The organism is Clostridium cibarium (assembly GCF_014836335.1).
GTDB classification, from domain to species: domain Bacteria; phylum Bacillota; class Clostridia; order Clostridiales; family Clostridiaceae; genus Clostridium; species Clostridium cibarium.
Genome location: NZ_JACSRA010000028.1, coordinates 1 through 57,671 on the forward strand (window position 1 = coordinate 1; position 57,671 = coordinate 57,671).

At 28.6% G+C, this 57,671-nt stretch carries 56 protein-coding genes, 1 tRNA gene and 1 other annotated feature; of the genes, 45 read left to right on the top strand and 12 right to left on the bottom strand.

Translation table 11 applies throughout. The annotated features are described in order from the left end of the window. Window positions 1-180: 180 nt before the first annotated feature. Together H9661_RS15420 and H9661_RS15425 are read left to right on the top strand one after the other, a co-directional pair. Complete coding sequence (locus H9661_RS15420) at window positions 181-1,020, top strand: flagellin N-terminal helical domain-containing protein (protein WP_143316236.1); 840 nt, start codon at window positions 181-183, stop codon at window positions 1,018-1,020. 99 nt (window positions 1,021-1,119) lie between these two features. Further along, complete coding sequence (locus H9661_RS15425) at window positions 1,120-1,950, top strand: deoxyribonuclease IV (RefSeq protein WP_143316237.1); 831 nt, start codon at window positions 1,120-1,122, stop codon at window positions 1,948-1,950. 230 nt (window positions 1,951-2,180) lie between these two features. On the opposite strand, the gene H9661_RS15430 is transcribed toward H9661_RS15425, so the two are convergent. After that, on the bottom strand, window positions 2,181-2,612 hold the full coding sequence (locus H9661_RS15430) for a CBS domain-containing protein (protein ID WP_143316238.1): 432 nt from the start codon (window positions 2,610-2,612) through the stop codon (window positions 2,181-2,183). Window positions 2,613-2,962: 350 nt separating this feature from the next. Between H9661_RS15430 and H9661_RS15435 the strand changes: the two genes are divergently transcribed. From H9661_RS15435 to H9661_RS15445, 3 genes are read left to right on the top strand one after another with little or no spacing between them, the layout of a single operon-like run. Next, entirely contained in the window at window positions 2,963-3,262 is a 300-nt protein-coding gene (locus H9661_RS15435; protein WP_143316239.1) for an ATP-dependent Clp protease adaptor ClpS, read from the top strand. A gap of 11 nt (window positions 3,263-3,273) precedes the next feature. Then, complete coding sequence (clpA, locus tag H9661_RS15440) at window positions 3,274-5,478, top strand: ATP-dependent Clp protease ATP-binding subunit ClpA (protein ID WP_191769636.1); 2,205 nt, start codon at window positions 3,274-3,276, stop codon at window positions 5,476-5,478. 35 nt (window positions 5,479-5,513) lie between these two features. Next, on the top strand, window positions 5,514-5,969 hold the full coding sequence (locus H9661_RS15445) for a YdeI/OmpD-associated family protein (RefSeq protein WP_143316241.1): 456 nt from the start codon (window positions 5,514-5,516) through the stop codon (window positions 5,967-5,969). A 62-nt stretch (window positions 5,970-6,031) separates the two neighbouring features. On the opposite strand, the gene H9661_RS20100 is transcribed toward H9661_RS15445, so the two are convergent. Beyond that, window positions 6,032-6,682 (bottom strand): lysoplasmalogenase, encoded by a 651-nt coding sequence (locus H9661_RS20100; protein ID WP_423738990.1) that lies wholly within the window; start codon window positions 6,680-6,682, stop codon window positions 6,032-6,034. A gap of 267 nt (window positions 6,683-6,949) precedes the next feature. On the opposite strand from H9661_RS20100, the gene H9661_RS15455 reads away from it, so the two are divergent. The 3 genes from H9661_RS15455 to H9661_RS15465 all read left to right on the top strand — a co-directional run bounded on the left by H9661_RS15455 (window position 6,950) and on the right by H9661_RS15465 (window position 10,666). Next, complete coding sequence (locus H9661_RS15455) at window positions 6,950-7,372, top strand: HIT family protein (RefSeq protein ID WP_143316243.1); 423 nt, start codon at window positions 6,950-6,952, stop codon at window positions 7,370-7,372. Window positions 7,373-7,675: 303 nt separating this feature from the next. Continuing rightward, window positions 7,676-9,976 carry a starch-binding protein gene (locus H9661_RS15460; protein ID WP_143316244.1) on the top strand — a complete coding sequence of 767 codons (2,301 nt, stop codon included), beginning with the start codon at window positions 7,676-7,678 and terminating at the stop codon, window positions 9,974-9,976. A gap of 261 nt (window positions 9,977-10,237) precedes the next feature. Further along, window positions 10,238-10,666, top strand: coding sequence for a MarR family winged helix-turn-helix transcriptional regulator (locus H9661_RS15465; RefSeq protein WP_143316245.1), 429 nt, complete (start codon window positions 10,238-10,240; stop codon window positions 10,664-10,666). Window positions 10,667-10,818: 152 nt separating this feature from the next. Here H9661_RS15465 and H9661_RS15470 read toward each other — a convergent pair whose 3' ends face one another. Next, window positions 10,819-12,885, bottom strand: a complete 2,067-nt coding sequence (locus H9661_RS15470; RefSeq protein WP_143316246.1) for a methyl-accepting chemotaxis protein — start codon at window positions 12,883-12,885, stop codon at window positions 10,819-10,821. A 213-nt stretch (window positions 12,886-13,098) separates the two neighbouring features. On the opposite strand from H9661_RS15470, the gene H9661_RS15475 reads away from it, so the two are divergent. The 4 genes from H9661_RS15475 to H9661_RS15490 all read left to right on the top strand — a co-directional run bounded on the left by H9661_RS15475 (window position 13,099) and on the right by H9661_RS15490 (window position 17,138). After that, entirely contained in the window at window positions 13,099-13,968 is an 870-nt protein-coding gene (locus tag H9661_RS15475; protein ID WP_143316247.1) for a tRNA 2-thiocytidine biosynthesis TtcA family protein, read from the top strand. Window positions 13,969-14,096: 128 nt separating this feature from the next. Further along, complete coding sequence (locus H9661_RS15480) at window positions 14,097-14,285, top strand: DUF4250 domain-containing protein (protein ID WP_143316248.1); 189 nt, start codon at window positions 14,097-14,099, stop codon at window positions 14,283-14,285. Window positions 14,286-14,601: 316 nt separating this feature from the next. Then, window positions 14,602-16,284 (top strand): putative bifunctional diguanylate cyclase/phosphodiesterase, encoded by a 1,683-nt coding sequence (locus H9661_RS15485; protein ID WP_191769638.1) that lies wholly within the window; start codon window positions 14,602-14,604, stop codon window positions 16,282-16,284. A gap of 52 nt (window positions 16,285-16,336) precedes the next feature. Beyond that, window positions 16,337-16,568, top strand: a binding site (T-box leader). Window positions 16,569-16,622: 54 nt separating this feature from the next. Next, on the top strand, window positions 16,623-17,138 hold the full coding sequence (locus H9661_RS15490; protein WP_143316250.1) for a tryptophan transporter: 516 nt from the start codon (window positions 16,623-16,625) through the stop codon (window positions 17,136-17,138). Window positions 17,139-17,177: 39 nt separating this feature from the next. Here H9661_RS15490 and H9661_RS15495 read toward each other — a convergent pair whose 3' ends face one another. Then, window positions 17,178-17,888 carry a polysaccharide deacetylase family protein gene (locus tag H9661_RS15495; RefSeq protein WP_143316251.1) on the bottom strand — a complete coding sequence of 237 codons (711 nt, stop codon included), beginning with the start codon at window positions 17,886-17,888 and terminating at the stop codon, window positions 17,178-17,180. 238 nt (window positions 17,889-18,126) lie between these two features. Here H9661_RS15495 and H9661_RS15500 point away from each other — a divergent pair, with 238 nt between their 5' ends. The 7 genes from H9661_RS15500 to cypC all read left to right on the top strand — a co-directional run bounded on the left by H9661_RS15500 (window position 18,127) and on the right by cypC (window position 25,328). Then, window positions 18,127-18,402, top strand: coding sequence for a hypothetical protein (locus tag H9661_RS15500; protein ID WP_191769640.1), 276 nt, complete (start codon window positions 18,127-18,129; stop codon window positions 18,400-18,402). A 41-nt stretch (window positions 18,403-18,443) separates the two neighbouring features. Beyond that, a complete protein-coding gene (locus H9661_RS15505) occupies window positions 18,444-20,246 on the top strand; it encodes a sensor domain-containing protein (RefSeq protein ID WP_191769642.1) in 1,803 nt (600 codons plus the stop codon). A gap of 64 nt (window positions 20,247-20,310) precedes the next feature. Beyond that, entirely contained in the window at window positions 20,311-21,060 is a 750-nt protein-coding gene (locus H9661_RS20045; RefSeq protein WP_191769645.1) for a SpaA isopeptide-forming pilin-related protein, read from the top strand. A gap of 119 nt (window positions 21,061-21,179) precedes the next feature. Next, window positions 21,180-21,632: a dUTP diphosphatase gene (locus H9661_RS15515; RefSeq protein ID WP_143316254.1), complete on the top strand. Its 453-nt coding sequence runs from the start codon at window positions 21,180-21,182 to the stop codon at window positions 21,630-21,632. A 336-nt stretch (window positions 21,633-21,968) separates the two neighbouring features. After that, a complete protein-coding gene (gene zupT, locus H9661_RS15520; protein ID WP_191769647.1) occupies window positions 21,969-22,772 on the top strand; it encodes a zinc transporter ZupT in 804 nt (267 codons plus the stop codon). Window positions 22,773-22,854: 82 nt separating this feature from the next. Next, complete coding sequence (mltG, locus tag H9661_RS15525) at window positions 22,855-23,862, top strand: endolytic transglycosylase MltG (protein ID WP_185966772.1); 1,008 nt, start codon at window positions 22,855-22,857, stop codon at window positions 23,860-23,862. A gap of 206 nt (window positions 23,863-24,068) precedes the next feature. Next, the gene (gene cypC, locus H9661_RS15530; protein WP_143316257.1) at window positions 24,069-25,328 is read left to right on the top strand and encodes a CYP152 family fatty-acid peroxygenase CypC; all 1,260 of its coding nucleotides are present in this window, start codon (window positions 24,069-24,071) and stop codon (window positions 25,326-25,328) included. A gap of 67 nt (window positions 25,329-25,395) precedes the next feature. Here the strand turns inward: cypC and H9661_RS15535 are convergent, their stop codons facing one another. Beyond that, entirely contained in the window at window positions 25,396-26,157 is a 762-nt protein-coding gene (locus H9661_RS15535; protein WP_191769649.1) for an EFR1 family ferrodoxin, read from the bottom strand. 74 nt (window positions 26,158-26,231) lie between these two features. Next, window positions 26,232-27,212, bottom strand: coding sequence for an acyltransferase family protein (locus H9661_RS15540; RefSeq protein WP_191769651.1), 981 nt, complete (start codon window positions 27,210-27,212; stop codon window positions 26,232-26,234). Between the two features lie 274 nt (window positions 27,213-27,486). Here H9661_RS15540 and H9661_RS15545 point away from each other — a divergent pair, with 274 nt between their 5' ends. The 7 genes from H9661_RS15545 to H9661_RS15575 all read left to right on the top strand — a co-directional run bounded on the left by H9661_RS15545 (window position 27,487) and on the right by H9661_RS15575 (window position 34,963). After that, window positions 27,487-28,779 (top strand): GntP family permease, encoded by a 1,293-nt coding sequence (locus H9661_RS15545; RefSeq protein ID WP_143316260.1) that lies wholly within the window; start codon window positions 27,487-27,489, stop codon window positions 28,777-28,779. Between the two features lie 42 nt (window positions 28,780-28,821). Continuing rightward, window positions 28,822-29,964, top strand: coding sequence for a glycerate kinase family protein (locus H9661_RS15550; protein ID WP_143316261.1), 1,143 nt, complete (start codon window positions 28,822-28,824; stop codon window positions 29,962-29,964). A 158-nt stretch (window positions 29,965-30,122) separates the two neighbouring features. Continuing rightward, the gene (locus H9661_RS15555; protein WP_191769653.1) at window positions 30,123-31,154 is read left to right on the top strand and encodes a CdaR family transcriptional regulator; all 1,032 of its coding nucleotides are present in this window, start codon (window positions 30,123-30,125) and stop codon (window positions 31,152-31,154) included. A 155-nt stretch (window positions 31,155-31,309) separates the two neighbouring features. Beyond that, window positions 31,310-32,413 carry an ROK family protein gene (locus H9661_RS15560; protein WP_243129577.1) on the top strand — a complete coding sequence of 368 codons (1,104 nt, stop codon included), beginning with the start codon at window positions 31,310-31,312 and terminating at the stop codon, window positions 32,411-32,413. Beyond that, entirely contained in the window at window positions 32,414-32,776 is a 363-nt protein-coding gene (locus H9661_RS15565) for a sulfite exporter TauE/SafE family protein (RefSeq protein ID WP_185966773.1), read from the top strand. Window positions 32,777-33,045: 269 nt separating this feature from the next. Next, window positions 33,046-33,351 (top strand): LysM peptidoglycan-binding domain-containing protein, encoded by a 306-nt coding sequence (locus H9661_RS15570; protein ID WP_143316263.1) that lies wholly within the window; start codon window positions 33,046-33,048, stop codon window positions 33,349-33,351. Between the two features lie 274 nt (window positions 33,352-33,625). After that, complete coding sequence (locus H9661_RS15575; RefSeq protein WP_143316264.1) at window positions 33,626-34,963, top strand: peptidoglycan-binding protein; 1,338 nt, start codon at window positions 33,626-33,628, stop codon at window positions 34,961-34,963. 179 nt (window positions 34,964-35,142) lie between these two features. On the opposite strand, the gene H9661_RS15580 is transcribed toward H9661_RS15575, so the two are convergent. The 4 genes from H9661_RS15580 to H9661_RS15595 form a co-directional block, all read right to left on the bottom strand. After that, on the bottom strand, window positions 35,143-35,661 hold the full coding sequence (locus H9661_RS15580; RefSeq protein ID WP_143316265.1) for a peptidase M56: 519 nt from the start codon (window positions 35,659-35,661) through the stop codon (window positions 35,143-35,145). Between the two features lie 42 nt (window positions 35,662-35,703). After that, entirely contained in the window at window positions 35,704-36,942 is a 1,239-nt protein-coding gene (locus tag H9661_RS15585) for a hypothetical protein (protein ID WP_191769655.1), read from the bottom strand. A gap of 118 nt (window positions 36,943-37,060) precedes the next feature. Next, entirely contained in the window at window positions 37,061-38,299 is a 1,239-nt protein-coding gene (locus H9661_RS15590) for a hypothetical protein (RefSeq protein ID WP_191769657.1), read from the bottom strand. 307 nt (window positions 38,300-38,606) lie between these two features. Beyond that, a tRNA-Leu gene (locus H9661_RS15595) sits at window positions 38,607-38,693 on the bottom strand. A 231-nt stretch (window positions 38,694-38,924) separates the two neighbouring features. Here H9661_RS15595 and H9661_RS15600 point away from each other — a divergent pair. Both H9661_RS15600 and H9661_RS15605 read left to right on the top strand, forming a co-directional pair. Next, entirely contained in the window at window positions 38,925-39,617 is a 693-nt protein-coding gene (locus H9661_RS15600; RefSeq protein ID WP_143316268.1) for an iron-sulfur cluster assembly scaffold protein, read from the top strand. Between the two features lie 26 nt (window positions 39,618-39,643). Then, window positions 39,644-40,645 (top strand): GGGtGRT protein, encoded by a 1,002-nt coding sequence (locus H9661_RS15605; RefSeq protein ID WP_191769660.1) that lies wholly within the window; start codon window positions 39,644-39,646, stop codon window positions 40,643-40,645. A gap of 112 nt (window positions 40,646-40,757) precedes the next feature. Here the strand turns inward: H9661_RS15605 and H9661_RS15610 are convergent, their stop codons facing one another. Both H9661_RS15610 and H9661_RS15615 read right to left on the bottom strand, forming a co-directional pair. Beyond that, window positions 40,758-41,165, bottom strand: a complete 408-nt coding sequence (locus tag H9661_RS15610) for a hypothetical protein (RefSeq protein ID WP_191769662.1) — start codon at window positions 41,163-41,165, stop codon at window positions 40,758-40,760. Between the two features lie 118 nt (window positions 41,166-41,283). Then, complete coding sequence (locus tag H9661_RS15615) at window positions 41,284-42,462, bottom strand: MerR family transcriptional regulator (protein WP_191769664.1); 1,179 nt, start codon at window positions 42,460-42,462, stop codon at window positions 41,284-41,286. Between the two features lie 295 nt (window positions 42,463-42,757). On the opposite strand from H9661_RS15615, the gene H9661_RS15620 reads away from it, so the two are divergent. From H9661_RS15620 to H9661_RS15700, 17 genes are all read left to right on the top strand, one after another. After that, window positions 42,758-43,285: a flavodoxin domain-containing protein gene (locus H9661_RS15620; protein WP_143316271.1), complete on the top strand. Its 528-nt coding sequence runs from the start codon at window positions 42,758-42,760 to the stop codon at window positions 43,283-43,285. Window positions 43,286-43,482: 197 nt separating this feature from the next. Next, window positions 43,483-43,854, top strand: coding sequence for a nuclear transport factor 2 family protein (locus H9661_RS15625; protein WP_143316272.1), 372 nt, complete (start codon window positions 43,483-43,485; stop codon window positions 43,852-43,854). Between the two features lie 256 nt (window positions 43,855-44,110). Beyond that, window positions 44,111-44,563 (top strand): hypothetical protein, encoded by a 453-nt coding sequence (locus H9661_RS15630; protein ID WP_143316273.1) that lies wholly within the window; start codon window positions 44,111-44,113, stop codon window positions 44,561-44,563. Window positions 44,564-44,824: 261 nt separating this feature from the next. After that, entirely contained in the window at window positions 44,825-45,250 is a 426-nt protein-coding gene (locus H9661_RS15635; protein WP_143316274.1) for a GNAT family N-acetyltransferase, read from the top strand. Between the two features lie 86 nt (window positions 45,251-45,336). Continuing rightward, complete coding sequence (locus H9661_RS15640; protein WP_191769666.1) at window positions 45,337-45,840, top strand: AAA family ATPase; 504 nt, start codon at window positions 45,337-45,339, stop codon at window positions 45,838-45,840. A 76-nt stretch (window positions 45,841-45,916) separates the two neighbouring features. After that, entirely contained in the window at window positions 45,917-46,537 is a 621-nt protein-coding gene (locus H9661_RS15645; protein ID WP_143316276.1) for a CatB-related O-acetyltransferase, read from the top strand. A gap of 180 nt (window positions 46,538-46,717) precedes the next feature. After that, the gene (locus H9661_RS15650; protein WP_143316277.1) at window positions 46,718-47,266 is read left to right on the top strand and encodes a GNAT family N-acetyltransferase; all 549 of its coding nucleotides are present in this window, start codon (window positions 46,718-46,720) and stop codon (window positions 47,264-47,266) included. Between the two features lie 353 nt (window positions 47,267-47,619). Next, window positions 47,620-49,032, top strand: a complete 1,413-nt coding sequence (gene ccpM, locus H9661_RS15655) for a Cys-rich peptide radical SAM maturase CcpM (protein WP_191769668.1) — start codon at window positions 47,620-47,622, stop codon at window positions 49,030-49,032. A 73-nt stretch (window positions 49,033-49,105) separates the two neighbouring features. Beyond that, a complete protein-coding gene (locus H9661_RS15660; RefSeq protein WP_191769670.1) occupies window positions 49,106-50,251 on the top strand; it encodes a TIGR04066 family peptide maturation system protein in 1,146 nt (381 codons plus the stop codon). Window positions 50,252-50,265: 14 nt separating this feature from the next. Next, window positions 50,266-50,517 (top strand): hypothetical protein, encoded by a 252-nt coding sequence (locus H9661_RS15665; RefSeq protein WP_191769672.1) that lies wholly within the window; start codon window positions 50,266-50,268, stop codon window positions 50,515-50,517. A gap of 152 nt (window positions 50,518-50,669) precedes the next feature. Continuing rightward, window positions 50,670-50,840 (top strand): CLI_3235 family bacteriocin precursor, encoded by a 171-nt coding sequence (locus H9661_RS15670; protein ID WP_191769674.1) that lies wholly within the window; start codon window positions 50,670-50,672, stop codon window positions 50,838-50,840. A gap of 247 nt (window positions 50,841-51,087) precedes the next feature. Then, window positions 51,088-51,258 (top strand): CLI_3235 family bacteriocin precursor, encoded by a 171-nt coding sequence (locus tag H9661_RS15675; protein WP_191769676.1) that lies wholly within the window; start codon window positions 51,088-51,090, stop codon window positions 51,256-51,258. 108 nt (window positions 51,259-51,366) lie between these two features. Next, window positions 51,367-52,830, top strand: a complete 1,464-nt coding sequence (locus H9661_RS15680; protein WP_191769678.1) for a S8 family serine peptidase — start codon at window positions 51,367-51,369, stop codon at window positions 52,828-52,830. 335 nt (window positions 52,831-53,165) lie between these two features. After that, window positions 53,166-53,756 carry a hypothetical protein gene (locus H9661_RS15685; RefSeq protein ID WP_143316284.1) on the top strand — a complete coding sequence of 197 codons (591 nt, stop codon included), beginning with the start codon at window positions 53,166-53,168 and terminating at the stop codon, window positions 53,754-53,756. Window positions 53,757-54,336: 580 nt separating this feature from the next. After that, window positions 54,337-56,193 (top strand): APC family permease, encoded by a 1,857-nt coding sequence (locus tag H9661_RS15690; RefSeq protein ID WP_143316285.1) that lies wholly within the window; start codon window positions 54,337-54,339, stop codon window positions 56,191-56,193. Window positions 56,194-56,411: 218 nt separating this feature from the next. Next, complete coding sequence (locus tag H9661_RS15695; protein ID WP_143316286.1) at window positions 56,412-56,927, top strand: DUF4825 domain-containing protein; 516 nt, start codon at window positions 56,412-56,414, stop codon at window positions 56,925-56,927. A gap of 119 nt (window positions 56,928-57,046) precedes the next feature. Next, window positions 57,047-57,616 (top strand): nitroreductase family protein, encoded by a 570-nt coding sequence (locus H9661_RS15700; protein ID WP_143316287.1) that lies wholly within the window; start codon window positions 57,047-57,049, stop codon window positions 57,614-57,616. Window positions 57,617-57,671 lie beyond the last annotated feature (55 nt).

Sequence of the window (57,671 nt, forward strand, 5' to 3'; positions counted from 1 at the left end):
CCGCCGTATACCGAACGGTACGTACGGTGGTGTGAGAGGTCGGTAGATAAAATAATTATCTACCTCCTACTCGATTGACCTAAATACGGAAAAATAAATTATTAGATTTTTATTTAAAGAAAAAAAATAAATTGACGATAATAAAATAGTTAGTAAAAATAAAACAAAGAAGGGAATAATATGAATAGTAACTGGAGTGTGTTTGGGTTAGGGTTATGGAGACAAATGGGGATTCACCAATCAAATTTGAATAGATCTATGGAAAGACTTTCTTCTGGATTGAGAATAAATAGTGCGGCAGATGATCCAGCAGGGTTAGCTATATCTGAGAGGATGAGAGCACAAATAAGAGGATTAAATGCAGCAGAGAGAAATGTGCAAGATGGCATTTCGATGGTACAGACAGCAGATGGTGCGCTTTCAACTGTTCAGAATATTTTACAGAGGTTAAATGAATTAGCAACTCAAAGTTCAAATGGAACTTACAATGATAAGGATAGAAAAGCTTTAGCTGAAGAATTTAATCAACTTTTAAGTGAAATTAATACAATAGGAGATCAAACTGAATTTAATACAAATCCTTTATTTAAAGAGAAAAATGGTAGTGGAAGTAATAAATTTGTTCTTCAAATTGGAGCTAATGCAGGACAAACTTTGGAAATAGATTTGGGAATAATGAACACAACAGTTATCGGATTAAAGGATGTAAGTATTGCAACACAAGAGGATGCTATGAAAGCAATTAAACCAATTCAAAATGCAATAGATCAAATATCAATGAAAAGAGCAAAGCTTGGTGCCGTGCAAAATAGATTAGAATATATAGCAGATAATTTAGAAAACTATGCTGAAAATTTAACAGAAGCAGAATCTAGAATAAGAGATGCTGATATGGCAAAGGAAATGCTAGATTATTCAAGAAGCAATGTGTTAATGCAAGTAACTCAAAGTCTTTTTGCACAAGTTAATAAACAACGTCAAAGCATGATAGATATGTTGAAATCAATGTTAAATAGTTGAATTAACAAATAATTATTTTTAGTAAATAAAAAATATCTATTGAAGTATTTTATTCTTAATAGTATTATTTATGTAAGATAAAATATGGAGGATAATTAAATGTTAAATATAGGATGTCATTTATCAACTACCAAAGGATTTGAAAACATGGGAAAAGAAGCTCTTGAAATTGGTGCTAATACATTTCAATTTTTTACTCGTAATCCAAGAGGTGGTAAGGCCAAAGAAATAGATGAAAGTGATGTTAATGCATTATTAAAGCTATTAAAAGAAAATTGCTTCGCTACCCTTTTAGCCCATGCTCCTTATACATTAAATGCATGTTCAGCAGATGAGAGAACAAGGGAATTTGCTAGAGAGATGATGGCAGATGATTTAGAGAGAATGGAATATTTACCTAATAATCTCTATAACTTTCATCCTGGAAGTCATGTTAAACAAGGAGTGGAAGTTGGAATAAGTTATATAGTGGATTTATTAAATTCTGTTATTAAGCCTGAACAAACCACAAAAGTATTGTTAGAAACTATGGCTGGAAAAGGAACAGAGGTTGGTAGAACATTTGAAGAGATAGGTGAGATAATTAATAGAGTTGAGTTAAAAGATCATTTAGGAGTATGTTTAGATACATGTCATGTATACGATGCTGGATATGATATTGTTAATAATTTAGATGGTGTATTAGATGAGTTTGATAGGATAATAGGATTAGATAGACTATGTGCAATTCATTTAAATGATAGTAAGAATCCTTTTGAAAGTCATAAAGATAGGCATGAAAAAATTGGAGAAGGATCAATTGGAATTGAAGCAATTACAAGAATAATTAATCATCCAAAGTTAAGAAATCTACCATTTTTCCTTGAAACACCTAATGAACTTGAAGGGTATGCAAAAGAGATAGAGTTATTAAGAAATGCTTATAAATAATACCTTTTAAATTTAGTGAATTATAATTTCTATATTGTAGATAATAGTAATGTAGAGATTTTTATTAGGAGGAATATTTTATGAGCGAAAAAAAAGATCCTTCTTGCAAAAGCCAACAGGAGAAGGAGAGAAAATCAAATAACGGTAAAACAAAGCACAATAAGAAAGTATATAAAAAAGATTAATATAGTCTTTAAGAGTCAGTTAATATGAACTGACTCTTTTGTGTTTTAAAAATGATTGTTTGTGCCTGGTTCTGAAATACTACTAAGAGCATCTTCTGCATTGTGTTGAAGTGCTGGTTCAACTGAAATATCACCAAGGGATATCATTCCAACAAGGCTATTGTTTTCAACAATAGGCAATCTTCTTATTTGCTCTCTGCTCATTATTTTGGCTACATCTTGAACATCCATATTAGGATTTCCTGTAATAAGATGTGAAGTCATAACATCAGAGATTTGTTGTTCAGTTGGATTTTTACCAGATGCAACAGAGTTTAATGTAATATCTCTATCTGTAATTATGCCAACTAATCTTTTTTCATTGCATACAGGTATTGAACCTACATCAAATTGTTTCATCATTTGAGCTGCTCTTTCAATAGAGTCTTTTGAATCTAAGCTTACTACATCTTTTGACATTATATCTTTTACTAACATAAATCCACCTCCTCAAGTATATTACCCAATAATAAATTTTTTATTATGGATTTTAAATCCTTAAGAAAGTATGTCATTAAATTATATGTTATTAAATATATTTGAAGTGAAGGAAACTAGTAAAGTTATAATATTCTTGAAGACAGATAACCTGTAAAGGCCCAAGTTATCAGCATATTCTTAAGAATATTACCATATAAGAATATTACCATAAAGGAGTGTTATCATATGGTATAGTAAGCTATACTTGTTAATTAAAAATATAAATAAGAAAAGCAGTGAGTTATGTCTTGCTGTTTTTTTGTTATAATATAAATAATAATAGATAAATATTTTTAGGGAGGGCATAAATGGCAACTGGTACATCAATAAAAGAAAAGAATAAAGTTAAAGTTAGGGAACCTAAAAAATACAAAGTAGTAATGTATAATGACGATTTTACACCTATGGAGTTCGTAGTTTATATATTGATTAATATATTTAAAAAAAGCGAAGAAGAGGCAGTGCAAATTATGATGAGTGTACATAAAGGTGGAAAAGCAGTGGTAGGAATATACTCTTATGATATAGCTAAAACAAAAGCTGATATAGCTATATCACTATCAAGGCAGGAAGGTTATCCTTTTAGAATAAAGGTAGAAGAAGTGTAGGAGGACTAGTAATGAAATATTCTAGAATAGTAAATGAGATACTTGGTAAGATGATAAGTTTTGCTAAGGCAAAAAAACATGAGTATATTACTCCAGAGCATCTTTTATATATAATTACATTTAATAATACATTTATTGAATGCTTTAAAAGTTGCGGTGGAGATGTTGAAAAACTTAGAGTAGATTTGGAAACTTATTTAGGGGAGAACATAGATAAGATAGATGTAGAAGAACCTATAGTTAGTCATGGATTAAATGAAGTATTATCATATGGAAGTTTACAAGCAACTTCATCAGGGAAAGATGAAATTGAACTTATCCATATATTATCAGGTGTAATGAATTTAAGGGATAGTCATGCAGTTTATTACATATCTTCACAAGGAATAGAGAGGACTAATTTGCTTTATGAAATGTGTGAAATAGATTTTAAGCAGGAAGAAGAATCTAAAAAAGTAGAAGTAGATAAAAAAGAAAATGTGGATTCAAGCTGGAGACAGTATGTTACCTGCTTAAATGATATAGTTGAAGAAAATACCCCTCTTATAGGGAGAGAAGCAGAACTTAAAAGAACTATGCAAATACTTTGTAGAAAATATAAAAATAATCCTATTCATATAGGAGAAGCAGGGGTTGGAAAAACTGCAATAACAAATGGTTTAGTAAAGCTTATAAATGAAGGCAAAGTTCCGGAAAAGTTAAAAAATGCAAAGGTATTTTCTATAGATTTAGGAGGAATGCTTGCAGGAACTCAATATAGAGGAGATTTCGAAAAAAGATTTAAGATGATTATGGATGGGGTAGCTAAAGAAAAAAATCCAATTATCTATATAGATGAAGTTCATAATATTGTGGGAGCAGGATCAATTGGTGGTGGATCTTTTGATGTATCTAATATGTTAAAACCTTATTTAGCAGCAGGAAAAATTAGATTTATTGGAGCTACTACCTACGAGGAGTATAATAAACACTTTGCAAATAGTAAAAGTTTAACTAGAAGATTTCAAAATATTGATGTTAAAGAACCTTCAATAGAAGAAACGATTGAAATTTTAAATGGATTAATACATTACTATGAGGATTACCATAACGTTAAATACAGTAAAGGTACAATTGAACACGCAGTAAAGCTTAGTGATAAGTATATTAATGAGAGATATTTACCAGATAAGGCTATAGACTTAATAGATGAGGCAGGAGCATATAGGGTTCTTAATCCAATAGAAAAAAAGGTTCAAACAGTAGATAAAAAACTCATTGAAGAGGTCTTATCAAAGATATGTAATGTTCCAAAACAAACTGTTGAAGGTGATGAAATTAAAAAGTTATCTAATGTGGAAAAGAAGCTTAAATCACAAGTATTTGGACAAAATGAAGCTATCGATAAGGTTGTAAATGCAGTTAAATTATCTAGAGCAGGATTAAATGAGGATAATAAACCAGTAGCAAGTATGCTTTTTGTTGGACCTACTGGAGTTGGAAAAACTGAAATTGCTAAAGAGCTTGCCAAAACCTTGGATATAGAATTAATAAGATTTGATATGAGTGAATATGTAGAAAAGCACACAGTAGCAAAGTTAATTGGGGCACCAGCAGGGTATGTTGGTTATGAAGAAGGTGGATTACTAACAGATGCAGTTAGAAAAAATCCTCACTGTGTGTTACTTTTAGATGAGATTGAAAAAGCTCATGGAGATATCTTTAATATTTTACTTCAAGTTATGGATTATGCTACTCTTACAGATAATAAGGGGAGAAAAACTGATTTTAGAAATGTTATTTTAATTATGACATCGAATGCTGGAGCAAGTAACATTAATAAAAGCCTTATTGGTTTCGGAGAGAGGCATATAAATTCAGATATAATAAATGATGCAGTTAAAAGAACATTTACACCAGAGTTTAGAAATAGGTTAACTAAAGTTGTTATTTTTAATACCATTGACAAAGATATGGCAGCTAAGATTGTAAGAAAACAATTCAAACTATTAAGTGAGAAGTTAGAGGGTAAAGGAATTGAATTGTCTATATCAAAAACTTGTATATCTTACATTGAAGAAAAAGGAATTAGTGAAGAATATGGTGCTAGAGAAATTAGTAGAATAATAGATGCTGAGATAAAGCCATTGTTAGTTGAAGAAATATTATTTGGAAAACTAAAAAAAGGGGGGAAATGCAAAGTAAATTATACTGACAGAATAGTTATTGAAATTTAATTAAAATACAACTAAAGATGAAAGGAAAAAGACATATGGAGAGGTTCGAAGCAGAAATTAAAGAAGTAATTGGTAGAGGCGGGGCTTATGTAGAAATTCCATTTAATGTAGAGGAAGTGTATGGGGCAAAGAGGGTAAAGGTTAAAGCAACTTTTGATGATACACCTTATAGAGGGTCAATTGTTAAAATGGGAACAGAATGTCACATAATAGGCATTACAAAGGAAATAAGAAATAAAATCAATAAAGATATTGGTGATAGAATTTTAGTTACTGTTGAAAAAGATGAAGAAGAAAGAGTAGTTGAAATACCAGAAGAATTTAAAGAAAAAATTGATAGTGAAAAGGAAGCTTTGGAATTCTGGAATGAACTATCATTTTCTAATAAAAAGAAGTATGTTAATTGGGTATATTCGGCAAAAAGAGAAGAGACACGTAATAAGCGTATAGAAATTGCTATTGAAAAATTAATTAATAAAGAAAAATTATAAGTTTATGAAATTTTATAAAACGAAAAGCAAAAGATGGCTAAGGTAGTTCTATCTTTTGCTTTTTATTTTGATTTAAAATCACCTATGAAACTAAGTGATAATAATCCTTGACCAATATAATATACAAAAAGATTAATAGCACTAAATATATGTGGACATTCTGTATAATATATAACAAATAATAAAATAAAATCAGAAATAAAAAACAGAGTGGTGCCAGATATAGTAAGGTATGTTCCAAGTTTATTTCCTTTTCTCAGCTTTAATAAGGAAAAAGATTTTGTAAGCATAAAAAGAATTATTGAAGTATAAATTAAAACAAGGGGTAACATGCCTTGAAAATGAAAACCACTTTTGCTAGTAATAAATGATACAGCTAAAGTAATTAAAATAAAATACATTATTAAATCTTTTAATGATATAGATGTTAGATAAATAAATCCTAAAATAAAGAATATATGACCTATGGCAAAGCTGCCTACGCCTGAAATAAATACTGTTTCACCGGGAAAAGATAAAAATATGTCCCCAAACAAACAAAAAATTAATCCTATAAACATCAAAGAAAAATATTTTTTGTTTGTGGGGCATTTTCTAAAACTAAAGAAAGAACAGCAAACAAAGCAAATGCTACAGAGAGTTTTAAAAATTTCCTCATAATATCCAGTTGGAGTAATGTTATAATGCATTAAAGGAAAAAGTAATATCAACATCAATAAGAAAAAAATAAAATTTAACACTGTTAAAGTTCTCCTTTTAAGTAATTGCACTTCTAAATTATACAATAAATTTAATATATTAACAATTTAATTCTTTCAGGAATTGTACTTGAAATATATTAAATGTACTGAGGATTGCAACAGAATCTGTATTATTTTTACATTGTTAAAAAATACACATTGTGGAATTAAATTGTACAAAGTAGTATAATCAAATTGCTATATTTTAAGTATAAATTTATATAACTAGGAGGAGATAAAATGAGTTTTGATAAAGAGTGTTTTTATTGTGTAAAAGATCAAAGACTTACAGATATTATGATTGAAATTTGTGAATTAGAAGCATCAATTCTATATTTATTTAAGGAGCAAACATATAGAGGAAGATGTTTAATAGCCTTTAAGGGACATAAAAGTGAAATGTTTGAACTAACAGAGGAAGAAAGAAATAGTTTTGCTAAAGATATAGCTACTGTTGGACAGGCATTACATAACGCATTTTTGCCTAAAAAAGTCAATTATGGAGCTTTTGCTGATAATATGAAGCATCTACATTTTCATATTGTACCTAAATATGAAGGTGGACCTGATTATGGAGGAACATTTACTATGAATCCTCAAAAAACATATCTAAGTGATGAAGAGTATAAAGAATTAATTTATAAAATTAAAAATAATTTATAGCTAACTTCATAGCATGATAAAAACTTATTTTTTGTAAGAAATTACAAAAAGTAAATTTTTATCAAAAATATATTGAATAGAACAAAGAAATTATGTAAAGTAAAGATAAGGTAGAGCGATTTAATAAATGCATTAGCTGTTAAATATAAATGTTGAACTTATTTTTATAATTAATAAGCATAAGTCATGGAACCCAAAATGCAAACGATTGCACTAAACTTATTTAGGAAGGGGGTTGAAGAAAAAATCTAAGTTAATGCTAGAGTTGCTGCCTTAATAATTTATATATAAGGAGATGGGAATATGATAAGATTAAGAAAAAGACTAACTAGTTTAATATTGACTATTGCTGTTGCTAGTGGGCTATCTTTTGGAAACGTTGCCAAGGAGGCAAGTGCTGCTGTTAATTCTGAAAATATAGAGGCTAAAGCAACTAGTGATGTTAATAATTATGGACTTGCAAATAGAACACAAGACGGTACTATACTTCATGCTTTCAGTTGGAGTTTTAATACAATAAGAGAAAGAATGAAAGAAATAGCCGATTGCGGGTACTCAAGCATTCAAGTTTCACCTATACAAACATGTTATCAAGGGCCAAAACAGCATACATGGGAGTGGGAAAATACTTACCAGCCTACTTATAATAAAATTGGTAATTATATAGTTGGATCAAAAGAAGAATTTAAAGCTATGACAGCTGAAGCACACAAGTATGGTATAAAGATAATAGTTGATATTGTGGCAAATCATGTATCTGGACACAGGGAAAGTGTGGATCCTTCAATAATGAATAATTATAATTTATTTCATCATAATGGAATAATTGGAGATGGTGAATGGCAAAATAGATGGGCTCTTACTCAGAAAGAAGTACTAGGACTTGCTGATTACAATACTCAAAGTAAAGATGTTCAAAATATGATTATAAGTTATTTGGATGATTGTATGGATTCAGGGGCTGATGGATTTAGATTTGATACAGCTAAGCATATAGAACTTCCTAATGATGGTAACTTTGGTGGAGATTTTTGGCCTACAATACTTAATGCTATAAGATCAAAAAATTCTAGTGCCTTTGTTTATGGAGAAATATTACAAGATACTGGAGATAATTATTTAGGTTATGCTGCACTAATGGGGACTAACGGAGATACTTACAGCAGAGTTGTTAGAGGTGCTGTTTGTAATCATAATTTATTTACAGATTTAGTAAATTATCAAGTGCCAGATGGAGTACAAGCAGATAAGATAGTTACTTATGTAGAAACTCATGACACTTATGCTAATTCTGATAATAATAAGAGAGATCAAGGTGGCACAAGACCAGTTAACAATTGGCAAATAAGAAAAGGTTATTCAATAATTGCTGCAAGAGCTAAAGGAGTTCCTTTATTTTTTGCTAGACCAAAGTTTGACGGATATAATAGTGAAGGAAAATTAGAAGGACCAATTGGAGTTTCAACTGATGATTGGAAGGATCCAGAAGTTGTAGCAGTAAATAAATTCCGTAACGCTATGATTGGTAAGAGTGAGTATGTAAGACAAATAAATAATAATACAATAGGAATTGAACGTGGAAGCGATGGTATTGTAATAGTTAATTTGGATGGTGGATATAATGGTAGACTTCAAACTAACTTAAAAGATGGACAGTATAAGGATCAAGTATCAGGAAGAACAGCTACAGTTTCAAATGGATATATTAATTTACAGATAGATTCTGGAAAAACAGCAGTTTTCTATAATCCATCTGATATAAAAGTGGCTTCAGTTTCTGCTTCTCCAGAAAGTACAAGTTTTAGCACAAATACATTAGATGTAATGCTAAATGCAAAATACACATCAGAATCATATTATTCAATTGATGGTAAAGAAAGAGTAAGTTATTCTGATGGTAAAATAATAAAAATTGGTGCCGAAAAGCAGTATGGCGAAAATGTAACTATAACATTATACGGTAAAGATTTAAATGGGAAAGAAATAAGTTCTAAAACTTATACTTTTACAAAGACTAAGGAGCCTATAAGCAAACATACTGCATATATAAAATTACCAGCGGGATGGGGAGAACCATATGCATATGTTTATGAAGAGAATAATGGAACAGTAAAAAATAATGCTTCATGGCCAGGTGTTAAAATGACTAGGGTTAAAGATGATATATATAGCTATGTAGTAGATAGTAGTTTCACGAATCCATTAGTAATATTTACAGATAAGAATCAACAATGTCCATACCAAGGAGCTTCTGGTTTAAAACTATCAGGATCGATGATATATGAAAATGGTAATTGGCATAGTTATATACCTGATGTTAATACAGATAATGTGGCATATATAGAATTGCCATCAGGATGGGGAGAACCATATGTATATGTTTATGAAGAAAACAATGGAACAGTAAAAGAGAATGCTTCATGGCCAGGGATAAAGATGACAAAAGTTGAAGGTAATTTGTATAGCTATAAGGTAGACAGTAGTTTTACAAATCCATTAGTAATATTTACAGACAAGAGGAATCAATATCCAGCTAGTAATAGCAGAGGGCTAATGCTTAAAGGAAGTATGATATATCGAAATGGAACTTGGACTAATATGTAATTGTAAAAATTAGTACAGGCTATATGATAAGGAGCTATTTGGATGAAAAGTAATCAGCTTATATTCCAGATAGCTTTTTATATGTTTATAGTAAATAGTAAATAATTGATGAGATTATTAATTTACATTTTTATTTGGTATAGGTTATAATTTCTATGTAAACAGTTAATTTGGATAAGTAGAATGGGAGATTTTAAACTACTGCAAATGATAATTATACTGTTACCCTATATAGTGTTATAAACAAATGGTGGGAGAAAAATGAATATAGGATATGAATTAAATTTATGTTCCAAACTAGTTAAGAAAAGGTTAAATAAAGAACTAGAACCTTATGAGCTTACATCAGTGCAGTTCTGTGTGTTGAAATATATGGATATACATAGTGAAGATAATAATTTTAGCACTGCAGTAAATATAGCAGAGATGTTAGATATGGATAAGCCAACTGTATCGGCGGTGGTAAATAGACTTATTGAAAAGGGATATATAAGGAAATCACCACATCCAACAGATGGCAGAGCATGGGTATTATCCTTAACTAACAGATATAGAAACAATTCAGATATATTCGAATGTATAAGTGAAAAAATTATGAGGTCTGCTACCGTTGGGATGGATGAAGACGAGATTTCATTTATGCAAAGTACTATGTCTAAAATAATTTCTAATTTAAAAAATGAAGTTTAGATAGCAGAATTTTGAAAGTATAAAAAGGATTTAGAAACATAATTTAAATAAGTTCTTAGGGAAATCATTAATAAATGATTATAAAGAAGAAAAAGGAAATAATAAAACTATATAGGGGGAAAAACTGTCTCATTTTAATGAGACAGTTTTTTTTACTTAATAATAAATTTTGAAATCATTTCTTCTAATTTGTTAACTAATACTTTTAATTCGTCAGAAGAATTTTTTACATTATGAACAGATTCTAATTGTTCATGTACTGTTGCAGATATTTCTTCAGTTGAGGCAACATATTCTTCACATATTGCAGTTATGCCGTGAATTGCTGATAATGCAGATTCCTTGCTTTCTTTAATTTCATTAATGTTAGTAAGTAAATTGTTAACTTCATTAGACATAGTGTCAAAAGAATCTTTCATTGAATTAAAGGTCATCTTAGATTCGTTCATTGTAGTATTTACTTCGAGAATTGTAGAGGTTGATTTATTCATATTATCTTGAGTTTTAATAATTTCTGAACTTATCTCATTTATTATTGATTCTATCATTTTTGTAGATTCAGCAGTTTGTTCAGAAAGTACTCGTATTTCCTCAGCAACAACTCCAAAACCTTTTCCAGCCTCACCAGCTCTAGCAGCTTCTATGGCAGCATTAAGAGCAAGTAGATTCGTTTGTTCAGATATATTATTTATTGTTGAAGTAATATTGCCTATTAAAAGAGATTTGTTAGATAATTCATTTACACTTTCGTTAGTTTTCTTAGAAATATTGTTGTTTTCTTGTACTTTTCCAACTAAATTATCTATTGAGTTTATAGCACTATTATTTTGTGCTTTTGCTTTATCAAAGTTATAATTAAAGCTTTTTGCTATTTCTAGAATGTTTTCAATTTTGTCAGATAATTCTTCAAGTTTTTGAGATCCAAGTTGTGCATCATTAGCTTGAGCTTCAGCACCATTTGCTAATTCTAAAATAGCTTTATCAATTGAATTTACTGATCCTTGTAAGTCATCGGTTATTAGACTTAGTTTATTTGATTGATTGTAGGTTTCGCTAGAGCAACCTCTAATATTACTAATTGTTTCTCTAATAACTTCTCTTAAATTAATAACAGATTTTCCTATTATTCCTGTTTCATCTTTGAATTTGTGTATTTTAAGATATTTAGTATCTTCTCGTAAATCTAAATCAGATGTAGTATTGACAAGTTTTGTAATAAATTTAATAGGATTGCTTATCATATTTCCTATAAAATAAGCCACTATAGAAATTATTATACAAACAATTATAGTTATAATAAGAGATATAAGAATATTTTTGTTTACATCCTTGAAAATATCACTTTCGTCAGCACTTACAATCATTACATTGCCATTAGCTAATTTAGTATAAGCTAGTACAGAATTAGTGCCATTACTTGTATAGTATTGAATTCCATCATCTTTAGAATCTATATCAATAGAATCTCCTAAAGCACTTTTTATATTATCTTCCTGAGAATATTTTTTATCCACCAAGTATTGTCCATTTTTATTTAATAATGATGCGTGTCCTTTATCATATATACTTATGTTGTTTATCATATCCTTATAATTATCAAAGAATAAATCAACAGCAACCACACCAATTAGTTGATTATTTATGTATATTGGTTCAGTATAAGACATTCTCATACTAGCAGAACTACTATCTGTATGAGGGTCACTCCATATTGCAGATTTGTTGTTAATAGGAGTATAATACCAACTCATGTCAGGATTACTTTGATAAAATTGATCTTTTGTAAATTTGTTTAGTCTATTTACGTCTTTATCACCAATTTTTCTTTCATAGATAAGTTGATGAGCTGTATTTGTAATCTCAGGATTTACTATTATGGCTATTCCTAATAAATTTGATTGACTATATGTTAATTCTTTTATAAATGGATTTAGTGATTCAATGTAAGTATTAATATATGTGTCATCGTTTACGTTGACTTTAGATAGGTCTAAGGTATTTGTTAATAACTTACTTATAATTTGAACATTATCTTTAGTTGTTATAAGACCTTCATTTACAGTTTTTGATAGGTTTTTTGTCGTTTGCGTCAGATTTGTTTCCGCTTCACTTTTTAGTGTGCTTTTATTTACTAAGGTTGTTGCGGTTGTTATTACTATTGAAGTTAGTACACAAAATGATACAATAGTTACAATAATTTTAGTTGATATTTTTTTCATCATATCCCTCCTAGATTAAGTGTTATTTACCTATCAATAATTATTTTAAGTTTTTAGATAATGTTAGTCAATAAAATAGGGATTTATTCACATATTCTTCATGTATATTATGGCAAACGTGAGAAACTATTCATAAATGATATAATTAAAATATGAATTGTTTAATTTTATATATTATGATGGTATAATATCATTTGAAAATGAGGTGTTAATATGAGTAATATAGCAGGTCAAGGGTGTGAAAGGTTAATTCCGGAAGAAGACAAAAAGCCCCTTAAAGAAATAGAAAGAAGTATTGTTAAAAGATATAGAAAGCCAATATGGTCAAAGTTTGTAAAGGCTATAAAAGAGTATAACTTGGTAGAAGAAGGCGACAAAATTGCAGTTGCTATTTCTGGTGGTAAGGATAGCATACTTATGGCAAAATTATTTCAAGAATTGCAAAGACATGGTCAAGTTAACTTTGAATTAGAATTTATTGCAATGGATCCAGGATATCATCCACAAATAAAAGAACTTTTAAAAGATAACTTAGAGTATTTAAATATTAATGCACAAATATATGATTCAGGAATATTTGGTGTAGTTGATAAAATGGCTAAAGATTATCCATGTTATTTATGTGCAAGGATGAGAAGAGGATCATTATATGCAAAGGCAAAGGAACTTGGTTGTAATAAATTAGCTTTAGGACATCATTATAATGATGTAATAGAAACTACTCTATTAAATGTACTTTATGCAGGCAATTTTAAAACTATGCTTCCAAAGCTTAAAGCTAAGAATTTTGAAAATCTAGAACTTATAAGACCATTATATTATGTGGAAGAAGAGGCCATAAAGAGATTTATAAATTATAGTGGTATTTGGCCATTAAACTGTGCATGTATGATTGCAGCTAAGAAAATAGGAAATAAGAGATATGAAATAAAAGAACTTATAAAAGAATTAAAAACAAAGTTTGATGGAGTTGACAAATCAATATTTAAGTCTGCATCTAATGTAAGTATGGATTCAATACTTGGATGGGAAAAGGATGAGGTAAAATATTCATTTTTAGATTTTTATGATGATGAAGAATAATTATATATAGAAAAGTTAATATAGCTTATACATCAAATAAAAAAGAATTATATTAAATAAAGTTAATAAATTAATAAACGATAATAATATGAAAAGTAAGTTTTTGTAATTATAAGGAGGAAAAAAATATGAATAGAGATTCGTTATTTTCGATGGATCCTGATATTTTATTGAGTATATTAAATTTAAAGCTTAGAGATAATTTTAGTTCCATAGAAGAACTTTGTGAAGATATTGGGGTAACAGAAAGTGAGATTGCACAAAAACTAGAGAGTACTGGACGTATATATAACAGAGAAACTAATCAATTTAAATAGATTGAAGGTTGTAGTCAAGACTGTATAGTTAACATTATTATAAATATTGTTAATAAATCTAGAATATTCATATATTCATAGGGTATAATATAATAAGATTTTATAATTATTATGGAGGTAGCGTGATGAATGTGAAAAAGACTGGAAAGTTGCTAGCCCTTTTAGGAGCTACTACGGCTTTAGTAGTATCTATAGTTAAGGACAAAAAGGTAAAAGGAAATGATGAAATAAAAGAAGAGGAATAATAAAGTATTTTGTTTATATAATTAGTGTCATTAGGTGTAATTGTATAAATTTATCTCAAGGGGAAATAGAGATGAATAGAATAGAAAATTATAATATTAAAAATATAATAGGATATTCAAAAGATAATTTTTTGGTAATTCATATTGAGAAGAGAACAATAGAAGTATCAGGAAACTTAGTTATGAGGATGAATAACAAATATACCCTTGAACTTACATTTGAAAAAGCCATTAGCTTAATTAGAAATGAAGATTTGAAAAAAGTTAAGGATGGTTTTTATGATGGTGTTGCTAGTAAAAAGCCAATAGAATTGGATTTTTATATTTATTCCGGAAGATGGGAACAATTATGTGTTAGTTTAAAGATTAAACCTTTCATTAACAAACAAGAGATAGTAGAATATTTTTACGGATATATACACGATATATCTTTAGAAAGAAAAGCAGAAGAATCTCTAAAGAGTTTAATGGAATTTGATCCTTTAACCAAGCTTCCGTCAACGTATTATATAAAAGATTATATAAATGAATACTTATTATATAGAAAAAAAGATAATTTCAGAGGAATCTTGTTATTAATAAATATAGATAATTTTAAGGTTATCAATGATTCATTTGGATATGATCAAGGAAATTTGTTATTAGTAGAGGTAGCAAATCAATTATTAAATATAATTGAGAAAGAAGAACTGATTTCTAGATATAGCGGAGATGAATTTATAATATTCAAACCACAGATTAATGAAATTGATGAAGCGAAAGAAGTAGTTAATAAAATTAAATCTATATTTAATAAGCCTTTTAATATTAAAGGATGCAATATGTATATAACAGCAAGTATAGGAGTGGCTGTTTTCCCTGAAAATGGAGACAGTTTTAATGATCTTCTAAAAAGTGCTGATCTTGCTATGTATAGAGTAAAGAGTAATGGAAAAGATGGATATGAATTATTTGATGCTAATATGAATCCTAAAACAATAGATAGAGTTTATTTAATTCAAAAAGAGCTAAAAAATGCATTATTGAAAGAAGAACTATATGTAGTTTTTCAACCCAAGGTTGTGTTAGATAATTCAACAGTAACTGGATTTGAAGCATTAATAAGGTGGGAAAATAATAGTTTGGGATTTATAGGACCAAGTGAGTTTGTTTCAATAGCTGAAGACACAAGATTAATAATTCCAATAGGGAGATTTGTATTAGAAGAAGTTTTTAAAAAAATTAAGACTTTATTAAATGAAGGTTTTGATGAGTTTAAGGTAGCTGTTAATTTTTCAGAAGTACAATTTAGGTATGGAACTATTATAGATGATTTTATTGAATTTAGTGAAAAATATAAAGTATCGCCACAATATATAGAAGTGGAAATAACGGAAAGCATATTAATGAAATCCTTTGATGACAATATAAATAAGCTCCAAGCAATAAGAAGTTTAGGTGCTACTGTTGCCTTGGATGATTTTGGAACAGGATATTCTTGTTTAAATTATTTGACAAAACTTCCTATAGATGTATTAAAGATTGATAGAAGTTTTGTTATTGATTTATTGGAAAACTATAAGAGTAGATGTGTAGTAGAGAATATAATTAATTTATCACATGCTTTAGGAATTGATGTAGTAGCTGAAGGTGTAGAGGAAATAGAACAAGTAGAATATTTAAAAAAAGTATTATGTGATATAGTGCAAGGTTACTACTTTAGTAAACCTAAGAGATTTGAATGCGCTAAAAAGTTATTAGGAAAAAAATTATAAATTATATTGACAAAATTTCGATATATGAATAGAATATATTATAACATAGTTAATAAATCTAATGAAAAGGGATAGTATCCAGGTGCATTGTTTTAGAGAGCTGATGATGGTGGGATTTCAGTACTTATGCTAATGGTGAATGGGCCTTTGAAGAGCGATATGAAATTTTTATGAGAGTAGTTTAGCCGGTGGTTGCACGTTATAGCAAATAGAGTATGTTAGTACTTGAAGAGAGGCATTTTATGTGCAATTTAGGTGGTACCGCGGATATCTCCGTCCTATTAATTTAGGATGGAGTTTTTTTATTTTAAAAATTAATTTATTGGGGGGAATAAAATATGAATACAAAAAAAATGATAATCAATGCTATTTTAATAGCTATAGGTGTAATATTACACATATCAGCACCATCAATTGGGTTGCCAGCTCAGCCAGACTTTGCAGTAGCCATGTTATTTATAATAATGATATTAAATAAGGATTATAAAACAACTCTTTTTGCTGGCATTATAATTGGTATTTTTACAGCTATGACGACTAAAACACCAGGAGGACAATTACCTAATATTTTAGATAAACTAATTACCTGTAATGTCATGTACTTTGTATTATTGCCACTTAGAGATAAAATAAATAAGAATATACAAGCTGCAGTTGTATTACTTTTTGGAACAATGTTAAGTGGGCTAACTTTTCTTTTATCATTAGCTACAATTTATGGAATAGAAGGATCAATATTGGTGCCTATAGTAGCTGTGGTTGTACCTACTTCACTTGTTAATTTAGTTGTTGGAGTTATAATATATAAAATTGTTGAAAGGGCTATAAAACAAACTAAATTTAAAATGAATTAAAAATTTATATATTAGAGAAAATAGTGCTAAAAAATAGCACTATTTTTTTATATAGTGAAAGAATTCTTCAGTTTCACTTGTTATTGGTTTAAATACATACCCTTTATCTTTATAGTATTTTATTATTTCAGGAAGGGCTTTGGGAGAATTTTTATTAGCATAGCCACAGTGCATTAAAAGGAAAATAACATCTTTATCACTTCTTGCATTTTTTGTAAAGCGAGTAGGAGGAGAATTAAAATTTGCACCATCAGTTGTATCTACATTCCAATCATATATTTTAAAATTATTTTGATGGAGTAGATTGACTAATTCAGGTTTTAAGGTAAATGTGCTGTTATTACAGCCAAAAGGAAATCTTAAGATATTTGTATCTTCACCTGTAACTTCTTTTATGTAAGCTTTAACTTCAAGCATTTCATTTAGAAAACTAGTATTACAAGAATATAATTTACATCTATCGTGGCTCATGCTGTGAAGTCCTAAAGAATGCCCTTCATTTTTCATCCGTATAAGTAATTGTTCTTGTCCTTTTATTTGATTCCCTATTAAGAAGAAGGTTGCAGGCACCTCTTCCCTTTTTAATATATCTAAGGTGGCTTCAGTTACTTTTCCTCCAGGACCATCGTCAAAGGTAAGATATATTATTTTGGGATTAGCTTCACTAGCATAAGTTGGAACTAATCTTTGACTCAATACCAATAGTACAGTCAAAAAAATAGATATAAATCTTCTGTTTTTTTTAAACATTATATCACCTTCATATAAAATATTTATCTTATTTAGTATATATCAAAACTTTGGTTTTATTCTCTAAAAAGCTTTATGAAAAATATAGAAAGGGATGTGTATTGTGGTAAAATATGGTAGTATTAAAATAGCAACATAATTATGGGTGAGGTTGTGATAGACTTATGGAAAGAGTATTAGATGGTTTAACATTAATTTTAGTTTTGTTTTTTTTAGAAAGAGTCAAATAGCGGCGATTATGATTATTTACTCTGTAGTTGTTTTGGTAACATTAGCAAGAATATTAAATAATAAAAGGCATGCTAGAAAAGATGAATGTAAATTTAATAGTTATGAAGTAGCATTAGATGCACTAAATGTTACTATTTGGGAGTGTTATGAAAATAAATTTTTTGTTTCAAATAAGCTTAGAGATATTTTGCATACAAATAGAGAAATAAAATGCTTTCAAGATTTTTATTTCTTTATTTGTAGGAGGATGCAGAATATATACAAAGTTTTTTTTACGATATGATTAAGGGAAAGATACAGGAAAAATTCTCTTTAGAGTTTAAGATGGTGGATCAAAAAGGTAAAATAATTAATATTGAGTGTTCGGGAAAAGGAAAGATAAGAGATAACTGTTATGTAATGACTGGAATTATAATAGATATTACGGAAAAAACAAATCAAAATGAGCTGCTTAGAATAAGTGAAAAAAATTATAGGAGAGCATTAGAAGGAAGTCAAGAAATAATGTTTTATATTTATTTGCGCAATAATTGTATAACTCTTAATGGAAAAATATCTAAATTGCTTGATTTTCAACAAAAAAATGAGTACAACTTTACAATGGAAGAATGGATTACCTATATAGTAGAAGAGGATAGAGATAAGTATAAAAGGGCTTACTTTGATTTTGTTTCAAATAAAAAAATGTATTTTAATATAGAATATAGAGTGAAGAATTTTTCAGATAAATATGTGTGGTTAAAAGTGCGTGGAAAGAGAATATTAGAAGAGGATGGTGAATATATTTATGGATCTATGAATGATGATACTGATAGGAAAGAAAAAGAACTTAAAATATATTATATGAGTAACTACGATGAAGTAACTGATATACCAAATAGAAGGTATTTTGTTCAAAGGTCAACTGAAATATTAAGAGAATCTATAAAGGACAGAAAAAAATTCGCTATAATATTTATAGATATCGACAATTTTAAATTTGTTAATGACACATATGGACATGCTATTGGCGATGAGGTATTAAAAAAGTTTTGTAAAAAATTAAAATATGTTTTGGAAGAAAATTGTCTTTTAGCAAGGTTTGGAGGAGATGAATTTGTAGTAGCTGTTCATCATATGGAAAATAACAAACAAATTATCGGAATTTTAGATAAGATATTAGAGGAATTTAATTTGCCTCTAGATATAAACGGAAAAGAAATATATAATACAGTAAGTATGGGGGTAAGCATAGCAAAGGTTAAGGAAGATAATATTCAAACTCTTTTAAAAAAAGCAGATATAGCTATATATACTTCAAAGACAGGTGGGAAAAATAGGTGTTGCTTATTTAATGAGGCACTTTCAAAAAGGTTAGATAGAGAATTATCACTAAATAGATGTATAAGAAAAGCGGTAAAGAATGAAGAAGTATATTTTCTGTTTCAACCTAAATATTGGACAAAAAACAATAAGATACAGGGATTTGAGTGCTTAGCAAGGTGGAAAAGTGAGGTACTTGGAATAGTTTTCCCTATGGAATTTATTCCTTTAGCAGAGACATCAGGATTTATAATTCACATTGGGAAATATTTGATGGAGGATGCGTTTAAAAAGTGCAATAAGCTAATAGAATTATTTTCTAATAATATAAAAATAGCTATAAACTTGTCTCAAGTTCAAATTAGAGATGAGGGGTTAGTTTATTTCATAGAATACATGATAAAAAAATATGGAATAAGTCCTAATAATATTGAATTTGAAGTAACTGAAAGTATTATAATGAAGTCTGTAGATAAAAACATACAAGTTTTAGAAAAACTAAAATCATTAGGAGTATCTATAGCTTTGGATGACTTTGGAACTGGTTATTCATCTTTAAATTACTTAAAAATATTACCTATTGATACCGTGAAGATAGACAAAAGTTTTATAAAAGATATAGGAAAAGATTTTAAGGATGAGTTCATAATAGAAAAAATTATAGAATTAGCTCATTTATTAGATTTAGAAGTGGTTGCAGAAGGGGTAGAAACTGAGCAGCAATTAAAATATTTAATAGGTATAAATTGTGATATTATTCAGGGATATTATTTTAGTAAGCCACTTGAGTTTGAAAAAGTGATAAATTTAGATAAAGAAAAATAATGAATCACATATGTTCTTTATTTCTCATATTTTAGTATAGAAGAAAACTAAGGAGGTTTTTTTGGTGAAAGATGAGAAATCTAAGAATATATATTTTACAAATATGCAGGAGAACGATCCTTTAATGGAAAAGTTTATGAATGAATATATAGATAAGATGGGGGAAAAAGGCAAGATTCCTACAGCTGACGACTTAATAGTAAACTTCGATATAACTTATGCAGATGGAACAAATAAAAATTATACTTGTGGATCGGAAAGTTGTGTATTTGGAGATGTAGATGATTGTGATGAAAAAAAAGAATATGAAGATCATAATATGGAGGAAGAAGGGATAAGATATAACTCAGAGAAGAGTGAGAATTATAATAAAGACTTTCCGCATCAATCTTTGTTAGAATTTGAAGAAGATAAATGGGATAACTGTAGAGATGAGTGGAGAGAGTATATAAAAAAATGTAAATGTTACTATGATAAAGAGGATAAGAGAGAAATTATAGAAAAGATGGGTAAAGTAACAGTCTATTCTATTCTTAAGGGCGAAGAAAACACCAAGCTAAAAGGTGTAAAAGTTAATCTTTATAGAATAAATGGATTATCACCTGTTTTGGTGGAATCACAAGAAACCGATTCAGAAGGAAGAGTGGTATTTTCTAATATAGAAGATGGAAGTTATAGAATTATTGAATTCATAGATAGAACTTATTTTGAAAAGCCATCATATGTTAAATGGAATGAAGTTACCATAGATAAATGTAATAAGGAAAGTACTATTTATGCTATGAATTCAATAAGGCAGTGTCCCAAATATTAAGTCTAACAATAAAAAAGGTTTATTTATAATAGGCCTTTTTTTATTGTTATAAAATTAAATATTATATAAGAAATGATTTTTTGTTATAATAATAGAAAAACAATTAATAGGAGTAACATATGAAAATTAGAATTAAGTATTTTGAAAATGCAACTAAATTAAAAAAGATAGAAAAAGGAAATTGGATTGATGTATATGCAAATAAAGAGGTATTTGTTAAATTAGGAGAAAGAGCAATGGTTCCATTGGGATTTGCATTAGAATTACCTAAGGGATGGGAAGCTCATTTAGCTCCAAGAAGCTCAACATTTAAAACATGGGGAGTAATTCAAACTAATTCAGTAGGTGTAGTTGATGATACATATATAGGAGATAATGATCAGTGGCATATGCCAGTATATTGCTTGCAAGGAAAAGATTTAAATAATAATGTAGAAGGAACATGGATAAAGAAAGGGGATAAGATAGGGCAATTTAGAATAATGGAAGTAATGCCAGAAATAGAATTTGAGGAAGTAGAATCTTTTGGAAATGATAGTCGTGGTGGATTTGGCACAACAGGAGCAAAATAAAAATCGCGAGATTGTGAAAAAATTTATATAAAAAACACACCCATTAATTAGGGTGTGTTTTTTTATATACCTAAGGTTTGTTAAAGATGTCTTCATACATTATTGACAATTCTCCATATACTTTTCCTTAAGTTTCTTCATGGGAAGGTCTATTTCTTAATTATTAAATTTGTTATCTAATTAATAGAAATTTACCTTGATATAGACAAAATAAAATAAAAGAGATAAAATATAAGTGATAATTATTATCAATTACTTTGAAGTTACTTGATAATTGATAGATTTCCTGCATATAATTTTGTAAATTATATATGACAAATAATAAGGAGGAGTATAATGAATGACGTATTAATTGCCTTTGGATTAACACTTTTTGCTGGACTATCCACAGGAATAGGAAGTGCTATAGCGTTTTTTGCTAAAAAAACTAATACAAAGTTTTTATCTGTGAGTCTAGGATTTTCAGCTGGGGTAATGATTTATGTTTCTATGATTGAATTATTTCCTCAGGCAAAAAAATCTCTCACAAGTGAATTGGGCATAAAGATGGGATCATGGGTTACTGTTATAGCTTTTTTTGGAGGAATGTTATTAATAGCTCTTATAGATAAATTTATACCTAGTGGGGAAAATCCACATGATATATATAAGGTTGAAGATATGGATAAGGAGAATTTAGAGAAAAACAATAAACTTTTAAGACTTGGAATATTTACAGCCTTAGCAGTTGGAATTCATAATTTTCCAGAGGGGTTAGCGACTTTTATATCATCACTTCAACAGCCAACAATAGCTATATCAATTGCTGTAGCAATAGCTATTCACAATATTCCAGAAGGAATAGCAGTGTCGGTACCAGTATATTATGCTACTGGAGATAGAAAAAAAGCTTTTCTTTTTTCATTTCTTTCAGGACTGTCAGAGCCAATAGGTGCACTTGTTGGATATCTTATTTTAATGCCATTTATAAATGATATGGTTTTTGGAATACTTTTTGCTGCTGTGGCTGGGATAATGGTTTTTATATCTTTAGATGAATTATTACCTTCAGCAAGAGAATATGGAGAACATCATCTTTCTATATATGGGTTAGTCGCTGGAATGGTATTAATGGCAGTAAGTTTATTATTGTTTATCTAAATAATTAAGTAATAATATCTATTATTTAATGCATACTAAAAAGGATTATAAATTATGATTAAACTTAATTATGGAGGAACTAATGAGTAAAAAAAATATTATTATATTTTCTATTATACTAGCTGTAGTTTTAATATGTACTGGGGTAATATTTAAGTATGTGAAAAAATTAAATACTATTAATGAAGATAACGCATATTTAGTTGTAAAAAGTGAATCTTCATTAAAAGATCTATCACAGCAGCTTAAAGATAAATCTATAATTAAATTCAAGAATGTATTTTTTATTTATGCAAAAGTAAATGGATTAAGTGAAAAAATGAATGGTGGTAATTTTGTTATCAGGCCAAATACTAGTTATAAAGATTTAATATTAAAACTACAAAGCGAGGAATCTGATTTTTCTGTTGTTACTATACCGGAAGGATTTACTTTTTATCAAATAGCTGAAAGATTAGAAAAAAATACAGGTATAAAAAAGCAAGATTTCTTAAGATTAGGAATTGGTGATTTAGTTTCAAATAATATAGTTTCAAAGAAAAATAATACGTACTATGAATTAGAAGGATTCTTATATCCAGATACGTACTATATACCAAATGGATCTAATGATAAAGATGTTGCAAATTTAATGTTTAATAGATTTAGAGATGTATTTTCACAGAAATATGTTAATCGTTCAAAGGAATTAGGATTAAATACTAACGATATTATAACAATTGCATCATTAATTGAAAAAGAGGCAGCAAATGATAGTGAACGTAAAAAAATAGCAGGAGTTATATATAATAGAATAAAAAAAGATATGTTATTGCAAATAGATGCTTCTGTAATATATGCAATAACTAAAGGGGAAAGTATAATAGATAAGGTATCATATAATGACTTAAAAGTGAAAAATTTATACAATACATACATTAATAAAGGATTGCCACCTGGGCCTATTGGAGCAACAGGGAAACCTTCAATAGAAGCAGCTCTTTACCCTGAGGAACATGATTATTTATATTATGTTGCAAATGGTGAAGGCCATGTTTTTAGCAAAACCTATGAAGAGCATTTGAGTAATGTAAAAAAATATATTAAATAGAAATACTAAATTATAAAGAGTGAAATTTTGTAAAAGATATAGATGTATTTTCGACTATATCTTTTTTATATGGGATTAGATTAGCTTAAAAGATTTTAGTGGATAATTTTTAATAAGAGAGAAACAATAAAATAATAAGAATTTTTTATTCTTGATACTTTTGTAATTATATTTTCTGATTAAGGTAGAATGGAGAAGATAAATTTATGCTATTAAATGAAAAAATTATGCATGATAAAGTTCTAGATAGTACTTTAAATATGCTAAAGGAAGGGTATCTTTTTATTAAAAACAGGACTACTAAGCAGCAAACTGATATAATTGAAACTAATTTAATGGGAGAAAAAGTAATTTGTATTAGTGGAAAGGAAGCTGTTCAGTTATTTTATGATGAAGAAAGATTTCAGAGAAAAGGGGTTGCACCAAAGAGGGTACAAAAGACCTTGTTTGGGATGAATACAGTTCAAGGGATGGATGGAAAGGAACATTTTCGTAGAAGACAACTCTTTACGTCTTTTATGACAGAAGCGAATCAAAGAAAACTGGGGAATCAAGTAAGGGAAGAATTTGAGAGAGCTATTACTAGATGGGAAAGTGCAGAGGAGATTATACTCTTTGATGAAGGAAATGAGATTCTATGTAAAGTAGCATGTTCTTTTGCTGGAGTTCCACTCTTAGAATCAGAAGTGAAGGAGAGAGCTGGAGATTTTAGTGCAATGATCGATGCCTTTGCTGCTGTTGGACCTAGACATTGGAAAGGAAAAAAGGCAAGAGATAGAGCAGAAGAATGGATAAAGAATATAATAGAAAATGTTCGAATAGGCAAGTTTTTGGCTGATGCTGATTCAGCTCTTCATGCTATGTCATTTCACAAGGAACTTGATGGAAGTTATATGGATTCACATGTAGCTGCAGCAGAACTTATTAATATCTTGCGCCCCATTGTGGCAATTTCTACTTACATTACATTTACAGCTTTAGCATTATATAATCATCCGGAATTAAAAAGCAATTTAGCTAAAGAGAATAAGAAATATGAAGAAATGTTTGTACAAGAAGTTAGAAGATATTATCCATTTACACCATTTCTAGGAGCCAGAGCAAAAAAAGATTTTATTTGGAATGAACATAAGTTCAAAGAAGATATGCTTGTATTACTTGATATATATGGAATTAATCATGATTCTCGTATATGGAAAAATCCTGATGAATTTGATCCGGAGCATTTTAGTGAATATAAGGATAAGTTATGTGAATTTATACCTCAAGGTGGAGGAGATTATGAAAGAGGACACCGCTGTCCAGGAGAAGGTATTACCATAGAAATTATGAAAGCAAGCTTAGAGTTTCTTGTAAATAAGATTGAATATGAAGTTCCAGAGCAGGATTTAAGTTATGATATGGGAAGGATTCCTACATTGCCAGAAAGTAGATTTATAATAAGGAATGTAAAAAGGAAGTTTTAGAGATTTAATTATAATAAGCTTGCTATTATTTATTTCCAATAATAGCAAGCTTATTACATAGTAATTATTATTTTTTACATCTTGGATTATAATATCTACCTTTATCTCTTGTAGATTTACCGTATTCAATAGCCTTTTTAGGACATCTATTAATGCAAGCTAAACATTGGGTACAGTTTGTTCCCCATTTAGGCTTTCCATCAACTTTAATGTTGTTTGTAGGGCATACTTTCTCACATAATCCACAGGATATACAAGAATTACTTGCAAAAAATTTCTTGGGTTTAATTCCATATTTCATAAATAGTGGATTAATAAGTTTACTTTTTATATATGGAAAGTGTCCTAAAGTAATTTCAAATTTATTTTCTCTTTTATCTATAGATGTATTTATTTCTTCAATTCGTTCTTCAGCAGTATCCAATATAGCTTCTATAGAAGTTTTAGACTTTACATGAGTTAATATTATATAGTTACTTGGCATAGCAATGGAAAATCCACTATCTAATTCTAATCCTTTGCTATTTAAAGTATCTTTTAAATTTCTCATTGTATATCCAACATTAGCTTCACAAGTGCTAATTGCAAAGGTATAATTTGCTTTGTAATTTTTAAGTTTTAGCTTATTTATAAAATCAACAACCATTTTAGGGGCATTCCATGCATAGATGGGAAAAACAAACCCAACAAGTTCACTGTCATCAAGTGTATATTCAAAATTATTCTTTTTAATTTCATCTGCTATAGAAAAAAGTTTCTGGCCTTGAGCTATAGAAATTTTTTCAGCAGCCCATAGGGAATTTCCTGTTCCTGAAAAATAGAATATCATTAGTTTTCCTCTTTTCTAATCATTTCTTATTCTTAATATAATTGTAATAATTTTTACAGAATGTGTCCACTAATTTATTCTAAAAGTATTATTTTAGCTTTAGTTTTTCTAAGTAATGTAATTACTAGAGCAGATAGGCAGAAGGTTAAAATAAATTTAATCATGGAATTTGTAGCAGCATTAGGAAGAAGTGCTTGAATCCACAACATTAGTATTTGATGAGAACAATATATGCCTATGCTATATTCTTTACAAGTTTTAGAAAATTTATTGGAGATGTTTTTTTTATAATTAAGAGCCCAAATTAAAATTGATGGAGCAGCAATTATAGCAGATAAGTACATATTTGCATCCTTAGCAATGCCAATTTTGTTTAATACAAATGTTTCAATTAATAATAAGATAATTGAAGAAATGCTAAGTATTCCAGCATTTTTTATCTTGTAATTTAACTTGTATTTATTAATTGCTGCACCTAAAGTGATAAAAAGTATTGATTCAGTAATACCTATTTGTGGAAGTACAAATATTGATGTATACCCATTTATTAAAGGATTATTAAATAATCCATAATAAGTATCTCCTGTTGTTCCAAATAGATATAGTATAAATCCAATTATAAGCAAAAAGATTATTTTATCTTTTTTTAGTAATTTTGATATTAATAGAATAGTAATAATCAGTGAAGAAATATACCAAAGACTGCCTGTAACCCCAAATAATAATAGTCTCATAATAATAGAGAGTGGGTCTTTAAAATAATTTAGTATACCTGGTGATAAGGCTACAAATTCTATAGCCACCCATGATCCATAAAGTATCAGTAATCTTTTTAATGTAGACTTGGGCTCTTTTTCTAAATTAATTCTGTTATATAAAAAGTATCCTGAAACTATAAAGAAAAATGGCACTGCTATTCTACAAATCCCCATACTAGTTACAATCCTTAAATCCTCATTTATAGAACTAAAAGCCATTGTATGAATGACCATGACTAAGATAGCAAAAACTAAGCGTAGTATATCAATCATTCCATAATATTTTTTTGTCTCCATATTATCTATATCCCCCTTATAAATATTTACATATATATATTCGTAGAAAAAAAGAAAAAATTTTAAATAATCCCAAATGGATTTTATATATCAGATATCCTTAAAATGTAAAGTTAGTTGTGCAAATGAACAAAGAAAAAAGTTAAGTAAACAATATCAAAAAGGGAATGAATAAATTATTATTAATAATGTAACTTAGGTAAACGTTAACGTTAAATGATTATTACTAGAATTAACAAATCATAAAAATCATCTAATTTGAGGAGGAATAAAAATGTCAGTTATTCATTGGAGTGGAGCAATAGTTGGATTGATTTTAGCTATAGTTTTAATATTTAGAAAAGTAAATCCTGTATATGCCCTTTTTGGCGGTGCTATAGTAGGAGGATTAATTGGTGGTGCAAGTTTAGCAGAGACAACACAAATTGTTATTGATGGTACAAACAGTGTAATGGGTGCAGTAGTTAGAGTGCTTGCAGCAGGGGTACTTGCAGGGATTTTAATTGAATCTGGAGCAGCAGAAAAAATTGCAGAAACAATAGTAGAAAAACTTGGTGAACAAAAAGCCCTTTTAGCAATAGCTTTAGCAAGTATGGTTATTACTGCAGTAGGTGTATTTATTGCAGTTTCAGTTATTATAGTTGCTCCAATAGCATTATCTGTAGCAAGAAAAGCAGGACTTACTAGGTCTTCAATACTTTTAGCTATGATAGGGGGAGGTAAGGCAGGTAACATAATTTCACCAAATCCTAATACTATTGCAGTAGCAAAAGGATTTAATTTAGATTTAGCAGATGTAATGATAAATGGGTTTATTCCAGCAGTAGTAGGATTAGTAGTTACATATTTTGTTGCAACATGGTTAAACAAAAAAGGAGAAGCTATTAAAGAAACTGGAATATCAGAGGCAGCAACAACAACTAGTAAAGAAAAACCAAGTTTTGGTAGAGCTATGGTGGCTCCAATTGTGGCTATTGTATTATTATCAATTAGTCCTATTGGAAATATCTTGAACGTTAATTTCTTGGCAGCTATTAAAATTGATTCTATGATTATACTACCAGTTGCAGGGATAATAGGTTTAATTGCTATGGGTAAATTTAATAAAGTTATTCCTTATACAACCTCTGGGTTAAATAGAATGACAGGTACTGCAATATTATTAATTGGAGCTGGGGCAATAGCAGGTATTATTTCTAAATCTAACTTAAGTGAGGTAGTAGTATATTGTATTAAAACAACAGGTGTTTCAGGAGTTTTTCTAGCACCAATATCAGGAATATTAATGGCAGCAGCTACTGCATCAACATCTACAGGATCAATTGTAGCAGCTGGTAGTTTTGGAGATGCAATATTATCCATGGGAGTATCTCCATTAAATGCAGCAATTATGGTACATACAGGAGCAGTAGTTATCGATCATTTACCGCATGGTAATTTCTTCCATGCAACAGCGGATTCTGTTAAGATGAAAATAAATGAACGGATGAAGTTGATTCCATATGAGTCTATAGTTGGTGGATCGATGGCTATTGTAGCTACAATAATATATGGATTTTTAAGATAGCAAGATTTATTATAAATATATAATAGGTAAGGGGAGTTAGAGATGAAAAAAGACTTAATTATAGCATTGGCACCAGATTCTTTTAAGGAAAGTATGACGGCTAAAGAAGTCTGTGAAGCAATGGAAAGAGGAATTAAGAAGGCAAATAGCAATATTAAATGCGTACATATACCTATGGCTGATGGTGGAGAAGGGACTATGCAGTCGCTAGTAGACGCTACTAATGGAGAAGTACACTCATTGAAGGTAGTTGGTCCGCTTGGAAATGAAGTAGAAGCACAGTATGGTATTTTGGGACATGGTGAAATAGGAATAATAGAAATGGCTAGTGCTAGTGGAATACAACTAGTGTCTTCAGAAAAAAGAAATCCTCTAATAACTACAACTTATGGTACTGGTGAACTTATAAAAGCTTGTCTTGATCATGGGGTAAAGAAATTGTTAATAGGTATTGGTGGAAGTGCTACCAATGACGGTGGTGCTGGAGTTATTCAAGCGCTTGGAGGAAAACTGTTAGATCTTGAAGGAAATGAATTAGGTTATGGTGGGGGAGAATTAGGAAAATTAAGTAAAATTGACTTAAATAATTTTGATTCTCGTTTAAATCAAGTTACAATAGAAGTTGCTTGTGATGTTAACAATCCACTTTGTGGAGAAAGAGGAGCTTCAAATGTATTTGGACCACAAAAAGGTGCTACAAAAGAAATGATAGAAATATTAGATCACAACTTAAAGCACTATGCGGATGTAATAAAAAAACAGCTTGGAAAAGATGTAATAGATGAGCCAGGAGCTGGGGCAGCAGGTGGACTTGGAGCTGGACTTATGGCATTTTTAAATGGTACTTTGAAAAAAGGTATCGAAATGGTAATAGAATATGCAGAGCTTGATAAAAAAGTAAAAGATGTAGATATGGTTTGGACTGGTGAAGGAAGTATAGATTTTCAAACTCAATATGGTAAGACTCCTTTAGGTGTTGCAGCGGTTGCTAAGAAATATAATAAACCAGTGGTTGCTCTTGCTGGAAGAGTTGGTGAAGGTATTGAAGTTTTATATGAAAAAGGTATAGATTCAATATTTGGAATAACTAAAGGATCAACTTCCTTAGATGAAGCTTTAGCTAAGGGACAGGAAAATATAGAAAAGACAGCTGAGAACATAATAAGGCTTATGAACTTGTTATAGTGTGAAAAAGAATGTATAATTGAGAAGTTTTTAAGGTGTTTAAAATATTTGAAAGTGCGCTTGATTTTTGGCGCACTTTTAATTAATATTTATTTTTAGTTGCTTATATTTTAAGTGTCTATAATTGTATTTTACTATATTTGAAAGGTGTGAATTATATGAAATTATCTAAATCTATAGCGCAAAAAATTGTTTTAGAGATGATGAATGTCATTCCTTATAATATAAATGTTATGGATGAAAATGGAGTAATTATAGGCAGTGGAGACATTAAACGTATTGGCAATATTCATGAAGGTGCTAAAAAAGCAATAGATAAACAACATGTAAATGAAGTTTATGAAGAAAAAGGAAGAATGAAACCGGGTGTAAATGAGCCTATCATAATTGATAATAATATAATAGGTGTAATTGGAATTACAGGTAATCCTGATGAAGTGATGAGATTTAGTAAGCTGGTTCGTGTTACTGCAGTTCTTTTAATAGAACAAGAAAAAATTAATGAAGAAACCCAAAATAAGAGGTTAAATAGACAAAGATTTTATCATGAACTTGTTCATAGAAAAACAGAATATGATAATGAATTTTATGTGAGAGCAAAAAACTATGGGATTGATTTAACCAAAAAGTATCAGGTGATTCTTGTAGATTGTAATATAGATTCACAAGGTTTTAGAACAATATGTAATAGGCATTTTCATTATTTCGAGTTAGATAACAATAAAACAGTATTTTTTATTAGAACTAATCAAGAAGCCAATACATTGATAAAGGATTTAGAAGAATGTGAAGATATAAACAAGATAGGTATTGGAGGAGAAGAAGATATTGTAGCTGTTTCGTTAGAAAATGCAGGACTTGCAATAGAATTTGGAATTAAGATAAAACCTTCTTCAAAGATATATATTTATGATGATCTAAAACTATTTATCCATTTATCTTATGATGATAAGTCAAACTTAATTTCATTACTTTCCAATCTTGATAAGGTTGGAAATAAGTTAGAACTTATTCAAACTTTAGAAGCGTATATCGAAGAGAATGGTGATATTAATAATGTGGCAAATAGGTTAAATATACATAGAAATACTTTGAATTATAGATTAGATAGGATAAAACAACTAACAGGGAAAAATCCAAAAGTTTTGTTAGAGTTATTTGAACTATTATGTGGGTTAATTTGGAGATAATTATATGGTAATAGATTGTTAAGGGATAAACTATAGAGGAGTTTATCTTTTTTTTTATTTACAAATATATTCAAGTAGAAGATGAAAATAAAACTTATTTCCAAAATGGTCAAAAGGTGATAAAATTATCTATAGGAAGGAAGTGGAATTTTAAAGTGTTAAAAAACTTTGAATCATTGAATATAAGATGTAAAAATATATTTGGAGTTGTTCAAAAAAATGGGCCTATTACTAAAAGTAAATTAATTGATATAACAAAAATAAAATTAACTACCTTAAATAGGGATCTCAAAATATTAATAGATGAGAAAATAATTGTAGAAACTGATATTGGAGAATCTACAGGGGGAAGAAAACCTAGTTTGTATGATGTAAATACAGAGAAGTTTTATATTGTTGGGATAGATATTTCAAGAACCTATACGCGTATAGTTATTACAAATTTGAAACTTGAGATAATAGGAGAAGAGACACTTAACCATGATTATAACATTGAAAATTCAAATGATATTATACTTACTTCACTTAAAATACTATTTAGAAAATTGCATGTAAAAGAATCAGAGCTTTTAGGAATTGGGATAGGAATAGTTGGTGGATTTAATATTAATCCATTATATAAAAGATTAAAAGAAGAATTTAATGTATCAATTTGCATAGATAATGGTGCAAATACAGCTGTTATTGGAGAATACTATTTTGGAAGTGGGAAGGGTAAGAATAATATAGTATATATAAACTGCGGTGTTGGGATAAGAACAGGAATTATCTCTTCGGGAGTTTTAATCAGAGCAATTAATAATCTAGAAGATGTATTTGGGCATATGGTCGTTGATGTAAATGGAGAACTATGTTCTTGTGGGAATCATGGTTGTATTGAAAGTTATGTATCGATACCATATATAATAAAAAAGTTTAAAGATGAAAGTAAAGTTAATGATGATATAGGCTACAGAGATATTTGTAGGCTTTCAGAAGAAGGTAACAAAGTTGCTACAAATATAATAAAAAAATCTGCATTATATTTTGGAATAGGGCTTTCAAATTATATAAAACTATTTAATCCAGAATTAATAATTTTAAGTGGACCATTAATACAGAATTCAAGGGTATTCTATGAAGAATGTAGAAAGGTAGCAGTAGAAAAATGTCATGTTAAAAATGAAAATATAATTTTTGCTAGAGGTGGTTTATATGAAGATAAATCAATAGCAATTGGTGCTTGTGTAATGGTTATACAAAAGATGGAGGGAAGATAAATGGTGGATACAATATTATTTATAGTAATTGGTTTAGCTGCTGGAGTGTTAAGTGGTATGTTTGGCATAGGAGGTGGGGTAATAATCGTTCCTGCATTAATGTATTTTTGCAAATTTAGTCAGCTAAAAGCACAGGGAACATCACTTGCAGTTTTACTTCCACCAGCAGGATTAGTGGCATTTATTCAATACTATAAAAGAGGACAAGTAGATGTAAAGGCAGGAATTTTAGTATGTGTATTTTTAGTTATTGGATCGGTTTTTGGATCTAAAATAGCTGATAATGTTCCAATACCAATTTTAAAAAAGAGTTTTGGAGTTATGATGATTTTAATATCATTGAAAATGATCTTCTCAAAATGATGGATCAAGGTAGAATGGTATATATAAAAATTATCATTAAAAGTAAATTGGGGAGGCGAAAGTAGAAATGGCACAAAAAACTGTTTTAGATACATTAAGAGAAGAAGGAGAAGGTATAGAATTAGAAGATATCACATTATTTTTGTTGATGAATAAACTGAATATAAGAAATAAGAAAGTGGTGTAACTAATGTATGCAGAAGAAATAGAAAATTATTTTTTTTCAAGAAAGTATTCTGCTTAGACCCAATAATTAAGGAGGCAACATTATGTTTTACATTGTTCAACCTGGGGATTACTTAAACTTAATTGCATGGAGGTTTGGTGTGAGTATTGAGCAAATACTACAATTCAATCCAGTGGCATATTATTACCCTTTATATGTGGGACAAAGACTCTTTATTCAATCCCCTAATTTCAGAGCAATTGTTACTTATACGGTAACCGGTGGGGATACTCTAGACTCTATTGCAAGAAAATTCAATACTACAAAACAATCGATAATGCAACTAAATAATTTATCTAGTGAGGTTGTATCTTCAGGACAATCATTAAAAATTCCTACTAAGCTATAGTTTTTGCTAAATATAATCTATAAAATAATACTTTACTTTAGGCTATGTCTAAGAAGCATATTAGTATTAAGGAAACTATAAATGAGTTTCCTTAATACCTATTTAAATAATATTTTGTTATGTATTACTTTTCTTATTTCTATATCTAGAAAATTTAATTATTTATATGTTAAGCATCATATCCTTTTAGTGAATAGTTGAAAATTTATTGTAGAAATTTATATACAATAATCATATTGTATTATATAAATAATCATTAAAAAGGAAATTGACTATGCAAACAGGAAGTTTAAAAATTCATGTATTTCAGGGTGATTCATATATACCTTTAGAAAATGCTAAAATTACTGTAATTCAAGATAAGGAAACAAGTAATAGACAAATCACTCAAAACTTATCAACAGATTCATCTGGAATTACAAATGAAATAGAATTAGAAGCTCCTTCACTAGATTATTCTATGAAATTGTCAGATAAACTACCTTACAGCCTTTGCATTATAACTGCTGAAGTACCTGGTTATAAAAAATTAACCATTAAAGGATGTCAAATATATCCTGGTATTCAGTCTATTCAATATTGTCATTTGAATCCTATAAGTACTAGACAAAATAATACTGAAGACATTATAAATATATCAGCAAATGCACTGATTGGGAATTATCCAGCTAAAATACCTGAATCTTCATACCCAATCCCTTTAACTAAACCTTCAGTTAATTTTGCTATTATTGATCCAACAAGACAAGTAAATCCTTCCACCATAAAGGTACATGATGGAGATCCAAATGAAAATGCTACAGAGTTTATAGAGGATTTTAAGCAATATTTCAAAATCGTCTTAGCATCAGAAATATATGCTAATTGGCCTAAAGAAACAATAAAAGCTAATGCAATTGCTGCTATGTCTTTTACTTTAAATAGAATATTTACAGAATGGTATTTTGGAAAGATGAAGAAATTTCATATTACAAGTTCAACAGCTTATGATCACAAGTACATCCATGGAAGAAATACTTTTGCTTCAATAGATGGAGTTGTAGATGAGTTGTTCACAACTTATATAAAAAAACCAGGTTATGAGTTTCCTCTTTTAGCACAATATAGGGATGGACTAAGAGTACCTCCTTGTTCTGGATGTCTATCACAATGGGGGAGTAAAGAACTAGGAGATAAAGGGTTAACAGATAAAGAAATATTAAAATCTTATTATGGTTCTGATATAATATTAAATAGAATAACAAAGAGTGAAAATATGTCTGAATCATATCCAGGATTTCCATTACAAATAGGTTCCACAGGTGAAGCTGTTGAGACAATTCAAAAATCTTTAAATAAAATCTCAACCCATTTTCCATTAATACCAAAGTTAACTGTTGATGGGATTTTAGGTAGTAGTACTAAAAAAGCAATAGAAACTTTTCAAAGCATTTTCAATTTAGCTAAAACAGGTACTGTAAATTATCCAACTTGGTATAAAATTTCAGATATTTATGTAGGAGTAAGTGGTGCTGTTAGACATAGAGGGGTAGAAAAAACTTTTATACCACCTTTTTTTTACGGATATGACTATAATATACCAACACTAACTTATTTTGATGAGGAATATTAGTTGAATTTTACAATTAATTGCCTATATTGTTTACTCTAGAACTAATTTTTTGTACTCAATTCATTAATATATATCTTTAGTGTTTAATTTTAGAAACAAATGATGTATTACTGTATATTAGTCAAAAAAAAATGTTTATTTCTAGAGTAAACAAATTATATAAATTGATTTGAAACAAGTTATGATAAAAACTTTAATGTTTTAGAAATTTCTTGTATATTGTATTTGTCAGCCCATAATATGAAATAATAATAGATATTATCATCAACTTTTATTTCTTTAGGGTATTTTACTAGTAATTCTGCTTGATTATTAAATGCTTGTGATTGATCATTAGAGGGCATTATTAATCTTGCCTCTTGACCTTGAATAACTAGTTCAGTTATTTTAGGATTACTTCCATATGGTTTTAGTGAATGGCTTGATTCAATTTTTGCTATTTCATCTATTTTTAAATTTTCTCCATTATAAGCAGAAACCTGAAAAAATCCATCTTTTCCTTCGTATTTTTCTGTATAATTAGGATTTGGTTTCCATTCAGAATTATATTCTAATGAAACATTAAAAAAATTATTTCTATAAAGTTTTGTACTATGTTGCTCTTGTAAATTTGATGTGCTTTTTAATGTAGCTCCTAAAAAACAAAATGTAATAGCAAATATATTAACAGTTAAAAATATTTTTTTTATAACATTCATAAGTTTATCTCCTAATTTAGATAAAATAGATTAGTATTTAATCTAAGTCTTAAAAATTGTTTTTTTCTTTACCCACTTAAATCCATCAACTTTAGTAATAATTACTACATCAGTTGATCCACCAACAGATTCCAAATCAGTTGTAAATCTACGCCTTGTAGAGGTTAAATTAACAAGTGCTTCAGCTAGAAAAATCATTTCTTCTTTACCAAGAAATGTAACCATATCTGAAAAAGGTTTGGTATATTTTTCCTTTTGAATAAGTTCAAAATCATCTTTTATTTCCTTATTAAGTTTTTTTCCTAGTCTTTTTAGTATATCTATTTCTTCACTAGAAAATTCATGAGCTAAATTGGCATTAGATTCACTTTGTATTGCATCTTGTATTGCTTCGAAAAAATTGTTGAAAATAGTATCTGTCTTGTTAAATATTGTATTTTCAAGTTCTGTGTCTATCCCTTTTGTATAGGTGTCTACTACATCTCTTTGAGCAAATGGAATAAATGTTGCTTCAACATCACTTTCTTCCAATCCCACTTCTACCTTGGTTACAAGTTCATAAATTAGTGTTCCAGAAATTACTCCCGTAATTTTATATTCAATTATTGATGGGAATATTTCTTTATTTCCATAACCTGCAATTACTATATTAGTTGGTCTTTTTGTTGATCTAAATAAACAATCACTTTTACTAATAATATGTGCACACAATAATACTATATTTTCTTGAGTTTTTCTGTCAATTCTAATATTATCAATTTCGTTCATGTACTTCTTTAGATATTCTCCATGAGTTTCTAAAAATAATTCTACAAAATTATCATTAAATCCACTTAAACATCTCATACTTGAAAAATATTTGAGGTTTTCTTCTACATTTTTCCTTAAAGTTTCCTTTCGATTATGCACCGATTTTTGTTTAGGAATATTCTCCATTAGGCAATAATCTAAAACTGATTTTACAAGTCTTTTCTCATAACCTGAATTATAAACCTTTCTGTTTTTTGATAAAAAGCTTAAAAAATCATCAGCATACTCTTGTAATGTATCAAAGTATTTATCTTTAAGAGATGTTTTATATACTTTTATTATTGTTTCACATGGTATGTCGGTAAGATCAGGATTGTCATAAAACATAATTCCAACAGGATGATTTTCAGATATATTAAAAAGTTTTTCCACTGTAATAAATTTCTTTACGCCTTGTATGTCTACAGTGGCAACACTATCTGTAGCTAATGCAACTCCAGTCTTATTAAGAATTGCTATTTCAGCAGTCATATTACAACTCCTTTCGTTATTGCTTTCATATTATTATGATTCAAAATATAGCTACTAAAATATTATTTGCTATTTGTAGTATGAGATTAATATCATTATTAAATTCTATATTAAAAATTTATTTTTTTGTCATAAATACAAAGCCATCACCTTTAGTAATAAGGGCAATATCAATTGGACCAACTTCTGCTTGTTCGTAAGAACTGAACTTAACCCCAATTGCAGTTAAATTTACAAGTGCATCAGCTAGAGATATCATATCTTCTTTTCTAATGAAATCAATCATAGATAAAAGAGGATCTACCAACATTTTTTGTTGCAAATCTTTAATGTTTTTCTTTAAATCTTCTATAATCAGCATACATATTTTATCTATTTCATCTTTCTCTTTAACAATAAATTCCTGAAGTGCATTATTGTTATTATATTTATTCTGTATTTCCTTTAAAAATTTATCAAAAATTTTTTTAGCTTCATCTAATATCTTATATTCCAAATTCGGATTAATTCCATTTATATAAGTGTTTATTAAATCTTTTTCACCAAAGGGAATAATTTTTTTTAGTAGCTCATTCTCATCATCGGATCCTATACTATAACTTTCTATTAATTCATATATTAGTTTCCCATCAATTGCACACACTATGTTGTATCTATACAATGATGGAAATATTTCCTTATCACCATAACCTGAGATTACTATGCTACCATTGTAAATGTTTCTAATCATATAATCAGTTTTACTTATAACATATGCACACATGGTTATTAAATTTTTTTGTGTTCTTTCATCAATAGCAGATATAACTGGATTAATTATATGATCTGTACTGTTTTTTATATATTCTTTTAAATCGTTTGTATGTTTTTCTAAAAATAATTTTATAAAATTGTCATCAAATGAATTTGAAAAAATTTTTTTTGAAAGAGATGCAATTTGATTATCTATTTCATCACTTATAGCCTTTTCATTACCTTCTATTAATTGAACTCTATCTTGGATTTTACTTAGACAATAACGCAAAACTTCCTTTAAAAACCCCATTTCTGCACTCCAAGAATAAAAGCGATTATCATTTGGTATAAATTCAATAAAATTTTCTGCATATTCTTGCAATTTATCAAATGATTTGTCTCCAATTTGTGACCTATAAACTTCTATTATTGATTCCCAAGGTATAGTATCCATAAATCTAACACTACCATCTAGCATAATTCCAACAGGGTTATATTTTGATAAAGGAAAGATTTTGCTAATTGAAACAAACTTCAAAGATTGAATTCCTACCACAGGTTCAAAAGTATCAGCAGATAATACAACTCCACTTCTATTGAGAATTCCTATTCCGACAGTCATTACTATAAACCTCATACATTTAATGTTTTATTTCAGTATATAATTTATGATTGATAAATATTAAATATAACTTTCTGAATTTTTGACGAAGATTAAGTTGATGGTTATTATATTATAAATTTGGTTGTTTAGGAGAATTTTTAGCTATTAAGTTTATGGATTTGTTTTTTAGGTAATGAAATCTATATAAAGGAGCTAAGATGTAGAAGGGTAGCTTGAATAATAGAAAGAATTTCAAAAAAGTCTGGTAAATAAAAAAAGCCATATTACAAGATAAATCAAGTAATATGACAATTCTATTAAATAATGGTGCCGGTAGCCGGAGTCGAACCGGCACGGTATTGCTACCGGCGGATTTTGAGTCCGCTACGTCTGCCAATTCCATCATACCGGCACGTTTTGCAACATTGATATAATAACATATTATTTTTAATAATTCAATAAGAAATTTTTTTTTGTTGGAAATAAAGAAAAAATTTGAATATAAGGTTGTTAGAAAGTGTTACTTTTGCTAAAATAGATGGTAGGATAAAAATATCCCCAGTGGGACGTTTTTTAACCTACCTTATTTATGTAGCTAAGGACAAGCTATAATAATTTAATAATTAAGGAGGAGAAGATCAATATGATGTATTCAAAAGAAGTTGAAGAAATGTGCGTTGTTGCAAAAGGCCCAAATCATGGACCAGCACCAATTCCTGCAGAAGGAAAATGGGTTCAATCTAAAGAAGTAACTGATATATCAGGGTTAACTCATGGTATAGGTTGGTGTGCACCACAACAAGGAGCTTGTAAATTAACATTAAACGTTAAGGACGGTATAATCCAAGAAGCGTTAGTTGAAACAATTGGATGTTCAGGAATGACTCATTCAGCTGCTATGGCTTCAGAAATTTTACCAGGAAAGACTATTTTAGAAGCATTAAACACAGACTTAGTTTGTGACGCTATAAACACAGCTATGAGAGAATTATTCTTACAAATAGTTTATGGAAGAACTCAAACTGCATTCTCAGAAGGTGGACTACCTATCGGAGCAGGACTTGAAGACTTAGGTAAAGGATTAAGATCTCAAGTTGGAACTATGTATGGAACTCTTGCAAAGGGACCAAGATACTTAGAAATGGCAGAAGGTTATGTTACAGATGTAGCTTTAGATGCTGATAAAGAAATCATTGGATACAAGTTCGTTAACTTAGGAAAGATGATGGAAAACGTTGCTAAGGGAATGGATGCTAATGAAGCATTAGAAAGTGCTAAGGGACAATACGGAAGAGTTCAAGACGCTGCTGAATTAATTGACCCAAGACATAAATAATTATAGGTAAAGGAGGAAAATATATTATGGCATTATTTGAAAGTTATGAAAGAAGAATAGGACAAATCACTCCTGTATTAGAAAAGTACGGAATGAAGACTATGGAAGACGCTAAAGCAGTATGTGCAGAAATAGGAATAGATCCATATACTATAGCTAAGGAAACTCAACCAATCGCATTTGAAAATGCTGGATGGGCTTACACTTTAGGAGCTGCTATAGCTATAAAGAAAGGTTGCAAGAAGGCTGCTGATGCTGCTGAAGCAATCGGAGAAGGTTTACAAGCATTCTGCATACCAGGATCTGTTGCAGATGACAGAAAAGTAGGACTTGGGCACGGAAATCTTGGAGCTATGCTTTTAAGAGAAGAAACTAAGTGTTTCGCATTCTTAGCAGGTCACGAAAGCTTTGCTGCTGCTGAAGGTGCTATTAAAATAGCTGAAAAAGCTAACAGAGTAAGAAAAGAACCATTAAGAGTTATCTTAAACGGTCTTGGAAAAGATGCTGCATTCATTATTTCAAGAATTAATGGATTCACATATGTTCAAACTAAGTTTGACTATTACACTGGAGAAGTTAAAGTAGTTAAAGAAAAAGCATACTCAAACGGAGAAAGAGCTAAAGTAAGATGTTACGGTGCTGACGACGTTAGAGAAGGTGTTGCTATAATGCATATGGAAGGTGTTGACGTTTCTATCACTGGTAACTCAACTAACCCAACAAGATTCCAACACCCAGTTGCTGGAACATACAAGAAAGAATGTGTAGAACAAGGTAAGAAATACTTCTCAGTTGCATCAGGTGGTGGTACTGGAAGAACTCTTCACCCAGATAACATGGGTGCAGGTCCAGCTTCTTACGGTATGACTGATACTATGGGAAGAATGCATTCAGATGCACAATTCGCTGGATCATCTTCAGTTCCTGCTCACGTTGAAATGATGGGTCTAATCGGAATGGGTAACAACCCAATGGTTGGAGCTACTGTTGCTGTAGCAGTTGCTGTTGAAGAAGGAATGAACAAGTAGTTTATATTAAAGGCTTTAGAGCATTTATATATTTGACTATATTGGAACTAATGTTAAGTTAGTTCGTTAAGATATAGCACACGTTATTTAGGGATAATCTAGTTGACGTGTGCTATTTTTTCATATCTTCTAGCAGATAATCACAGACTTCCTTGTGTATTCCTTGACGTTTCAAAGCTAACAATAAATACCTAGTGTTAAGTTGTCCATCAATATACGTTTGTACAAAGTTTTCATATTCCTTGTATGTAGGGCTTGCGTCAATAAATAATGAACTTAAATTCTCACCATAAAAGGCTTTTGTATTTTGTGATACTTTACCTTTTGCAATCCTGTCTTTTAATACACTTAAACCGTTAAGAATTATACTAACCTTTTGTTCTGTTATATTGTGGTCAATGACAAAATTGTAGAATGCAAATTTATCTTCTGTTACACTAGACAACATCAATTGTAGTATTTTTATTTGATATTTTAATAATTCATATTTTTCGTCTCTTGCTCCTGGCATTGTTTCCATTTAATCACCCCTATTTTAGTATAATATATTATATCAGAATGAGTAAGAAATTCTATTTTAATAGGTTACTTTTCTTAATCAGGTATGAGTATGATATAATTTTTATTCCTTTAAATTTTTAATCATTATTTTCACAATAAAACTTAAAAGATTCTCCAATAAATCTAGCTGCCCCTTTTCCATATTTTTTATCTGTAGGACTCATATCATTATCAGCGTTTTTTAGATAAAGGTCAGCTAAACCTGAAATAACTGCATTGGACTTTAAACCGGAATCTATTCTATAAAAATCATAATTTCCTTTAGTTGTTTTAGCTATTTCATTAACAATCTGCTGAATCTCTTTAGAAGTAGGGTCTTTACTTAAATCAGATGTTAAATTTACATATAGTCTATCTAATTTAGGCATCTTATCTTTAAAATGAATCTTAAAAACCTCTCCCCAGAATTTAGCTGATCCACTACCATATTTCTTATCAATTGCATCTATCCATTTTGGATCTTTAGAAAAATTTTTAGAGAGATGATACCAACGAGTGTCGCCTTTAATATCCATATTAAAAAGCTTATAATCCTTTTTAACAGTATCAGTTATTTCTTTAGCTATTTGCTGAATCTCTTCTGAAGAGGGAGCTTTAGTTAAGTCAGATAGAAGTTTTTTAAATAATTCTTTTAATTTTGGATTATTATCATTGAGAAAATGATCATAAAATTTATCCATTTCATCTGATATAGTCCTTAGCATAGGATTACTTAAGTCTTTCTTCAAAGCTTCAACATAATTTTTCATACTTCCGTAATTTTTTATAGCACCTTTAACTATTTTGTCTTCATTTGCTTTAAGGGCTTCAATCATTTCATCAAATTTATCTATACTTCCAAAGCGTTTAATAACTTTATTTTTATCTTTATTCTTATATTCTTCCCATACATTATAATATTCGGTCATATCAAATTCTTTAAAACTCATAGTATCCTCTCCCTTTATGGTTTTATTTATAAGCTTTATTAAGCCATTCAATCTATTACGCTTTATAATCAGTAGCTTTTTTTGATTTTCTAGAGCTTGCATTTTATTAAAATTGGGTTTATCCATGATTTCCTTAATCTCTTTTAGAGGTATATCAAGTTCTTTAAAAAATAAAATTTGTTGCAAGCTTTCAAGAGCTTCATCATCATAGAGTCTGTAACCTGCTTCTGTAACTGCACTTGGTTTTAACAATCCTATTTCATCATAATAATGCAGCATACGTACACTTATTCCTGTCAAATCTGAAACTTGTTTTACTGTTCTCATGATTATTCCTCCAAATATGATTTTATAGCCGTGAATACAAAGAAAATACTTTGCCGGCTATAAGTTTTGGCTTATATTTTTAAACTCTATTTTTATATTACACTATGACATGGTGTTAGAGTCAACACTTAATTATGAAGTAAATGGAAAACATAGATATTATTCTAAATAAATGGTATTATAAAGAAGTAGTAAATTATAAATTTAAGTCAATGAATATTATTAAAGGTGTGAAAATCTTGGGAGCGTGGATAATACACAAATGAAAATTAATATGTATATATAGGGGTGAATAATGAAAACAATAGTAATTTATAAGTCCAAAACAGGGTTTACCAAAAAATATGCAGAGTGGATTGCAGAAGAATTGTCAGCTGATATTTTTAATATATCAAAAGTTAATATCAATATGCTTGATAAATATGATACCATAATTTATGGTGGTAGTTTGTATGCAGTTGGTATTATTGGCGTAAATTTAATTACAAAAAACATTAATAAATTAAAAGGAAAAAAGATAGTGGCTTTTGCTACAGGAGCATCACCTTTAAGAGATGAAGTTATAAATGAAGTTAGAGATAAGAACTTTACTACAGAACAACAAAAATATATCAAGTTTTTCTATCTAAGAGGTGGTTTTAATTATAACAAACTAAATCTTTTTGATAAATTTCTTATGACATTATTAAAATTGAAAATAAAAAATAAAAAGAAGGAAGAGTTATCATCTGACGAAATAGGTATGCTTGCTGTGTATAATAGGCCAGTAGATTTTACAGATAAGAAGAATATAGATAAAATAATAACTTATGTTAATTCATAGATAAGTATTTGCTCCCTTGTTAAAATTATCATAGTAATTTTAACAAGGGAGCATTGTTATATGAATAATAATAAATTAAGCAGGAGGTGGAAAAAGTACTTTACACATGATTTAAAGATAAGCGAATATGCTAATAGAGTTATACATATAAGTAAGTAGGATTAGTTAAAAAATTATAAGATGGGAGGTTGGTATGGATGAAAGAAAGAGAGCAAGTTATTAAGAATTACTTTCAATCTTGGATAAGTAATGATTGCAAAATATTAAGGGAGATTTTTGATACAGAAATAATATATAGTGAATGTTATGGCCCAGAATATAGAGGAATAGAGGTTGTTACAAAATGGTTTAAGGATTGGCATAAGCGAGGAGTTGTGTTTTCATGGGATATAAAGCAATTTATTCATTCGGCCAATATAACTGTAGTCGAATGGTATTTTAAATATAAGTATGATGAGAGTATTGAGGAGTTTAATGGTGTATCGCTTATTGAATTTGATGAAGGTAAACGTATCATAAGCTTAAAAGAATTTCAATCAAAAATCCCACATTATTACCCTTATGATTAATATGGTAATATTCCAAAGAATATATATTCTTGTATGGTAATATTCTTCAGAATATGCTGCGAAAATGCGGGTTAAGAGGAACTTGAATGAAAATATAATAAAATTTAAGCTATTTAGCTTAAAAAGAAAAAAGAAATATGTATATGCAAATGAGCTAGTTAATTTACTGGTTCATTTTTTTATTCCTACTACCAAATTCGACAAGAAAAGCTAAATGTTTTATACTTATAGTATATTTTTTTACTGGAGGAATGCAATGGATATATTTGATCAAATGATATTATATTTTAAGTTTTTTTGTGCTATTTTTATTATAACTACGATACTAAATAAATTATTGTTTAAAGATTTAAACGCAAATGATGGATATTATTATACTAGTAAGGAAATTCAAGAATCAAATGAAAGGCTTAGAAAGAGCATTTTAATAATTAAAGGTATTAGTTGTTTTTTTACAGTTTCAATAGGTATAATTGGACTTTTTATAGTTGTAGCTTCTTTGGGATTTGCTGGAGCAGGTGGTAATTCTGGCGGTGGATCAAGTTATTCATCAGAAGATAATAACATACATCATGTAAGACCAAATGATGTACAGGATTATTATAGACAGGATGGTACTCATGTTGATGGATATCATAGAGGTGGAGATGAAGGCTATTATAGAAGTAATCCAGATGGAAGAACAGATAATAATCTGAACTCTCGTTAAATTACAAGCTTTATGAGAAGAAATATACAAATTGTTAAGTTAATATATTAGAGAATTAGGGATGCATACATCTAGTGGTGAAATAAGAACTACGATGTATGTCTTTTTTTATGGAAAATCATAAAAAATGTGAAGCTAAAGGATAGAGTGAGGCTAGTTTTGGTTTCATTATGTGGTAAAATTAGTTAATGGATATAAAATAATATAGAAGTATATTTTGGTTGAAGTAATTATCGCTAAAGTTTTTGGAGGAAAATTTATATGAGCAAGTATATTATAAGAGAAAGTAAAAATGAAGAAGCAGATTTAATTGTTGATAAGATAGTTGAATACAATTTATCAAAAGTGCCACTAAAACAGGAAATTGATTTTTTGTGGATAAATAGAGTTATTGAGGACATGGATGGAGAGATTGTTGCTGGAATACTTAGCAAGATGTATTGCTGGAATTGTTTGTATATAGATACATTATGGGTTAAGGAAGAGTATAGAAAAGACGGGCTAGGTTCTAAATTATTAAAAGAGATTGAAAAGGCCGCAAAAGAAAAAGGATGCCACTTAATTCATTTAGACACCTTTGATTTTCAAGCTAAGGACTTTTATCTAAAGTATGGGTACGAGGTATTTGGAATATTAGATGAGTGTCCAGAAGGTCATAAAAGATATTATATGAAAAAGAATATTTAAGCAGTAGGGAATTAATAAAATTATTATACAAATAATGAGTCGTTTTTATAAAGCAATTGTGATTAAAATTATAGGAGAGTAAAGTGATGAAAAATCTTATTTTTATAAATGGAACTATGGGGGTAGGAAAAACAGCAACAAGCAAAGAATTGCAGAAAATGTTACCTAATTGCGTTTTTCTTGATGGTGATTGGTGCTGGGATATGTCTCCCTTTATTATAACGACTGAAACCAAAAAGATGGTTGTAGATAATATTAGTTACATCTTAAATAATTTCATTTTATGTTCAGAATATGAAAATGTTATTTTTTGTTGGGTAATGCATGAGCAAGCCATTTTTAATGATGTATTATCTAGACTGAAGAAAGATGATTGTACATTATATAAATTTTCTCTTGTATGCTCAGAACAATCATTAATTGCACGAATTACAAAGGATATTAAAGAAGGGGTAAGGAAGAAAGATGTTATTGAAAGAAGTGTGCCAAGATTAAAAAACTATTTTGAAATGGATACAGAAAAAATTGATGTAAGTGAGATTTCTGCTAAAGAAACAGCAGAAATAATATATAAGTATATAATACATTAACTATAATTATTATATTAAGATCTTATAAAGCCATTAAAAAACTAAGAGAATCTTTTTATTTATGTAGGAGGAAGCTATGAATAAGGATAAGGTTTATCCAAGAACAGGTGACAAAGAGACGGTATACTTAAAGTCAACTATTACAAAGCCTAATATTACTGTTGGGGATTATACTATGTATAATGATTTTGTAAATGATCCAACAAAGTTTGAAACTAACAATGTTTTATATCATTACCCAATTAATGATGATAAATTAATAATTGGTAAGTACTGTTCTATTGCTTGTGGTGCAAAATTTATGTTTACTTCTGGAAATCATAATATGAATTCACTTTCAACTTACCCATTTCCAATTTTTTATGAAGAATGGGAGTTAAATGGTGTTGATATAAAAAATGCGTGGAATAATAATGGAGATATTGTAATAGGAAATGATGTTTGGATTGGTTATGAAGCAGTAATAATGCAAGGAGTTCATATAGGTGATGGTGCAATAATAGGAACGAGGGCTGTTGTAACAAAAGATGTTCCTCCATATACAATTGTAGCAGGAGTACCTGCTAAAGAGATTAGAAAACGCTTTTCTAAAGATATAGTAGCAAAATTATTAGAACTCAAATGGTGGAATTGGGATGATGAAACTATTCAAAGAAATCTACCTAATATTATGAAGGGAAATGTTAATGGATTTTGAAACTTGTTTTAATATATATCAATCAATTTTGATGGAAGGTGCTTTGGGAGGAAGGCTAAAACCAGAATTTAACATTTATAAAATCTTAAGAGGATGTGTGGTACTGACAATACTTATATTGAGGAAATAGCAAAAAGGTGAAAGCAAGATCAATTGAATATTATGCTACTGGAGGAAAAGATGGTTGTTGAAGAGAAAAGAATAGAATGTAAAAACATAAACTGGATACTTCGTTGTCCAACAAAATATGATGCAATGGAATTATCCAAACTAAGAGTTAAAATTGATGGAGAAACAGAAAATCTTGATAGAGAATCTGGTGAAGGGTTACTAACACCCGAAGATTTTGAAGAACTTATTTATGAAGATTCAATAGATGAAAAGCATATGTTTTTAGTTGCAGAAGTAGAAGGTAAAATTGTTGGGTTTACTCGTTGTGAAGGAAGTAAGTTGAGTAGATTCAGACATAAAGCAGAGTTTGGAATATGTATATCTAAAGAATACTGGGGATATGGAATTGGTAAAGTAATGATAGAAAATATCTTGATGTGGGCAGATACTGCTGGAATTAAGAAAATTTCATTAAGTGTAGTACAAACAAATAAAAAGGCAATTCATTTATATAAAAAATACGGATTTGTAGAAGAAGGAGTATTAATAAATGACCGTATCCATAAGGATGGGAATTATTACAATACCGTTATGATGGGAAGAATATTAGATAAGTAAGTACTAGAAACTAAAATAGAAAACAACATGTTAAACTAAGTGTTTTTTTATATTATACAAAAAAATAAATTAATGAGCCTATATTTTTTAGGCTCATTTTTATTTTAAAGAATTAATTTAAATTAGCAATTAGAAGATAACTGATTAATGAATATTGTATTTAGAGTTATAGTCAAATGTAAAAAATGTGGATTAAAATGTAATATATTTAAATTTATTTGATTTTACGATCAAATTTTTGCATTTAAGGAAATATGTGTTTATTTTAATTGGATATTATGAGAACATATAATTGAAATTGAGTTAATAATTGTAAAAACAAGAGATATTAAAAAAACATTGGGGGAGGTAACATGGAAAAGCCATTTATTCATTTATTATCATCAATTAATGGTTTTTATTTCTATGATGTAAATAGAAATGAGATTGTAAATGTTGATAAAGACGTTTATGACTTTTTGATAAAGTTATTAAATGATGAAGAAGTTATACCAAATAAAGAAGTAAAAAACAAGGTTAGTGAATTAAAGGAAAATAATTATTTGTCAAGCAATACTATAAAGGAAATTAAGCATCCTGAAAGTGATAAATTAGAATATCATCTAGATAGACATATTGATCAAATTACGCTTCAGGTAACTCAAAATTGTAATTTGAGATGCTCATATTGTGCCTATTCTAAGTTTGATAATTTAAGTCAAAGAAATCGTTCTAATAAGGATATGTCAATAGAAACTGCAAAAAAAGCTGTTGATTTTTTACTTCAACATTCTAGCGATAGTGATAAGGTTGTTATTTCATTTTATGGTGGAGAACCTTTATTGAAATTTAACTTTATTAAGGAAGTAATTTCATATGCACAAGAAAACTTTATTGGAAAAGAGTTGAGTTTTGCGTTAACTACAAATGCTACATTATTAACTGAAGAAATAATGGAATACTCAATAAATAATAATCTTGACATAATGATAAGCTTAGATGGACCAGAAGAAATACATGATTTAAATAGAAGATTTGCGGATGGAACTGGTTCATTTATGAAAATAGTAGAGAATTTACAGAAATTAAAGAATAAGTACGGTGATGAGCTTAAGAATATTTTAAGAATTAACACAGTAATGGATCCTAAAAATGATTTGGATAAAATGAATACTATTTTTGAAAATGAAATTTTTAAAGGTTTACCTGTTAGTTCAGTTATTGTTGAAAATTTTTTCTCCAATGAGCAAACAGTTTATTCAAATAAATTTCTTGAAAAATATTTCTATCAAATATTTATTGGAATTTTAGACTTAATTGGGGCAGTTAAAGATTTAAATACATATCCATTAATTGCAAGTGTAATTAATGCTATTTATACCTTTGAAGAAAATATGACTGTAGCTAAAGGGCTTCCAGAAGTTGGGGCTCCAGGTGGTCCATGCGTACCAGGTAAAAGAAGATTGTTTGTAGCTGTTGATGGTGAATTTTTTCCTTGTGAAAAAGTTAGTGAAGTTTCTAAAGTTATGAATATAGGAAACCTAGATAATGGATTTGAAGTGAAAAAGGCAGATGATTTGTTAAATATAGGACGATTGACTCCGGTAGAGTGTAAAAAGTGCTGGGCTTTTAGAAAATGCAATATATGTGCTAGAAAACTCGAAAAGGAAGGAAAGTTATCTGGGGATGAAAAGTTATCAATGTGTGGAGATGTTAGGGCATCTGTAGAAGAGGATTTGAAAAAATTCATTTTACTTAAAGAATGTAGAACAATTTATAAAATATAATTAGAGAAAAAATATTATGGGAGGAAATACATTTTAATAAAACATTAGTTTATTTTATGTATAATACAAGTTTATGAAGAAAAAAGTTTTAATTTATCCATTTTCAAATAAGTTTTTTCCGGTAATGAAAGAACTTATTAATAAAACAGATGAATATGAAATTATGTCTGTGGTAACTCCAAAAACTTGGTTTTTAGTTAAAGAAAACAATGATGTAAGTGAAATTAATAACAGTAACTATTTGGGGATTGCAATATCTAATAATTTCATAGAAGAAATAGAAAAATGCGATACAGTTATAATTGCTGATTGTAATAATGAAAAGATAATGTATAGCGATATAGTAAGTAAAATTAGAACTAGCATTAAATTTAATAAAAATGTTATATGCTGTTTTAAATTAGAGGATAAAGATATTTTACAAATAAATGAATTAAGCAAAAAAAGTAATGTTAAGTTTGAATATTTAAATGAAGTAGATAAAAGTCTTGAAGGGATAGAGACACTGGAACAAGATAAGGTGGGCATTTATTCAAGAATATACAAGCCTGATTCACCAGTTATTTTTGTAGGAAAATTGATAGATGAATTAGAGTCAACATTTAGTTTGGTTTCTATTTCTGAAAATTATAAAAAGGAAGGATATAATGTTGTAACAATTAGTTTAAATAGTAATTGTAGAATGCTAGGCTATTTAGCTTTTCCTAATTTTATATTTGAGTCAAATATTTCAGTAGAAAAGAAAATATTTTTGTTTAACTATTATATACAGGAAATAGAGAAAAGATATAGACCAGATCTTATTGTTGTTCAATTGCCTGGTGGAATGATGAAATATTCAGATATTATTACTAATGGCTTTGGAGTTTATCCATATTTAATTTCACAAGCTCTTTCAAGTGATTATTTTGTTTTAGTTACTCCTTTTAGTGAAATGGAGGAAGAGTTTTATGAAAGCTTAAGTGAATGTTTCTGGCATCGTTTTGGATTTAAAATTAATGTAATAAATATGTTAAATACAACATTGGATGTTGCTTATTCAATAGAACAACGTAAAGTTGATTTGGATTGCTTGCCAGTGAAAAATGTAGATGAAATTATTTTGAAGAAATTTCAAAATTCCAAGATATCGGTATTTAATCCGTTAAGTGACAAGGATTGTGAAAAGATGTTTAGAAATTCTGTTTCTACATTAACAAGTTATGTTAGCGTAGTGTAGCTGGAGGTATTTATATGGAAAATATAACAGAAGAAATTATTAAAATTCTAAATTTTGTAAAGCCACAAAAAGAATTATACATTGAAGAAAATTTTAATACTCCTTTGACAGGGAAAATGCTATTTTCATCAGTTGATATGGTGTATGTTTTTTTAGAAATTCAGAAACATTTTAATATTAAATTAGGAGCTGAGGATCTAGAAAATTATAAGTTCAATTCAATTAATGGAATTAGAGATGCTGTTTTTAATGCTTCGAAGTTTTAATAAACGTAATAATTGTTTGCAAGATGTCATCTGCTTAGAAGATTATTTTTTCTATAGTAGTTGAAAATCTTTCAATATATGATTTGAAAATTAAATTTAAGATTTAGTATTTTAAATCAAGTTAAGCAATATAAAGAAAGGGGGAATAATATATGAAAAAGCTAGGTAAAAATAATATGGTTGAGTCTAACACAATACAAGCATATACGTACAAGTGTGGATGTTACTGTTATTGTGGATGTCAAGCATGGTATCACCCATCATCTGCAAGCCATGCAACAAAGGAAGCACTTAGTTATGCTGCAACACTTCAGGAACGTTAATTTTTATTAAACCAAAGGATGTTATTTATAATAACATCCTTTGGTTTAATACCTATAATATTTCAGGGAAGTTTTTAATGCTTTGAAATTTTAATAAACATAATGATTGTTTGTAAGATATCACCTAATTAGAATGGTGTTTATTCTATAGTGGTTGAGAATCTTTCAATATATGATTTGAGAATTAAATTTAGAATTTAATGTTTCAAGTCTAAAATTAAGCTATACAGAAGGGGGGGAATAACATATGAAGAAGTTGCTTAAAAATAATGTGAATGAATCTAATACAATACAAGCATATATTGGACAATGTTCATGTAGATGTTATTGTGGCTGTCAAGCATGGTATCATCCATCATCTGCAAGCCATGCAACAAAAGAAGCGCTTAGTTATGCGGAAACATATTTGGAGATCTAATTTATATTAGACAGAAAGAGGTTATTTATGAATAATCTCTTTCTGTTTAATTATTAGAGTAGAAATACTAATAAGTTAAGTATTATTTTAGGAGATTATATTTTTATTATGAAGATTGCGATAATTGATGATGGAGTTAATATATCAGATTTATATTTTGAGGAAATAGAACAAAACTTAATAGTAGATGATAGTTTGAAAATTTCGAGAAGGCAAGATGAATCAAATAAAATATCACATGGAACTGTTTGTGCAGCAATTATTAAAAAGTATGCTAAAGAGTCTAGTATTATTAGTATCAAGATTTTAGATGAAGTAACCAGAAGAGGAAATTGTAATAAGTTATGCAAAGCTATTGAATGGTGTTTGGAAAATGGCATTAATATAATTAATTTAAGTAATGGAAGTACATATTATGGTGATTTTGAAAAGTTAAGAAAGGTGTGCAATAAAGCATTTGACAGGGGAGTATATATTACTGCAGCTAAAAATAATAATGGTGCATTTACTATACCTGCATGTTTGCCAAATGTATTAGGTGTTAGATGTCAAAATGAAATTATTACAAGAATATTTTTTTATAATAGATATAAAAGAATACGTATGCAAAAAAATACATATGATGGAATTGAATTTTTGGTAAATAGTATACATAAACTTACTAAAAGGAATGGAGAGATATATTTTACTGAAAGATGTAACAGTTTTGCTAATGCTTATTTTACTGCGTGTGTACATAATGTTTTGAAAAAATATGAAAAGTCTGGTTTTTACGGTAAGACAACAAATAGATTCAATCTAATAAAATATAATATTGTTGGAAAAAGATTTTATAATAAAGAATGGTGCAATATATTAAGAGATGTAAGTTATCTAACACATGCTTATATCTTAGATATGTCAAAGAATATTTTTACTGATTATCTATTTTTTGATTTTAAATATTTAAATAGTTATTTAGAATTTACAAAAATAGATGATAATCAGTTTGATGTAATAATAATATTTGATAATTATAATAAAACTTATATAAAGAATATTCAAGATTGTATAAAAAGTAAAATAGATAATATTCGCTCCGTTGTTTTATGTGGAGCTGTGTCCAATGAAATGAGAAGATTCCTTAATAAAAATAACATTATGTTTTGGTACGAAGAAAATTATAACAAATTAGAGACTAAAAAGTATAAAAAAGCCAGTGTTCCTATTATATACTTTACAGGAGATAAAAAGAATGTCATAGGGATAATAAATGAAATTAAAAATTTATTTTGCTCAGATGGATACTATGCTATTAAGGCTTCGAGTTATGAATTTTCGTATTTATATGGATTTTATTATTTTTCTGAAGGAAAAGAATATTACAATTACTTACAAAATATTGAAAGCAAGTATTCTCCTGATATTATTCTTGTTGCAATAGATTATAATAGAGTTGAAATAGAAGATGATGTCTTAATAAAAGTTAATGATGACTTAAATTATGAAGTTATCGTCAATGCTAATGAAGAGATATATGCAGTTGATGCTAGTGAAGTATATGAAAGTATATTGAATTATTATTCTGTATAAAATTATACTTGGATATTCAGTTTTGTTAGTTATTAGAATTCATAAACAATAAGGTTAAGTCACAGTTGATAAATTTCAGTTATAGACAATAAGGTTGTATTAAAAGTTGTGGACTAAGAAAGGATTTTTTTAATTCACAACTTTTTTGTTATGCAAAAAAGAAAATGTTAAACATAGAAATTGCAAAAAGATAAAATGTGAAAAGAAATTAAGGGAATTTTGTTAGTTATTCAAAAAAAGAGTGGTTTTGTATAAAAATAGTCAATTAATTGGTGACATATTCCAATAATAGGTATATAATATAGTTGTAAGCAATAAGGAGAGGGGCAGGTGTGATGAGTATTGATGATGAAATAAAAAGCACGATTATAAATGAAGTTTTTCAATTGTTTTCACAAGAAAAGTTTCAAGAAGGTAGAATATTACTACATAGAATGTATTTAAAGTATTACAATAAAATTACTATTCTTCATACCAAGCGGATTTTGATTCACAACCTAGCGTGGGTTGAAGATGAGCTAGGAGAAGTTGATAGTGCTAAAATACATATTAAGATGATTAGAGACGAAATAGAAAATGACATCGATTATATATATAGCAATATGTTAGACTATTGTTTAATTTTAAATCTTTATTGTGAGATATTTAAAGATGAAATAAGTATTGATGAATATAAAGAAATTAATATTTTTATTGCTAATTATCATCATGAATCTGGAAGTATAGGAAGAGAATATATTTCATTAACTAATGTATATAAAGTTGATAAGAGATGGGATGACATTCTTTCATTAATTAAAACTTTAGTAGAATTTAATGAAAATGAATATTTTATAAATGAAATACTAGAAGAACTAGCAAAAAATGATATGGAAGCTTTTAATAAAGGAAAAAAGTTATTGAATGGAGGTGAGGGTAATGTTTAATTTATTATTTGGTTTAGTTGGTCTAGCAAAAGATATGTGGGGATAAATTTAAACCTAAATATCATAACAAATTAAGAGGATTAGGTATAAGAAGCCTAGTCCTTTTACTTTACATAAAATTAGCTAAAGGAATTGGTAGGTGAGAAGAATAAATATAAGGAAAGCTAATGAAATGGATGCAGAAAAGTTTTTAGATATGTTAAAACAATTAGATACAGAGACAAAATATATGTTATTTTGAAGAAGTTGGATTCAAAAAAGAAGGACTGAAGGAGAAGGCTATGATATATAAAATTAATAGGATTATGAATATAAGTAGTCACATTAATGATAAAATATTTGATTATTTGGACAAACAGTCTTATAATATTTTTGAATTAATGGAATAGTTACAATTTTATTGAAAAAAATGTATTTTTTTTGAGGAAAGGCTCGTGATAATTTTATGCATAAAAGATTTTAATGAAGTAATTTAAAATAACAAAAACAAAGTATAAAATTTATTTATGTCTTAGTACATTAGGAGTATTAAAAATATGTCTTTTATGGCATATAGAGATAGCAGAAAGGGGAACAAAAAATGCTTCAAAAATTTATGGACATATTAATAGGGGAGCCTTTAGCAAATGAACAGGGGGCTCAAGAAAAATATAATGTTCCATTTGGACTAGCTATTATGGCAAGTGATGCGGTTTCATCTGTTGCTTATGCTGCAGAAGAAATTCTTTTGTACTTAGTTCCAGCAATAGGACTATTAGCATACAACTGGTTAACATGGGTATCATTAGCTATAATAGGACTGCTTGTGATTCTTACAATTTCATATATTCAAATTATAAGAGCTTATCCACAAGGAGGAGGAGCTTATATTGTTGCAAAGGAAAATCTAGGGGTAAAACCAGGACTTATAGCTGGAAGTGCTTTATTAATAGATTATATTCTGACAGTTGCAGTAAGTGCTAGTGCAAGTGTAGCTGCCATAACTTCAGCTTTTCCTCAATTAGATTCATATAAAGTAGCAATAGTTATAATACTTATTGCAGTATTAACTATCCTGAATCTAAGGGGAATAAGTGAATCGTCTAGAATATTTAGTGTACCTACATATATTTTTATTTTTAGTATGATTTTTATGATTCTATATGGGTTATTTAAATATTTCATTTTAAATGTTCCTCCAAATCAATTGGTTGATCCAATTAAAAGTGGAGAAATGATGGAGAACTTAAGTATATTTCTAATTTTGAAGGCCTTTTCTTCAGGATGTTCTGCATTGACAGGACTTGAAGCTGTAAGTAATTCAGTACCTAACTTTAAGAAACCTTCACAGAAAAGTGCAAAAACTGTAATGATATTATTAACTTCTTTAATATTATTTATATTTGGAGGAACATCTTTTCTTGCTAGATTCTATCAAGCTGTTCCTCTGCAGGAAGGACCAACTGTAGTGTCACAACTTGCATATGGAGTATTTGGCAGTGGGATAATGTTTTATGTTATTCAGTTTAGTACAGCAATAATACTTTTAATGGCATGTAATACTGCTTTTACAGGTTTTCCTATGTTGATGTATGTAGTTGGAAAGGATGGATATGCACCTAGACAATTTACTATAAGAGGAAAGAGGCTAGGATTTACTTTTGGTATTTTAGCACTTTCTTGTGTGGCATGTTTCTTAGTATTTATATTCAAAGCAGATACACATCTTTTAATACCTCTCTATTCTGTTGGGGTATTTATATCATTTACACTGGCACAATCAGGAATGGTTATGCATTGGAAGAGTGCTAAGGAAGATGGCTGGAAATATCGTGCTTGTATTAATGGATTTGGAGCAATAGTTACTTTAATTACTACTGGAATTATTGCGTCCGAAAAGTTTTTTGATGGTGCTTGGATAGTTATTTTGCTTATACCTAGCATTATGTTTGTTATGTTAAAGGTTCATAAACATTATGAGCATGTTGCTTCAGGACTTAGAATTAGTGAAAGAGCTTTAAAAGAAGTGGATTTTAAAATAAAGTATTATCATTTAGTGATAGTACCTATAGCTAGCTTAAATAGGGCAACAATAGGAGCTCTGCAATATGCCCAAAGTATAAGCGATAATGTAATAGCATTAAATATTTCAACCGACAAAATAGCTATGGAAAAGTTAAAGTCTAAATGGGCATTGCTTGATACAGATATATTATTAGTATCTAAATATTCTCCTTATAGAGCAGTAGTAACGCCTATTTTAAATTACATAGATCAGATTTCAAAGGCGGCAATAGATAATGAAAGAATAACTGTAGTGTTACCAGAATTTGAAACTCATGAAAAGTGGGGAAGTATATTGCATAATCATACTGGTTTTTTCTTAAGAGAAAGTTTGCTTAGAAAAGATAAGATAGTAATTGCTACTTTTCCTTATCATTTAGGAGATGCAGAATAGAATAAAATGAAAAATATATAATAAAAAAACACTTTATAGGATAGATTAAAAAGTCTGCTTATTGAGTGTTTTTATTAAAGTATAGAACTCTGTAATGATACCAATTTTAGAGTATATAGATGAGATTGCTAAGGAAGTAAGAGAAAATATCTATATAAATCATTACATTTTATTGGATAATGAGATATAATTACTATATGGTATAAAAGGAGGGATATATGGAAAATAAGTTCAAAATTCTTATTTTGGTAGTTTTAGTAGTATTATTAAATTTAACAGCTTGTGAGGATAATACTAAAAATATAATAGATGAAAGAGTTAGTACAATTTCTAAAGTTAGATTAGAAGATTTAGATGATTATAAAGATACATGTGTTGGGAATAATAGTGCTATAGGAGATATATTGCAAAAGTTACCTGCAAATATTTATAATGATGGATTTTCCTTAAAGACTGAAAAAGAGCCATATGGAATAATGGTAAATTATGATGCCAATCATAGTTTGGGTAGAGAGGATTATAATGATTTTTGGAGTGATAAAAATCCAAGTGAGTTTTTAGAGAAAAATGCAGTAGTTCTTTTAGCTCTTATAAAAAATGTTGAAGAGATAGAGTTCAAGGTGAAAAATATTGAAGGGGAAGTCTATAAGTATAATAGAAAAGAATTAGAAAAAAAATATGGTGAGGATTTAAAAGAACTTTTAAAAGATCAAGCTTCATTTGAAAAAGTTTAAACAAATCTTTTTTGAATGCCCTACAATTTGAAGTGAAGAAATTCAAATTGTAGGGCACAGTTTATGTTATAATTTATGGTAAATGGGAAAATTATTTATATAAGTGTTGGAGGAATATCATGGATACTATAAAAACTATTTTATCTAGAAGAACCGTACGAAAGTTTAAACAAGATAAAATTGAAAGAAAAACCTTAGAAAGTTTGATTAATGGAGCTAGGTTAGCACCTTCAGGCGGAAATTTACAGCCATTGAAATACATAATTGTAGATAAGGAAGAGGAAGTTAAAAAAATATATGAAAATGTAGCTTGGGCTAAATATTTAGGAGAGAACTTTAAACAAAATGAAGATGAAAGACCAACTGCGTTTATTGCAGTTTTAGTAGATACAGATATAAAAAAGAATGGATATGAGATTGATTTAGGGGCTGCTGTAGAAAATATATTGCTAGGAGCTTATAGTGAAGGAATAGGTACTTGTTGGATGGGGGCAATTAATAAAAAAGAGATTAGTAAAATCTTAAGAATTCCAGATAGATTTTTATTAAATACAGTAATAGCTTTAGGGTATAAAGGGGAATTTCCTACAACTGTAGATACAGAAGATTCTATTATATATTATAAAGGTGAAGATGGAGAACTTTGCGTTCCAAAAAGAAAACTTGAAGATATAATTTTAGAATTTTAGAAAATAAGACTACTATATTTTTTGATTATAGTTACAAAAAAATATGGTAGTTTTA

Coding starts and splice junctions, on each gene's coding strand:
- H9661_RS15660 (WP_191769670.1), top strand. CDS start 49,106: ATGAAGAAAAAAGTTTTAATTTATCCATTTTCAAATAAGTTTTTTCCG.
- mltG (WP_185966772.1), top strand. CDS start 22,855: ATGAGTAAAAAAAATATTATTATATTTTCTATTATACTAGCTGTAGTT.
- H9661_RS15590 (WP_191769657.1), bottom strand. CDS start 38,299: ATGACTGTCGGAATAGGAATTCTCAATAGAAGTGGAGTTGTATTATCT.
- H9661_RS15690 (WP_143316285.1), top strand. CDS start 54,337: ATGCTTCAAAAATTTATGGACATATTAATAGGGGAGCCTTTAGCAAAT.
- cypC (WP_143316257.1), top strand. CDS start 24,069: ATGCTATTAAATGAAAAAATTATGCATGATAAAGTTCTAGATAGTACT.
- H9661_RS15435 (WP_143316239.1), top strand. CDS start 2,963: ATGGCAACTGGTACATCAATAAAAGAAAAGAATAAAGTTAAAGTTAGG.
- H9661_RS15625 (WP_143316272.1), top strand. CDS start 43,483: ATGAAAGAAAGAGAGCAAGTTATTAAGAATTACTTTCAATCTTGGATA.
- H9661_RS15470 (WP_143316246.1), bottom strand. CDS start 12,885: ATGAAAAAAATATCAACTAAAATTATTGTAACTATTGTATCATTTTGT.
- H9661_RS15495 (WP_143316251.1), bottom strand. CDS start 17,888: ATGTTTAAAAAAAACAGAAGATTTATATCTATTTTTTTGACTGTACTA.
- H9661_RS15500 (WP_191769640.1), top strand. CDS start 18,127: ATGATTATTTACTCTGTAGTTGTTTTGGTAACATTAGCAAGAATATTA.
- H9661_RS15455 (WP_143316243.1), top strand. CDS start 6,950: ATGAGTTTTGATAAAGAGTGTTTTTATTGTGTAAAAGATCAAAGACTT.
- H9661_RS15610 (WP_191769662.1), bottom strand. CDS start 41,165: ATGGAAACAATGCCAGGAGCAAGAGACGAAAAATATGAATTATTAAAA.
- H9661_RS15605 (WP_191769660.1), top strand. CDS start 39,644: ATGGCATTATTTGAAAGTTATGAAAGAAGAATAGGACAAATCACTCCT.
- H9661_RS15480 (WP_143316248.1), top strand. CDS start 14,097: ATGAATAGAGATTCGTTATTTTCGATGGATCCTGATATTTTATTGAGT.
- H9661_RS15550 (WP_143316261.1), top strand. CDS start 28,822: ATGAAAAAAGACTTAATTATAGCATTGGCACCAGATTCTTTTAAGGAA.
- H9661_RS15445 (WP_143316241.1), top strand. CDS start 5,514: ATGGAGAGGTTCGAAGCAGAAATTAAAGAAGTAATTGGTAGAGGCGGG.
- H9661_RS15680 (WP_191769678.1), top strand. CDS start 51,367: ATGAAGATTGCGATAATTGATGATGGAGTTAATATATCAGATTTATAT.
- H9661_RS15675 (WP_191769676.1), top strand. CDS start 51,088: ATGAAGAAGTTGCTTAAAAATAATGTGAATGAATCTAATACAATACAA.
- H9661_RS15700 (WP_143316287.1), top strand. CDS start 57,047: ATGGATACTATAAAAACTATTTTATCTAGAAGAACCGTACGAAAGTTT.
- H9661_RS15650 (WP_143316277.1), top strand. CDS start 46,718: ATGGTTGTTGAAGAGAAAAGAATAGAATGTAAAAACATAAACTGGATA.
- H9661_RS15600 (WP_143316268.1), top strand. CDS start 38,925: ATGATGTATTCAAAAGAAGTTGAAGAAATGTGCGTTGTTGCAAAAGGC.
- H9661_RS15670 (WP_191769674.1), top strand. CDS start 50,670: ATGAAAAAGCTAGGTAAAAATAATATGGTTGAGTCTAACACAATACAA.
- H9661_RS15425 (WP_143316237.1), top strand. CDS start 1,120: ATGTTAAATATAGGATGTCATTTATCAACTACCAAAGGATTTGAAAAC.
- clpA (WP_191769636.1), top strand. CDS start 3,274: ATGAAATATTCTAGAATAGTAAATGAGATACTTGGTAAGATGATAAGT.
- H9661_RS15665 (WP_191769672.1), top strand. CDS start 50,266: ATGGAAAATATAACAGAAGAAATTATTAAAATTCTAAATTTTGTAAAG.
- H9661_RS15535 (WP_191769649.1), bottom strand. CDS start 26,157: ATGATATTCTATTTTTCAGGAACAGGAAATTCCCTATGGGCTGCTGAA.
- ccpM (WP_191769668.1), top strand. CDS start 47,620: ATGGAAAAGCCATTTATTCATTTATTATCATCAATTAATGGTTTTTAT.
- H9661_RS15565 (WP_185966773.1), top strand. CDS start 32,414: ATGGTGGATACAATATTATTTATAGTAATTGGTTTAGCTGCTGGAGTG.
- H9661_RS15420 (WP_143316236.1), top strand. CDS start 181: ATGAATAGTAACTGGAGTGTGTTTGGGTTAGGGTTATGGAGACAAATG.
- H9661_RS15555 (WP_191769653.1), top strand. CDS start 30,123: ATGAAATTATCTAAATCTATAGCGCAAAAAATTGTTTTAGAGATGATG.
- H9661_RS15430 (WP_143316238.1), bottom strand. CDS start 2,612: ATGTTAGTAAAAGATATAATGTCAAAAGATGTAGTAAGCTTAGATTCA.
- H9661_RS20100 (WP_423738990.1), bottom strand. CDS start 6,682: ATGTTGATATTACTTTTTCCTTTAATGCATTATAACATTACTCCAACT.
- H9661_RS15570 (WP_143316263.1), top strand. CDS start 33,046: ATGTTTTACATTGTTCAACCTGGGGATTACTTAAACTTAATTGCATGG.
- H9661_RS15685 (WP_143316284.1), top strand. CDS start 53,166: ATGAGTATTGATGATGAAATAAAAAGCACGATTATAAATGAAGTTTTT.
- H9661_RS15505 (WP_191769642.1), top strand. CDS start 18,444: ATGGTGGATCAAAAAGGTAAAATAATTAATATTGAGTGTTCGGGAAAA.
- H9661_RS15615 (WP_191769664.1), bottom strand. CDS start 42,462: ATGAGAACAGTAAAACAAGTTTCAGATTTGACAGGAATAAGTGTACGT.
- H9661_RS15635 (WP_143316274.1), top strand. CDS start 44,825: ATGAGCAAGTATATTATAAGAGAAAGTAAAAATGAAGAAGCAGATTTA.
- H9661_RS15515 (WP_143316254.1), top strand. CDS start 21,180: ATGAAAATTAGAATTAAGTATTTTGAAAATGCAACTAAATTAAAAAAG.
- H9661_RS15540 (WP_191769651.1), bottom strand. CDS start 27,212: ATGGAGACAAAAAAATATTATGGAATGATTGATATACTACGCTTAGTT.
- H9661_RS15645 (WP_143316276.1), top strand. CDS start 45,917: ATGAATAAGGATAAGGTTTATCCAAGAACAGGTGACAAAGAGACGGTA.
- zupT (WP_191769647.1), top strand. CDS start 21,969: ATGAATGACGTATTAATTGCCTTTGGATTAACACTTTTTGCTGGACTA.
- H9661_RS15630 (WP_143316273.1), top strand. CDS start 44,111: ATGGATATATTTGATCAAATGATATTATATTTTAAGTTTTTTTGTGCT.
- H9661_RS15640 (WP_191769666.1), top strand. CDS start 45,337: ATGAAAAATCTTATTTTTATAAATGGAACTATGGGGGTAGGAAAAACA.
- H9661_RS15545 (WP_143316260.1), top strand. CDS start 27,487: ATGTCAGTTATTCATTGGAGTGGAGCAATAGTTGGATTGATTTTAGCT.
- H9661_RS15575 (WP_143316264.1), top strand. CDS start 33,626: ATGCAAACAGGAAGTTTAAAAATTCATGTATTTCAGGGTGATTCATAT.
- H9661_RS15490 (WP_143316250.1), top strand. CDS start 16,623: ATGAATACAAAAAAAATGATAATCAATGCTATTTTAATAGCTATAGGT.
- H9661_RS15620 (WP_143316271.1), top strand. CDS start 42,758: ATGAAAACAATAGTAATTTATAAGTCCAAAACAGGGTTTACCAAAAAA.
- H9661_RS15585 (WP_191769655.1), bottom strand. CDS start 36,942: ATGACTGCTGAAATAGCAATTCTTAATAAGACTGGAGTTGCATTAGCT.
- H9661_RS15460 (WP_143316244.1), top strand. CDS start 7,676: ATGATAAGATTAAGAAAAAGACTAACTAGTTTAATATTGACTATTGCT.
- H9661_RS15475 (WP_143316247.1), top strand. CDS start 13,099: ATGAGTAATATAGCAGGTCAAGGGTGTGAAAGGTTAATTCCGGAAGAA.
- H9661_RS15485 (WP_191769638.1), top strand. CDS start 14,602: ATGAATAGAATAGAAAATTATAATATTAAAAATATAATAGGATATTCA.
- H9661_RS15695 (WP_143316286.1), top strand. CDS start 56,412: ATGGAAAATAAGTTCAAAATTCTTATTTTGGTAGTTTTAGTAGTATTA.
- H9661_RS15580 (WP_143316265.1), bottom strand. CDS start 35,661: ATGAATGTTATAAAAAAAATATTTTTAACTGTTAATATATTTGCTATT.
- H9661_RS15465 (WP_143316245.1), top strand. CDS start 10,238: ATGAATATAGGATATGAATTAAATTTATGTTCCAAACTAGTTAAGAAA.